Source organism: Niabella aurantiaca DSM 17617, from assembly GCF_000374125.1.
GTDB classification, from domain to species: Bacteria; Bacteroidota; Bacteroidia; order Chitinophagales; family Chitinophagaceae; genus Niabella; species Niabella aurantiaca.
The window spans coordinates 288,358-346,028 of sequence record NZ_KB893637.1; the positions used below are offsets into that span (position 1 = coordinate 288,358).

Annotated in this window: 43 protein-coding genes, 2 tRNA genes and 2 riboswitches (2 of these 47 only partly in view); of the genes, 30 read left to right on the forward strand and 15 right to left on the reverse strand. The window is 50.0% G+C overall.

Features of this window, described 5'->3' with window-relative positions; genetic code table 11:
- The 11 genes from B160_RS0114910 to B160_RS0114975 form a co-directional block, all read left to right on the forward strand.
- Window positions 1-1,337, forward strand: partial view of an alpha-galactosidase gene (locus B160_RS0114910; RefSeq protein WP_026309788.1) — the 3' portion only. 898 nt of this gene lie to the left of the window's left edge; the window shows 1,337 of its 2,235 coding nt (coding positions 899-2,235); the start codon falls outside the window, past its left edge; it ends in the stop codon at window positions 1,335-1,337.
- A 7-nt stretch (window positions 1,338-1,344) separates the two neighbouring features.
- Entirely contained in the window at window positions 1,345-3,576 is a 2,232-nt protein-coding gene (locus tag B160_RS0114915; protein ID WP_018628734.1) for an alpha-galactosidase, read from the forward strand.
- Between the two features lie 2 nt (window positions 3,577-3,578).
- Window positions 3,579-4,529 carry an NHL repeat-containing protein gene (locus B160_RS0114920; protein ID WP_018628735.1) on the forward strand — a complete coding sequence of 317 codons (951 nt, stop codon included), beginning with the start codon at window positions 3,579-3,581 and terminating at the stop codon, window positions 4,527-4,529.
- Between the two features lie 14 nt (window positions 4,530-4,543).
- Complete coding sequence (locus B160_RS0114925; protein WP_018628736.1) at window positions 4,544-5,488, forward strand: dihydrodipicolinate synthase family protein; 945 nt, start codon at window positions 4,544-4,546, stop codon at window positions 5,486-5,488.
- 160 nt (window positions 5,489-5,648) lie between these two features.
- Window positions 5,649-6,869 (forward strand): SGNH/GDSL hydrolase family protein, encoded by a 1,221-nt coding sequence (locus B160_RS0114930; RefSeq protein WP_051107179.1) that lies wholly within the window; start codon window positions 5,649-5,651, stop codon window positions 6,867-6,869.
- Window positions 6,870-7,049: 180 nt separating this feature from the next.
- Complete coding sequence (locus tag B160_RS0114935; protein ID WP_157558068.1) at window positions 7,050-10,265, forward strand: SusC/RagA family TonB-linked outer membrane protein; 3,216 nt, start codon at window positions 7,050-7,052, stop codon at window positions 10,263-10,265.
- Between the two features lie 8 nt (window positions 10,266-10,273).
- Window positions 10,274-11,740 carry a RagB/SusD family nutrient uptake outer membrane protein gene (locus B160_RS0114940; protein ID WP_018628739.1) on the forward strand — a complete coding sequence of 489 codons (1,467 nt, stop codon included), beginning with the start codon at window positions 10,274-10,276 and terminating at the stop codon, window positions 11,738-11,740.
- Window positions 11,741-12,037: 297 nt separating this feature from the next.
- Window positions 12,038-12,283: a hypothetical protein gene (locus tag B160_RS0114950; RefSeq protein ID WP_018628741.1), complete on the forward strand. Its 246-nt coding sequence runs from the start codon at window positions 12,038-12,040 to the stop codon at window positions 12,281-12,283.
- Between the two features lie 159 nt (window positions 12,284-12,442).
- Window positions 12,443-13,999 (forward strand): sodium:solute symporter family protein, encoded by a 1,557-nt coding sequence (locus tag B160_RS0114955; protein WP_018628742.1) that lies wholly within the window; start codon window positions 12,443-12,445, stop codon window positions 13,997-13,999.
- Window positions 14,000-14,771: 772 nt separating this feature from the next.
- On the forward strand, window positions 14,772-16,070 hold the full coding sequence (locus tag B160_RS0114965) for a DUF3748 domain-containing protein (RefSeq protein ID WP_211218081.1): 1,299 nt from the start codon (window positions 14,772-14,774) through the stop codon (window positions 16,068-16,070).
- A gap of 340 nt (window positions 16,071-16,410) precedes the next feature.
- Window positions 16,411-17,292, forward strand: a complete 882-nt coding sequence (locus tag B160_RS0114975; protein WP_018628746.1) for an AraC family transcriptional regulator — start codon at window positions 16,411-16,413, stop codon at window positions 17,290-17,292.
- Window positions 17,293-17,478: 186 nt separating this feature from the next.
- On the opposite strand, the gene B160_RS29260 is transcribed toward B160_RS0114975, so the two are convergent.
- Window positions 17,479-19,167: a glycoside hydrolase family 32 protein gene (locus B160_RS29260; protein WP_071597045.1), complete on the reverse strand. Its 1,689-nt coding sequence runs from the start codon at window positions 19,165-19,167 to the stop codon at window positions 17,479-17,481.
- A 135-nt stretch (window positions 19,168-19,302) separates the two neighbouring features.
- A complete protein-coding gene (locus tag B160_RS0114985; RefSeq protein ID WP_018628748.1) occupies window positions 19,303-20,646 on the reverse strand; it encodes a sugar porter family MFS transporter in 1,344 nt (447 codons plus the stop codon).
- Window positions 20,647-20,786: 140 nt separating this feature from the next.
- On the opposite strand from B160_RS0114985, the gene B160_RS0114990 reads away from it, so the two are divergent.
- On the forward strand, window positions 20,787-21,035 hold the full coding sequence (locus tag B160_RS0114990) for a hypothetical protein (RefSeq protein ID WP_026309792.1): 249 nt from the start codon (window positions 20,787-20,789) through the stop codon (window positions 21,033-21,035).
- A gap of 138 nt (window positions 21,036-21,173) precedes the next feature.
- On the opposite strand, the gene B160_RS0115000 is transcribed toward B160_RS0114990, so the two are convergent.
- From B160_RS0115000 to B160_RS0115025, 6 genes are all read right to left on the reverse strand, one after another.
- On the reverse strand, window positions 21,174-22,415 hold the full coding sequence (locus tag B160_RS0115000; RefSeq protein ID WP_245562223.1) for a metallophosphoesterase: 1,242 nt from the start codon (window positions 22,413-22,415) through the stop codon (window positions 21,174-21,176).
- A 198-nt stretch (window positions 22,416-22,613) separates the two neighbouring features.
- Window positions 22,614-22,829 (reverse strand): hypothetical protein, encoded by a 216-nt coding sequence (locus B160_RS0115005; protein ID WP_018628751.1) that lies wholly within the window; start codon window positions 22,827-22,829, stop codon window positions 22,614-22,616.
- 99 nt (window positions 22,830-22,928) lie between these two features.
- A tRNA-Arg gene (locus B160_RS0115010) sits at window positions 22,929-23,000 on the reverse strand.
- A gap of 86 nt (window positions 23,001-23,086) precedes the next feature.
- Window positions 23,087-23,677: a MarC family protein gene (locus B160_RS0115015; protein WP_018628752.1), complete on the reverse strand. Its 591-nt coding sequence runs from the start codon at window positions 23,675-23,677 to the stop codon at window positions 23,087-23,089.
- 58 nt (window positions 23,678-23,735) lie between these two features.
- Window positions 23,736-24,449: a Dph6-related ATP pyrophosphatase gene (locus B160_RS0115020; protein ID WP_018628753.1), complete on the reverse strand. Its 714-nt coding sequence runs from the start codon at window positions 24,447-24,449 to the stop codon at window positions 23,736-23,738.
- A 42-nt stretch (window positions 24,450-24,491) separates the two neighbouring features.
- Entirely contained in the window at window positions 24,492-26,366 is a 1,875-nt protein-coding gene (locus B160_RS0115025; RefSeq protein ID WP_157558069.1) for a TonB-dependent receptor plug domain-containing protein, read from the reverse strand.
- 140 nt (window positions 26,367-26,506) lie between these two features.
- Window positions 26,507-26,725: riboswitch (cobalamin riboswitch) on the reverse strand.
- A 145-nt stretch (window positions 26,726-26,870) separates the two neighbouring features.
- Here B160_RS0115025 and B160_RS0115035 point away from each other — a divergent pair.
- The 4 genes from B160_RS0115035 (at window position 26,871) to B160_RS0115050 (ending at window position 31,784) form a co-directional block, all read left to right on the forward strand.
- The gene (locus B160_RS0115035) at window positions 26,871-27,395 is read left to right on the forward strand and encodes a hypothetical protein (protein WP_157558070.1); all 525 of its coding nucleotides are present in this window, start codon (window positions 26,871-26,873) and stop codon (window positions 27,393-27,395) included.
- Window positions 27,396-27,494: 99 nt separating this feature from the next.
- Window positions 27,495-28,928, forward strand: coding sequence for a TolC family protein (locus B160_RS0115040; protein ID WP_245562225.1), 1,434 nt, complete (start codon window positions 27,495-27,497; stop codon window positions 28,926-28,928).
- Window positions 28,929-28,954: 26 nt separating this feature from the next.
- Window positions 28,955-30,328, forward strand: coding sequence for an efflux RND transporter periplasmic adaptor subunit (locus B160_RS0115045; protein WP_018628758.1), 1,374 nt, complete (start codon window positions 28,955-28,957; stop codon window positions 30,326-30,328).
- A gap of 10 nt (window positions 30,329-30,338) precedes the next feature.
- The gene (locus tag B160_RS0115050) at window positions 30,339-31,784 is read left to right on the forward strand and encodes a S41 family peptidase (RefSeq protein WP_018628759.1); all 1,446 of its coding nucleotides are present in this window, start codon (window positions 30,339-30,341) and stop codon (window positions 31,782-31,784) included.
- A 33-nt stretch (window positions 31,785-31,817) separates the two neighbouring features.
- Here B160_RS0115050 and B160_RS0115055 read toward each other — a convergent pair whose 3' ends face one another.
- Window positions 31,818-34,067 carry a TonB-dependent receptor gene (locus B160_RS0115055; RefSeq protein WP_018628760.1) on the reverse strand — a complete coding sequence of 750 codons (2,250 nt, stop codon included), beginning with the start codon at window positions 34,065-34,067 and terminating at the stop codon, window positions 31,818-31,820.
- 75 nt (window positions 34,068-34,142) lie between these two features.
- Window positions 34,143-34,252, reverse strand: a riboswitch (TPP riboswitch).
- A gap of 297 nt (window positions 34,253-34,549) precedes the next feature.
- On the opposite strand from B160_RS0115055, the gene B160_RS0115060 reads away from it, so the two are divergent.
- Both B160_RS0115060 and B160_RS0115065 read left to right on the forward strand, forming a co-directional pair.
- Entirely contained in the window at window positions 34,550-34,825 is a 276-nt protein-coding gene (locus B160_RS0115060) for an RNA recognition motif domain-containing protein (RefSeq protein WP_018628761.1), read from the forward strand.
- Window positions 34,826-35,110: 285 nt separating this feature from the next.
- Window positions 35,111-35,182, forward strand: a tRNA-Met gene (locus B160_RS0115065).
- An 83-nt stretch (window positions 35,183-35,265) separates the two neighbouring features.
- Here B160_RS0115065 and B160_RS0115070 read toward each other — a convergent pair.
- From B160_RS0115070 to B160_RS0115080, 3 genes are all read right to left on the reverse strand, one after another.
- The gene (locus B160_RS0115070) at window positions 35,266-36,054 is read right to left on the reverse strand and encodes a hypothetical protein (RefSeq protein WP_157558071.1); all 789 of its coding nucleotides are present in this window, start codon (window positions 36,052-36,054) and stop codon (window positions 35,266-35,268) included.
- 33 nt (window positions 36,055-36,087) lie between these two features.
- A complete protein-coding gene (locus B160_RS0115075; RefSeq protein ID WP_018628763.1) occupies window positions 36,088-37,242 on the reverse strand; it encodes a hypothetical protein in 1,155 nt (384 codons plus the stop codon).
- A 97-nt stretch (window positions 37,243-37,339) separates the two neighbouring features.
- Window positions 37,340-38,596: an OmpA family protein gene (locus B160_RS0115080; RefSeq protein WP_245562226.1), complete on the reverse strand. Its 1,257-nt coding sequence runs from the start codon at window positions 38,594-38,596 to the stop codon at window positions 37,340-37,342.
- A gap of 112 nt (window positions 38,597-38,708) precedes the next feature.
- Between B160_RS0115080 and B160_RS0115090 the strand changes: the two genes are divergently transcribed.
- The 3 genes from B160_RS0115090 (at window position 38,709) to B160_RS0115100 (ending at window position 42,804) form a co-directional block, all read left to right on the forward strand.
- Window positions 38,709-40,760, forward strand: coding sequence for an ATP-binding protein (locus B160_RS0115090; protein WP_083927719.1), 2,052 nt, complete (start codon window positions 38,709-38,711; stop codon window positions 40,758-40,760).
- A gap of 11 nt (window positions 40,761-40,771) precedes the next feature.
- Complete coding sequence (locus B160_RS0115095; RefSeq protein WP_018628767.1) at window positions 40,772-41,398, forward strand: response regulator; 627 nt, start codon at window positions 40,772-40,774, stop codon at window positions 41,396-41,398.
- Window positions 41,399-41,493: 95 nt separating this feature from the next.
- Window positions 41,494-42,804: a sulfatase family protein gene (locus B160_RS0115100; protein ID WP_018628768.1), complete on the forward strand. Its 1,311-nt coding sequence runs from the start codon at window positions 41,494-41,496 to the stop codon at window positions 42,802-42,804.
- A gap of 93 nt (window positions 42,805-42,897) precedes the next feature.
- Here B160_RS0115100 and B160_RS0115105 read toward each other — a convergent pair whose 3' ends face one another.
- Window positions 42,898-43,557 (reverse strand): hypothetical protein, encoded by a 660-nt coding sequence (locus B160_RS0115105; protein WP_018628769.1) that lies wholly within the window; start codon window positions 43,555-43,557, stop codon window positions 42,898-42,900.
- A 184-nt stretch (window positions 43,558-43,741) separates the two neighbouring features.
- On the opposite strand from B160_RS0115105, the gene era reads away from it, so the two are divergent.
- Together era and infC are read left to right on the forward strand one after the other, a co-directional pair.
- On the forward strand, window positions 43,742-44,614 hold the full coding sequence (era, locus tag B160_RS0115115; RefSeq protein WP_018628771.1) for a GTPase Era: 873 nt from the start codon (window positions 43,742-43,744) through the stop codon (window positions 44,612-44,614).
- Between the two features lie 166 nt (window positions 44,615-44,780).
- Complete coding sequence (gene infC / locus B160_RS29265) at window positions 44,781-45,404, forward strand: translation initiation factor IF-3 (protein ID WP_018628773.1); 624 nt, start codon at window positions 44,781-44,783, stop codon at window positions 45,402-45,404.
- Between the two features lie 199 nt (window positions 45,405-45,603).
- Here infC and gcvP read toward each other — a convergent pair whose 3' ends face one another.
- Window positions 45,604-48,513, reverse strand: a complete 2,910-nt coding sequence (gene gcvP, locus B160_RS0115130) for an aminomethyl-transferring glycine dehydrogenase (protein ID WP_018628774.1) — start codon at window positions 48,511-48,513, stop codon at window positions 45,604-45,606.
- Window positions 48,514-49,194: 681 nt separating this feature from the next.
- Entirely contained in the window at window positions 49,195-49,461 is a 267-nt protein-coding gene (locus tag B160_RS0115145; protein ID WP_018628776.1) for a PD-(D/E)XK nuclease family transposase, read from the reverse strand.
- Between the two features lie 314 nt (window positions 49,462-49,775).
- On the opposite strand from B160_RS0115145, the gene B160_RS0115150 reads away from it, so the two are divergent.
- From B160_RS0115150 to B160_RS0115180, 7 genes are all read left to right on the forward strand, one after another.
- On the forward strand, window positions 49,776-50,264 hold the full coding sequence (locus B160_RS0115150; protein ID WP_018628777.1) for a YkgJ family cysteine cluster protein: 489 nt from the start codon (window positions 49,776-49,778) through the stop codon (window positions 50,262-50,264).
- Window positions 50,265-50,276: 12 nt separating this feature from the next.
- Window positions 50,277-50,723 (forward strand): hypothetical protein, encoded by a 447-nt coding sequence (locus B160_RS0115155; RefSeq protein WP_018628778.1) that lies wholly within the window; start codon window positions 50,277-50,279, stop codon window positions 50,721-50,723.
- 223 nt (window positions 50,724-50,946) lie between these two features.
- Window positions 50,947-52,395, forward strand: coding sequence for an arylsulfatase (locus tag B160_RS0115160; RefSeq protein WP_051107187.1), 1,449 nt, complete (start codon window positions 50,947-50,949; stop codon window positions 52,393-52,395).
- A 185-nt stretch (window positions 52,396-52,580) separates the two neighbouring features.
- On the forward strand, window positions 52,581-52,895 hold the full coding sequence (gene rhaM, locus B160_RS0115165; RefSeq protein ID WP_018628780.1) for an L-rhamnose mutarotase: 315 nt from the start codon (window positions 52,581-52,583) through the stop codon (window positions 52,893-52,895).
- Between the two features lie 173 nt (window positions 52,896-53,068).
- Window positions 53,069-55,993: a glycosyl hydrolase gene (locus tag B160_RS0115170; RefSeq protein ID WP_018628781.1), complete on the forward strand. Its 2,925-nt coding sequence runs from the start codon at window positions 53,069-53,071 to the stop codon at window positions 55,991-55,993.
- Between the two features lie 4 nt (window positions 55,994-55,997).
- Window positions 55,998-56,984, forward strand: coding sequence for a family 43 glycosylhydrolase (locus B160_RS0115175; protein ID WP_018628782.1), 987 nt, complete (start codon window positions 55,998-56,000; stop codon window positions 56,982-56,984).
- A gap of 13 nt (window positions 56,985-56,997) precedes the next feature.
- On the forward strand, window positions 56,998-57,671 hold the start of the coding sequence (locus B160_RS0115180; protein WP_018628783.1) for a glycoside hydrolase family 28 protein. Its footprint extends 964 nt past the window's final position; 674 of the gene's 1,638 nt are visible here — the first part of the coding sequence; its start codon is at window positions 56,998-57,000; its stop codon lies off the right edge, out of view.

Genomic DNA, 57,671 nt, shown 5'->3' on the forward strand with positions numbered 1-57,671 from the left:
AAGGCGCAGCAAGAAGTAATGCGGCTTATGTACGCAATGCTGTTTTGCCGGCTGCATTTCGCAATGTGCTCCGGCCGGTGCTTTTTAACGGCTGGGTAACCACCACATTTCACATTAATGATTCAATAGAGCTGGCCATGGCAAAAGAAGCGGCAAAGCTGGGGGTAGAGCTTTTTGCCATTGATGACGGCTGGTTCAAAGGCAGGAACAGCGGCGGCGAAGGGCTTGGCGACTGGGAGGTGGATAAAAATAAATTCCCCAGGGGGTTAGGACCGCTCATAGACAGTGTGCACCGGCTGGGTATGAAATTTGGCTTGTGGGTAGAGCCGGAAAGCGCCGTACGGAATAGTGATGTGTATCGAAAACATCCTGACTGGGTGCTGGAGTTCCCGGGAAGAAGCGCAACGCCGGGCCGTTTTTTTCTGAACCTGGCGAAAGAAGAAGTGTATCGGTACCTGTATCATTCGTTAGACCGGTTATTGACTGAAAATAAAATTGATTTTATCAAATGGGATCAGAATACGGCGATCGGTGATGCCGGGTGGGCAGATGCTCCGCCGGAGATCCAAATGGAAGTACGCGTGCGGTTTATCAATAATGTGTACCGTTTGGTAGACGCGCTGCGGAAAAAGCATCCCCATGTTTTATTTGAAAGCTGCGCCAGCGGAGGTGGCCGTGTTGACCTGGGAATGCTTGCCCGGATGGACCAGGTCTGGACAAGTGACAATACGACCGCCATCGATCGGGTGTTCATTCAGTACGGCTATTTAGGCGCCATGCCTGCCAACACGATGGAATCCTGGGTAATTGGCGATTATATCAACCAGGGCAATGGCCTGCCCTCGCTTTCTTATAAATTTGACGTGGCAATGAGCGGCCTTTTAGGTATCGGGGAGAATATACTGAAGTGGACACCCGAAGAAAAAGCGCTGGCAAAGCACAAAGTGGAAATATATAAGCTCATCCGGCCGGCAGTGCAGAACGGTACCTTATACCGGCTCGTGTCTCCGTTTGAAAATAACCGGAGCGCACTGCAATATGCCAAAGGAGATACCAGCGTGCTGTTCTGTTATAACCTTGCGTTGTATGTGACCGCAAATTATGACAGATCCGTAGACCTTACAGGAGGGGCGCAACAGCTTGATCAGGGATCGACCCAGTTAAAGTTAAAGGGCCTGGACCCCGCGGGGCAATACCGCATCAGTGTTGCGGGAAATGCCGCGGCAAAGGTCCCGGTTTATAACGGAGACTACCTTATGAACGTCGGTATCAGCTGGCCCCTGAAACGGCCGTTCGAAAGCCAGATCTTTTTAATTCATAAAATCAGTAATAAATAAAACGGACATGGTAAAGCAAGTTTGGATGGTTGTTTTTAGTTTTTTTGCGCTCAGCTCGCAGGCTCAGCATCATGCGTCAATTATTCAGGTACCGGGTCCCGACGGGGGATGGGTGATCCAAACAAGATCTTCTGCTTACCGGTTGCTGGTTTCACCGGACAAAAGAGTCTACCCTGTTTTTTACGGATCTGCGGCCGAGGCTGCATTTCAAAAAAGATCCGCCGTTTGGACACAGGGGGTGGAGGAGCTTCCCGTGCGTGGCGGGTACCCTACCAAGTCGCCGCTGCTGGAAGTGATCTTTAATGATCATGTAAGGGATGCGGACCTGGAATACGTATCGGGGGAAGTAGTGACCATCGACGGGAGGCCTGCTTTAAAGATCGTTGAGAAAGACCGGAAATATCCTTTGCAGGTTACAGAATACATCCGCGTGCTGGAGGAATTTGATATCCTTGAAAAATGGGTGGAGGTAACCAATACGGGTAAAAAAGGAAACATAAGGATACAGAACCTTTTATCCGGCAGTTTATTTCTTCCTTCCGATGAATATGCGTTAACACAATTGTCGGGGATGGAGCTGGCCGAATTCAAGCCGTTTCGCTCCATACTTACCCCGGGTGTAAAAACGATTGAAAACAAATTGTTCAAATCAAATAAAAATATGCCCTGGTTTATGGTGCGTCCAAAAAACGCCACCAGCCCGGATCAGGGTCCCGCATGGTTCGGCTCCGTGCATTACAGCGGAAACTGGAAGCTCATTTTCGATACTCAGGTAGAACGTGGCTATGCTTCGGCGCTGCAGATTTTGGGCGGGATCAATTTCTGGGATACCGAGTGGACATTGAAGCCGGGCGCTTCCTTTACCACGCCGAAATTATCAACCGGGTTTACCTTAAAGGGGGAGGAAGGAGCGGCGCTCCTGAACGCCGCTTACGTGCGTAAAACGATATTGCCGGAAAAACATCGTAACGTGTTGCGCCCGGTGCTGTTCAATAGCTGGTATGCCACTACCTATCATCTGAACGAGGATCAGCAGGTAGCTATGGCAAAGATAGCCGCAGAAATGGGGGTGGAACTGTTTTGCATGGATGATGGCTGGTTTAAGAACCGCAATAAAAGCGATGCGGGGCTTGGCGATTGGGAGGTGGACAGGCAAAAGTTCCCCAATGGCCTGCAGCCGATGATCGACCGGGTGCACGCGCTCGGTATGAAATTCGGAATATGGGTGGAACCCGAAAGTGTGGTGCTGAAATCCGATGTTTACCGGAAGCATCCCGACTGGATCCTGGAGTTCCCCGGCCGGCGGAAAATTCCGGGACGTGTATTCCTGAACCTGGCCCGGGAAGATGTGTACCAGTATCTGCACCGGTCGTTAAGCAAGCTGCTGCGGGAAAATAAAATTGATTTTATTAAATGGGATGAGAATACCTATCTTTCCGATCCGGGCTGGGCTTCGGCCTCGCCTGAAATGCAGCTGGAAGTGCGCATCCGGTTTATCAATAATGTGTACCGGCTGGTGGACGCGCTGCGGAAAGAGTTTCCCAACGTATTGTTTGAAAGCTGCGCCAGCGGCGGCGGGCGGGTAGACCTTGGAATGCTTTCGCGGATGGACCAGGCCTGGACCAGTGATAACAGTACGGCTGTGGATCGCCTGTTCATTCAATATGGGTATCTTGGAGCGCTGCCGGCCAATACCATGGTGTCCTGGGTCATAGAGGGCATTGCCAACCAGGTGCAGCTGAATCCGCCGCTGCCCTATAAATTTGATGTGGCTATGAGCGGTGTATTGGGCATCGGGTACGATATCCGCAAATGGTCGGAAGCTGAACGTGCGCTGGCGAAGCAGAAGATAGCGCTTTATAAGAAGGTGCGTCCCATGGTACAGCAGGGAGATCTTTACCGCCTGGTATCGCCTTACGAGCACAACCGCTGTGCCTTGCAGTACAACAGTGAAGACAAAAGGACCGCGGCCGTTTTTTGCTATAACCTGGCTGCCTATGTTTCCGGGGGGTATTCAAAAACGGCTGATCTGAAAGGTGCACAGTATATGGATAATGGGTCCACGGTATTAAAACTGAAGGGCCTGGATCCGGCGGGGCGCTACCGCGTAAAAAAAGCAGAAGCAGCTGATGAGACCGGTGTGGTTTATCCCGGATCGTTTCTGATGGAGGCCGGGATCCAGTGGCCTGTGAAAAATTCTTTTGAGAGCCAGCTCCTGCTGGTAGAAATGATTCGATAAATATGAAAAAAGCAATGATCATAGGACATAACCGTCATCGGTATCGGGTGCACAGCGATTGGGGCTTTCCCGGGGAGGGCCGGTACCCTGTAAATGATTGCCATGAAATGGTGATGGACCAGCAGGGACGCATCCTGATGCTGACCAATGAAACACGCAATAACGTGTTGGTGTATAATAAAGACGGTACGATAGTGGACGCCTGGGGCCATGAATTTCCCGGTGGCCACGGTCTCAGCATCCATGATGAAAATGGTGTACAGATGCTTTATATCTGTGATACGGAGCGGCATGAGATCATAAAAACCGACCTCAATGGCCGGGTGATCATGACGATCGGGTTTCCCCGGGAAGCCGGAATATATCCGTCTGCAGACCAGTTTCTTCCTACAGAATCCGTAGTGGCGCCCAATGGGGATATCTATATTACCGATGGCTACGGACTGCAGTATGTGATCCGGTATGACAGCAGGGGCAATTATATCGGGCATTGGGGCGGCAAGGGAGAGGGGCAGGAACAGTTTGATTGTGCCCATGGAATTGCCGTTGATACGAGGGACGGAGGCACGAGCCTGCTGATCACCTCCAGGAACCACAATGCCTTCAAGCGTTTTACGCTGGACGGTGTGTACCGGGAAACCATAACTTTGCCGGGGTCATTTGTGTGCCGGCCGGTGATCAGGGGAGCGCTGCTGTACGCCGCTGTTTTCCGTTCGGAGCAAAATACCAATGTTGGCTCCGGATACGTAACTGTGCTGGATGAGCATAACAAGGTGGTTGCCACGCCGGGCGGCACAGCACCCGTTTATCAGGATGGCCGGCTGTTGCCGCAGAAAAAAGAGGGTGCCGTTTTTGTGCACCCGCACGACGTTTGTGTCGATGAAGATGAAAATATTTATGTATGCCAGTGGAACTCGGGAAAAACGTATCCGATCCTGCTGGAGCGGGTATAAAATAAAACAAACAGATGGAACCGTTAAAAGCAAAGGAAATATATGGGACCTGGGGCACACTGCTGCTGCCCATACAGGAAGATGAAAGCATCCTATACGAGGCATTATCGCAGCAAATAAAGACATTGATCGGCACTGGTGTCAATGGGATCTATTCCAATGGTACTGCCGGTGAATTTTATAATCAGACCGAGGAAGAATTTGACACGATCAGTGGTATGCTTGCAGACGAATGCAATGCCGCCGGCATGCCCTTTCAGATCGGGTGCAGCAATACCAATCCCAAATGCACCCTGGAACGGGTAAAAAGAGTCCGGTCGCTGAAGCCGGGCGCTATACAGGTTATTTTGCCGGATTGGTGCCCCCCTTCGCCGGATGAGCTGCTGCGCTTCCTGGAAGGCATTTGCAATGCGGCGGAAGGGATCGGGATCGTATTGTATAACCCGCCGCATGCCAAGCGCGTATTGGCACCGGAGGATTATGCTGCCATCATGCGTCGCGGGATTCCGCTGGTGGGCTGTAAAACAGCAGGGGGCGATGAAAGCTGGTATGCACAAATGAGCGCCATCCCGGGCCTGTCGCTGTTTGTGCCCGGGCATTGGCTGGCAACGGGTGTTCGATCCGGCGCGCATGGTGCTTATTCAAATGTAGCCTGTCTGCACCCCATTACCGCACAGCGCTGGTATCAGGATATGATGACCGATATGGAAAAGGCCTTGCAGTTTGAGGCGCGCATCGGCGCTTTCTTTAAACAATACATTGTTCCGCTGATGACGGAACGAAAATACTCGGGTCAGGCCATGGATAAGATGATGGCCTGGATCACCGGCTGGGGCAACGCAACGCTCCGGTTGCGCTGGCCTTACAAGGGGGTTACAGAGCAGGAGGCATTGCTGGTACGTGAGGCCTGCCGGGCTCAGTTGCCTGAGTTTTTTGAGGCCGGCATAAGCGCCCGGTGATCGTTGTTCGCCACATCGCCCTGAAGTGAATGGAGAATGATATCCTGTTCTTTTATAAATGATTGCCCTGCGCTTGTCGGTCCGTAGGGATGCAGGCCATGGTTTGCGTCTGCCCAGGCCATTTTAGCAGGTGTTTTAATAAAATTGATATCGATCTGTTATGACACAAAGTATGTTCGATTTTTTTTATAAAGAACGGAATGGAATGGATGCGCAAAAAGACAGGAATAAAAAAAAGCATTCTGTTGAAGTAAGAGGCATCCGTGTCCTGATGGCTATAATGATAATCGTGCAAATGAACTGTACCATACACAAGCAGGTTGCGGCTCCCGGAAAAGATACATCGATGTCCGTTTCTTTTAACGACGCCCGCATCCAGTACGAAGGCCGGATCGATTACAGCGACCCGGCAGCGGCAACCCTTTGCTGGTCCGGAACAACGGTCCGGTTCCGCTTCTCCGGAACGGGGGCACGCGTTCTGCTGAAGGACTACAGCGGGCAGAATTATTTTAATGTGATCATTGATGGCGATACGGCTGCCATAAAGAAAATGCGGATCGATACGGCAAAGAAGTGGTATGTACTGGCCGAAGGGCTTCATCCGGGAAAGCATACGGTGGAATTGTTTAAGCGCACGCAGATCAATAAAGAGTACAACAGGGGGTATACAAAATTCTATGAAATAGGACTGTCTTCCGGTGCGCGGTTATTGTCCCCGCCTTCTCTACAGAAAAGAAAGATGGAGTTTTACGGGAATTCCATTACCTGCGGGCACGCCATTGAAGACAGCAGCGGCGGCGATTCGGGTGCAGCGCAATTTGAAAATAATTATCGTTCCTACGCGGCCCTGACGGCGCGGCATTTCAGCGCAAGATACCGCTGTATTTCGGAAAGCGGTATCGGGTTGCTGGCCGGCTATAGAAAAGAGCTGATGCCGGAGATCTATGACCGCATCAATCCTTTTGACCGCCAACCATTGTGGGATTTTTCTTCCTATCAGCCGGATATCGTTGTGGTGAACCTGTTGCAGAACGATGAAGGTGTGATCGGCAATCCGCAAAGCGAAGCGTTCAAAAAGTACTTCGGAACAAAAGCCCCGGCTGCCGGCCAGATCATTGCTGCCTACCGTCATTTTATTCAACGTTTGCGCGGCCACTATCCAAAGGCGCATATCATTTGTGTATTGGGCAGCATGGGCATTACCCGTACCGGATCTCCCTGGCCCGGCTATGTGCAGCAGGCCGTGGCATCGCTGGCCGATAAAAAAGTGTACACCCATTTCTTTCCTTATAAAGGCACCCCGGGCCACCCGCTGATACAGGATCATGCGGCAATGGCGCAAAGTCTGACCCGCTTTATTCATGACCAAATCGGATGGTAAGCCGGCCTTTGCCGGACGGGCGATTGCACGGAAAAAGAAAATACAACAATGCGGCAGAATAATACCAGCTTTCTTCGTTTCGTCGTCGTACTATTGTTATGAAGAAAACGGTGCATGCTGACTGGAATCGTACACCGGGAACAGGCCCCATTTAACTTTTTATAATTAAAGGAATTATCTATGAGGGAATTCAGCCGTCTAAAATGTATCCTGAGACGTAGTTATTCAAATTGTTTATTGCTGTTGCTCCTGCTTTGCTCCGTGTCTGCGTCCCGGGCGCAAACAACGATACGGGGCACGGTAAAAGATGCCGCAGGAAAGCCCCTGGAGGGCGTAACGGTGCATCTGAAAGAGAGCAACGTAGCCTCCATTACCTCGGCGGAGGGTCAGTACAGTGTTGCTGTTACGGGCAGCGACCCGGTGCTGGTGTTCAGCAGCGCCGGGTATACCACCCTGGAAGAACCGGTGGGGCAACGTTCGGTTGTGGATGTTATACTGGAAGAGCAGGTGTCCAAACTTGAGGAGGTGGTCGTCATCGGGTATGGTTCCCAATCGCGGCAGAAGCTGACGACAGCGGTTTCAAAGCTGGATAATAAAGTATTGCAGAATACGACCTATACAAACCTGGGAAGCGCCCTGCAGGGAAATATACCGGGGTTGCAGGTAATGTCCACGGGAGGTGGGCAGCCCGGTGCTGCCCCCCGGATCATCCTGCGCGGGGGCACATCGATCTTAAATCCCAATGGCGCGGCGCCCCTTTATATTGTAGACGGTGTGATCCGGCCGAACGGGCTCAATGATGTGAACGCTTTTTCGATCGAATCGATGCAGGTACTGAAGGATGCGGCTTCCACCGCTATTTATGGTACCCGGGGCTCCAACGGGGTGGTGATCGTTACCACCAAATCGGGTAAACCCAACAGGACACAGATCTCTTACAGTCTCAACAGCTCTGTGGGGCAGCCTACCCGGCTGGTCGATTATGCCAATGCGCATGACTATATATACTATAACCGCCTGGGTGTAAAAGCGGCGGCAGAATACCGGCCAGAGCTGATCTCCCGTCTTGGAACATCGAATGCATCGGGCACCGGGAATGATCTTTCGAACAATACCGCATATACCGTTATGTACCTGACCCCGGAGAACGAACACAAGCTGCAGGAAGGGTGGAAGAGCATGCCGGATCCGATCGATCCTACGAAAACCCTTATTTATGCAGAAACCGATTACCAGGATCTGATCTACCGGAATGCGTATACATTTGATCATTACCTGGATGCGTCGGGCGGCAACGACAAAGCGTCTTTTTATGCAGGGCTGGGCTATACAAAATCGCAGGGTACGGCAACCATTACCGATTACAACCGGTTAAGCCTGAACCTCAATGCCAGCTATAAGATCCTGGACAACCTTCAGATCCTCGGAGGGCTTCAATATACCAACCGCAATACCCGGACCGTATCCAGCCTGGCCAACCTGTTCTACCGGTCGGCCTCCCTGCCCGGTACCGCAAAATACAAATTTGAAGATGGCACGATCGCCCCGGGGCAGAACCAGTCCATCGGGAACCCTGACTACTATTTTAAAGGACCGTATGCCCCCCAGGGAAATACAGAATTTGAAACATCTACTTACTCCCTAAGGGCAAAGTGGGATATTTCTAAAAAACTGGTATTTGAACCCCTGCTTTCACTTAACAGGGATCTTGTTCCTACCTACAGTTTTCAGCCGGCGTCCATGCTGAACGGTATCGGGCCTGTGGTAACAAGGCGTAGCACTTCTGCCAGCAGCACCCGCAATACACAGTACCAGGCGGATGCCGTTCTGACCTATACCAATCTGTTTGCAGGTAAGCACAGTCTGGAGGCAAAAGGCGGATTTTCGCATTACTCCAGGAGGAATACGACTTTGTCCGCCAATGGTCAAAATGCCGCCACGGACCTGATCCCCACCCTGAACAGTGCCGCAACGCCTACCGGGGTAAGCAGCACGATATCGGACCTTGCCATTCAAAGCCTGTTTTCCCGGATCAATTATGATTACGAAGGAAAATACCTGTTGTCGATCAATGCCCGTTACGATGGTTCTTCCAATCTGGGTGAAAATAATAAATTCGGCTTTTTCCCGGGGGTATCCGCGGGCTGGAATGTAGACCGGGAAAAATTCTTCCAGTCCATTGCCGATGTATTGCAGCTGAAGCTGCGTGCCAGCTATGGGGTCAATGGGAATATATCCGGCCTGACTGATTTTCAGCCGGATGGCAGCTACATCACCACAGGCGGGCTATATGGCGGACAGTCCATCATCCGTGCGGATGTTCTGCCCAACCAGGACCTGCGCTGGGAGCGCTCCAAAACAATTGACATCGGTGCTGATATCGGGTTTTTCAACGGAAGGGCCAGCATCATCTTTGATGTGTACAACCGCACCACCGACGATCTGCTGACTACGGTAAGTCTTCCGGCTTCTTCCGGCTTCTCCAGCGTATTCACGAATCTGGGAAGCCTGCAGAACAAAGGTTTTGAAATAGAGTTGAACGGGCATATATTTCCGGCTGCTTCGGCTTTTAAATGGAATGTATCCCTGAATGCGGCCTATACAAAGCACAAGATCCTGAAGCTGCCGGATAACGGGATTCCAAAGAACCGGATCGGGGGCATATATGTCTGGGATCCTGCCATCGGCGATTATGCCTACATGGGCGGGTTGCAGGAAGGTGGGCGCATCGGCGATATGTTTGCCTACAAGCAGATCGGGATCTATGCCACCGACGAGGAGGCTGCCAATGCGTTGCCCGATAAAGTACCCTCGGCCACCCAGAAATTCAAACGCGGCGGAGATGTGATCTGGGCCGACCTGGATGGGAACGGTTACATCGACGACCGCGACCGGACCTATATGGGGAATCCTTATCCCGACTGGACGGGGGGCTTTAATAATTATTTCACCTATAAAGGGTTCAGCCTGACCATTCGTACCGATTTTACAATGGGCAATACCATTTATAATTACCCGGCGGCGCTTGCCAACGCCCAGGCGCAGGGAGATGCGTTGCCCTTTCAGAGCTATATCGATAAAATGTGGAAGCAGCAGGGAGATATCACCAATACGCCCCGCTATACCTGGCAGGATCAACCGCTGAATATCTTCAGGGGGAATAACAACTATTATGAAAAAGGTGATTTCTTCGCCATCCGGCAGGTAGCGATCAGCTATGTATTTCCCGATTATATCCGAAGGATTTATCTGAAGAACCTGAGGGTATTCCTGTCGGGCAATAACCTGCACCATTTTACAAAATACACGGGGATCAATCCGGAAGATGGCGGACAGGACAACGGACATTATCCCCTTACAAGAACCTTTACTTTGGGCATTAGCGCAACTTTTTAATCAGCATAATGATGATAAAGAATAAATTTTTCCTATCGGCTGCAGTAGTTTTTGTTTTGATCACCGGATGTAAAAAAGGCATAGAAACAGATCCGGTAAGCATCATCACTTCGGCAACATTTTTTAAAACGCAGGATGACGTGGCGGGTGCCCTGCGGGGGATGTATTTCCAGCTGCGGATCCCGGCCTCCAGCGATCTGTATTTTATGAGTGAAGGGCGGAGCGATATATTGAGGGGGGCGGCTGCGGGAACCCTGGGTTTTGACCGGTATTACAACAATACCCTTAATGTAACCAACCCCGGGCCCAACTGGCTGAGCCTGTACACTGTGATCAATACCGCCAACCTGATCCTGAAATATGCTCCGGGCATATCGTTTACATCAGAGAATGTGAAGAACAATATACTCGCCCAGGCCTATACAATGCGTGCCTTTGTTTATTTTTCGCTGGTCAGAACATGGGGCGGCGTTCCCATCCGTACCGAACCGACCGAAAAATATGATCCGGCAACCATCCAGGTGCCCCGTTCCAGCGCGGAGGATGTATTCAAACTGATCAGGCAGGACCTGGACCAGGCGCTCTCGCTTTATCCGGATAATGCGATTGACGGTACCCGGTCTTACTGGAACAAACCGGCCGCAAACGCGTTGAAAGGCGAAGTGTTCCTTTGGACCGGCAAATTGATGAATGGCGGTGAAGCCGATTTTACAACGGCGCTGGCGGCGCTCAATGATGCAAAAGGGGCAGATGTGCAGCTGCTGCCGGACTATGCGGATATTTTCAGCTATACCAATAAGAACAACAAGGAGATCCTGATGTCGGTACGGTTTCAATTGCTGGACCAGGCGCCGAATAATTACTATACCAATATGTACATCATCAACTTCGGCGGATTGCCCCCGGCCGTACAGGCAGTGGTAGGCGTGCAGGGAGGGAACGGCAGTGTGATGCAGATCCGGGATGAGATAAGGAGTCAGTTTACCGATGATGACCAGCGCCGGGATGCAACATTTTATGAGGTATATGATAAGGATAATAAATATTATGCAGCCATAACCACGAAGGGGAACGGGGTTGTGGATGGCGGTGCCAGGAGCTTTTATACCGATGTTATTTTATACCGCCTGGCGGATGTGCTGTTGCTGATCGCGGAGGCAAAGAATGCGCTGGGGCAGGATCCATCACCGGAAATAAACAGTGTGCGGCAGCGGGCATATGGTACGAACTATCCTTTGCATATATTTGTCAATGGCTCAAAAGAAAGTAACGACGCTGCCATCCTTAAAGAGCGGTTGCTGGAGCTTTGTACCGAGGGCAAACGCTGGTGGGATCTGGTACGCTTCGACCAGGCATTCAACATGGTGCCCACGCTGAAGGGGAAGGAAGCGGACCACTATCTCCTGTTGTTCCCTATTGGACAAACCATCCGGAGCCTGGAACCACTGGTGACTGAAAACCCCGGATGGGAATAGCTAAGTTTTCTTCGCGGGGCCTTTTAAAGCTAGTGGCGAAATGTGCATTACAAAATACGGTGGTGCCGGAAGTTATGCAGGACGCCGTGCCTCATATGCCACTAATAGGTAGGTTCGCGGCAGTTCCGGTGCCATGGCATGTTTCCACCATAGCCGTCCATTTAAGTTAAAAGTGAAGCTGCTGCCGGACCGATTGTTGATCTCGATAGCATTGCACGGAGCGGGCTCCGGAGCGGCCTTTTTTTGACTAACCGGTATCTTGCTTTACATTTGCAGTACCCTCTAAAGATACTGCACATGAAAATCAGATTTCTGAACCGGAACACGGTTCTTATGAACGCGCGTACAAATGCCGATATTGTGAAGTGGATGATGAAACATGACTATGATTCCACTTATTTGCAAAACATGAACCTGTTTATGAAAAGCTATTCGGAACGGAAGGCCCTGTACGAGAATAAAAGCATCCGCTTCGACTCTGTAGACCTTTTTGTAGCAGACCTTGTTTCCAACAGCATTATAGAACTGGTAGACAACGGGTAAATCTCCGTCCGGCCCATTCTGCTGCCTGCCGTTGCGCGGGCCGCCATGTTGGGTAGGATCGTATAAAAAATGGGCAAATATTTAAATTGCCGGATGCGCTTACAGTGATATTTTTACATTCTGAACGAAGAAGCTTCCAATGATCGCTAAATTGTACAGATGAAGAAATTGCCTTTTATTGATTTAAGTGTGATCCTGCTTTACCTGGTTGCCATGGTGCTGGTGGGATATTTATTCTCGAAAAAGAATAAGAATGCGAACCAGTTCACGACCGCTTCCGGCCGTATCCCGGGGTGGGCGGTCGGACTTTCCATTTATGCCACGTTTTTGAGCAGCAATACATTTTTGGGGGTGCCGGGAAAAGCGTTTGGCAGCAACTGGAATGCTTTTGCCTTCAGCCTTTCGATGCCCCTGGCTGCATGGGTAGGCGCAAAATATTTCGTTCCGTTTTACAGGAGTGTGGGGGAAGTATCGGCTTATACCAATCTGGAAAAGCGGTTTGGCCCCTGGGCACGTACCTATGCCGTAATTTGTTTTTTGCTGACGCAGATCGCCCGCATGGGGTCCATATTTTTTGGTTTGTCGCTCACCCTGCAGGCCCTTACCGGGTTCAATATGCAAACGATCATGTTGATCACCGGAGCCTGTATCATCCTGTACACCGTAATGGGAGGTATTGAAGCGGTGATCTGGACAGAGGTGGTACAGGGTATCCTGAAAACCCTTGGGGCCATACTGATCCTGTATCTGATTATTTCCAATGTAGACGGCGGAGCAGCTGCCATCATGGATATCGGAAAGGCGGATCATAAATTCAGCCTGGGTAGTCTGGACCTTGATTTTACCAGCTCTGGCTTTTTGGTGGTGCTGTTATATGGATTCTTTATCAATCTGAACAATTTTGGAATGGACCAGAACTATGTGCAGCGCTACCATACAGCAGCCTCAAAGAAAGAGGCAGCGCGGTCGGTATGGCTTTGTGTATGGATCTATATTCCGGCATCGCTGCTCTTTTTTATCATTGGTACCTGCTTATATGCATATTACCAGCTGAACCCGGAACTGCTGGATCCGGTGAAATTGCAGGTGGCGGCAGAGCGGCTGGGGCAGGGTGCGTCGCCGGCGCAGATCACCGCTATGGCTGCCCAGCTGCTGCCCGGTGATTATGGAGATAAGGTAATGCCGCATTTTATGGTGACCATGATCCCCACGGGGCTTGTGGGGCTGATCATTTCGGCAATCTTATCGGCCGGCATGAGCACGATCAGCTCGGGCATGAACGCCTCAGCCACCGTCTTTGCAGAAGATATTTACAAACGTTACATCCGGAAGGACGTGAGCGATAAACAGGGATTGAGGCTGCTGCACATTGCCACCGTGATATTCGGGCTCCTGGGCATGGTTGCCGGGGTGCTGATGATCGGAATAACGAGCGTGCTGGACATCTGGTGGCAGCTTTCGGGCATTTTTGCAGGGGGCATGCTGGGTCTGTTCCTTTTAGGCATCATCAGTAAACGAACGGGCAATACGGCGGCGCTCCTCGCGACCATTACCGGCATCATCGTGATCCTTTGGATGACCTTCTCTGCCTGGATACCGGAGGAATATCATTATCTGCGAAGCGGGCTGCACGCAAATATGATCATAGTAGTGGGCACGCTGGTCATCTTCCTGGCAGGTCTGTTGTTTACGAAATTCCAAAAGAAAGGGATCTGAACCTGATATGACGGGAACAGTTATTGGGATATTGCTTTTCAGCGCAGCGGTACTCACCGGCAGCAGCAATGTCCGGGCACAGGAGTGGGGAACTGTTCCGGGAACAGTGGTTACTCACAGTAGCGGAAAAGTGGAGATGATTACCTGGCCCGTGAATAATCGGGGGCCACGACATCGTTGATCGTTACCCGGAAATACCGGCATGTTTTTGAGGATGGTTCAGGTTACTTTTTTTTAAGCGCGTTGCGTACCGCGTGTACAAAATCCTGGAAAACACCGGCAAAAGTTGGCAATCTCAATAGCGGTGAATTGGTTTACGCCAGTAAGTTACCGACAACTTTCGTTTTGCCTTCGGCTTTTCCCTGTATTTTACCTTCATATCTTTCTTTTTGAAGGATCTCCTGTGGTTCTCTTTCCACAAATGCAAAAGGATTTCCGCTTTTTAACAGCGCTGCTCCTGCATCATGATCTTGTAATTGTTAAAAGAATAATGAATCGCTGTTCCCGGGAATTCGGAATGGGATGCCTTTCCACAGGGAATCGTCAAAGCGCATAGGTTATGTGTTTGGTCAGGTGCACTTTAAAATCAAGACAATAAAATGAATATGGATAAGATCGTATAATGGGATGCAAAGAAATTAAAAAGGAAATAGGAACGGGGGAAGTATTTTTGAATACGGTGGGGCTGTTAGGATCAATTCTTTGCCAATGAATGATTACTACGATGCTAAAAAGTAAAATAATTTTCGCATGCTCAATAATAGGAATGTTTATGACAATGAATAGTTGTGTATCAGAAAAGAAAGGAAGCAGGATCGTGCAGTTAACACATTCCGCGGCGGGGCACACCTTGCATCACAACGGGGTATTTTCAAAAGATGGACAATGGATCGTATTTGACGGAAGGAATGACGATACAAAGATCGGAGAGACGTCCGTGATCGGGATCGTAGAGGTCGGTACCCGGGAGGAAAGGGTCATTTACCGGACAGAGAATGCAACGCAATATGGGCCGGGGGTGGGTGCAGCCTCGTTTAGCCCGGTAACGGACCGGGTGTTGTTCATTCATGGGCCGACCGGTGCAGACAAAGAAAAACCTTACCATATATCCAGGCGGACCGGCGTGGCCATTGACCTGGAACACCCGTTTCAGCCGGTATGGATGGACGCGCGGGATGTTACGGCTCCTTACACACCCGGCTCCCTGAGGGGTGGCACGCATGCGCACTGCTGGAGTAATGACGGAAAGCTGATCAGCTTTACTTACAATGATGCGTTGGTGGAGCCCGACCTTCGAACGGTAGGGGTGATGTTTGATGCGGGGCATCCTGTTTTGGTAGATGCTGCGGAAGAAAATAACAGCGGTCAGTTCTATGCCACTGTCATTGCTGATACTGTTCCCCTGCCGCGGCCGGGTTCTGATGAGATCAGTAAGGCGTTTGATGAATGCTGGGTGGGAAGAGCGGGCTATACAAACGCTGCAGGCCAGCAGATCCCTTATGCCGTTGCTTTTCAGGGAAATACCCGGAATGAGAGAGGCGAGCCCGTTACCGAGATTTTTATTGCGGCGATCGACCCTGCTGCGATGCGGGACGATACGGCAGCAGTCGGGCCTGCAGGAACGCGGCCGCAGGTTCCAAAAGGAGTGCGGGTACAAAGGATCAGCAGAACCGAAAAAGGCCTTTCTCATGTAAGGCATTGGCTCCGCTCTTCTCCGGATGGCCGGTTTATTTATGCGCTGGCCCCGGATGAAAAAGGCATCGGGCAAATTGTAAGCTGTGCGGTCGGCAGTGGCCGGATCAGCTATCTGACACACAACCCGACTCCGGTTGATTATTCCTTTAATTTGGACAGGAAGGGAAACAGGATCGCCTATGTGACCAATAATAATGTTTTCATATGGGATCTTGCAGCAAATAAAAACAGCCAGGTGACCTTCAACGAACCCGGCGCTCCTGAAATTGTGGGTGCACCGTTGTTTTCCCCCGGTGGCCGCCTGTTGGTCTTTAACCAGTATCAGCCACAGCATGGGCAATTGTTCCTGCAGATCATGGCGGTGGTCTTGCAATAACGGCACTGTGTTCCGTGCCAATTATAAATACCGGATAAAAGAGTCCTTGTTGCGCGTGGGAGACACCGTAAAGTGTGCGGGGAAAAAGGTTGTAAAGTTAGGACGAAGCGGGAAAGGATTTTCCCGGAAATTGCCGGTTTGTTGTACGATCTTATCCATCTGGAGGGGGAATCAGCCCCTGGAAAAACCTTGATTTTTTGTGACCGGAAAGTTCGTTTTTCAAGAAAAATAGACATAAATTCGTATGGATGCATGTGATGCTACGTGGCCGCCTGGCCGGATAATTTTGTATAAACGTCATCGTATGGGTTGCTTGTTTTAATTCTTAACGTTGCAGTATATGAAGCTTCACTTTCACAAGGTGCCGGTTCCGCTACAGGATTCATTTTCGATCCGGCATGATCGTGTACCGAATTTTGGTAAACCCCTTCATTATCATCCCGAACTGGAATTACACTTTACGATAAAGGGAGAGGGGATCCGTTTGATTGGTGATCATGTAGCCCATTTTAAGGAAGGGGAAGTGATCCTGCTGGGAGAAAACCTGCCCCATGCCTGGCGTGGAAAAGAAAATGAGGCAGGGGCGATCATGGATGATTCCTGGGTTGAGGCCATTGTCATACAGTTTTCAGCCGAATGCCTGGGCCGGGATTTTTTTCATTTGCCGGAGGCGTATCTGCTGCCGCGTATTTTTGAGCTGGCGAAAAAAGGACTGCTTTTTCACGGCGAATCCTCGGAGCTTATCAAGGACCTGATGTACCGGTCGGTAAAAGCCACGCGTTTTGAGCGGGTCCTCATCCTTTTGCAGATCTTGCAGGTGATCAGCGAGCGGGAAGAATTTACCACCATCGCTTCCGCGCATGCATTTTATAAACCCAATGAGCATGAATCGGTGCGGTTGAACAACGTGCTGGTATTTACTCTTGCCAACTTTAAAAGGGAAATCTCCCTGGAAGAGGCTGCGGCGGTCAGCAACCTGAGTGTGACATCCTTTTGCCGCTACTTTAAAACGGTCACCAATAAGACCTATCTTGATTTTTTGACCGAGGTGCGCATCAGCCATACCTGCCGGATGATCATCGAAGACCGGTATCCTATTGCCATGATCTGCTTCGAATGCGGGTTTAATAATGTATCGAATTTTTACCGCCACTTTAAAAAGTTTACAGGCATGACGCCTTTTGAGTATAAAAAGCGGTATAATAAGGAAGTGTCTGCATAGTAATCGCGAACGCAAAGCATCTGCAACGATCGTTGGAGGAATACGGCTGCCGAATATATGTGTGAATTCCGCTGGATCTTTGCATATTCTTTACAGTTGAATTGAACCGAGGATATGCGAAGAAACGAAGGGGTATAAAGAGGACAGATTGGTTAGCGAATGGCTGGTACCTTGCATTTTAAATCCCTACTCCCATATACTCTTTAGTGCATATACCTTTAGTTCCGAAACCTTAACCGGGCCGCCTTTCACTGTTAAGGACAGGGACCGGTTGCTGCTGTCGATATTGATATTGACGGGCATGAATACAAGCCCGTTGTTGGCAAAGATCTCCAGGCCGGTTCTGTCTGCATATACCAGTAATGAAAGCCTGCCATTTTGCAGCGGTACGGGCGCCGTTACACCGTCTACAACCAGCTGCTGACGGCCGGTATTGTATATTAGGGGTACGCCCCGCACGTCCAGCCGGATCTCTTTTGCTTTGCCCGGCGTGAGCTCCAATCGTATTTCCGCCAGCTCGATCCGGATATCCTTTAACGGGTTCGTACCATTTTCCCGGATGGTTTTATTTCCGGGGTTGTACATTTTTGTTCTCAGCTGTTCTACTTCTTTTACCGGCATACGGGTCAGCCGGATACCCTCGGGTGTGCCTACCAGTTTGTGCTCCATTGGCAAACTCATCGATTGATTGAAGGGTGTTTTCCCCTTGGCAGTGTTGGTGCGCCACCATCCCATTTCTATCCGGCGGCCGGTGGGCTCATTGCTGAAGGTCTGCGGTGCATAAAAGTCGCGTCCGTATTGGTTTTGCAATTTGCCTGCTTCCTCTGTGAAACGCGTCCCGTCGAAGCTTCCGATGGCATACTGTGTGTTAGCGCCGGTCAGCACCCATTTTTTTACTCCGTTCACGCCCTGCACGGGGAGTTCATAGAACTCGGGACACTCAAAAAGATATCGGTCGTTGCCGGTGCCGCCATAGGTGATGCTGGCCGGCGTCCAGTTCTTCAGGTCGGGGGAGGTAAGGAACTGTATGCTGTGCTGCTCGTTATTGCCACGCTCTACCCATAATACCATTACCCATTTTTTTGAAGGTGCATACCAGATTACTTTTGGATCGCGGTTATCTTTGTTGATGCGCGGTACCACGGCCTTACCGTAGTTATGAAACCGGCGGCCATCCGTGCTCCAGCTCATATACTGGCCCCAGCCCCGTGCTCCTGTATGAAACAGTACCATTGCGGGTTTCCCGTTTTCTCCCAATCCGCTGGTATTGGTGTTATCCACTACGGCACCGCCGCTGAAAACGGGCCCGCCCTGGTCCGGATGCAGGGCATCGTCCAGCTCCTTCCAGTGGATCAGGTCTTTGCTTACAGCATGGCCCCAGGTCATATTTCCCCAGTTGCGACCGTAAGGGTTGTGCTGAAAGAAGAGGTGATATTCCCCGTTGAAATAAACCATCCCGTTGGGGTCATTCGTCCAGCCACGTTTGGGAGAAAAATGGAATTGAGGACGCAGTTTTTCGTGGTATTCATTTGTATTGGTGTCGATGTCACTCTGCCGTACGGGCTCAAATACCTTTGAAGCCGCTGCTACTTTATCCACCCGGAGTTCAATGGACTTTCCTTTCCATCCATCAATGCGCAGATAAGCATACCAGTCCGGCTGTTCTTCTGCCAGTTCCATATCCCAGAACCTTGTGTTGATGCCGTCTACCCAAAGTTCCAGGTTCCGTTTGGGAGCTCCGTTCTTTACAGGCAAGACAAGGTATTTCTTTTCTGCCGTAAAATATGTGCTGATGCTTTTAGTGAGCGACTGCTCCTGTGCATATACCCGAAGGAAAGCAAAAAGAAAGATGCAGATTTTTAGCAAGCGGTTCATGCTGATATCGGTTTTGAGTTTTGCGATCTTTTTTAAGCGGATGTGCATGCATCCCCGCGATCATAAGGAAGCATTCAAAAAATATTTCCGGCGGGAGGGTAACCGGTCATCCTCCTGCCGGCTGCTCCCCGCTCCTTATTTCATCACACCCGTTCCCAGTTTCTCTTCCATCTCTTCCAGCGAAACGCCTTTGGTCTCGGGCATCTTAAACAGCACCCACAACAACTGCAATACCATCATAAGCATAAAGAAAAGAAAGATCTTTGCCGGTCCGATGGCAGGGTCATTGGCAAAAAAGGGAAATACGCTCGTGATGATGGCGGCCATGACCCAATGTACAGAGCTGCCCAGCGATTGCCCATAGGAACGCACCTGGTTGGGAAAGATCTCGGAAATAAAAACCCAGATCACCGCACCCTGACCAATGGCGTGTGCCGCAATGAAAATGAAGACAAGCACCGGTACCGCCATGCCTCCCAGGAATTGAAAATAGAATGCTGCGGCAATAGCGCCCAGGGACAGGATATAACCCAGGGAGCCAATGAGCATGAGCTTTTTTCTTCCCAGGCGGTCGATCAGGTAGAGTCCCAGCATGGTAAAAACGAGGTTCACCAGGCCCACACCGGCGCTTTGCAAAAAGGCGGTGCTTTTTCCCAGTCCTGCCAGCTCAAAGACCCTCGGGGCAAAATAAATGATAGCATTGATACCGGATAACTGATTGAACAAAGCTACCAGCACAGCCATAATGATGGGGCGGGTATAACGCCGGGAAAAGAAAACGGACAGTCCGGCCTTCTTCTTTTCGGCCTCAACATCTGCCTGTATGGACCGGAGCGCCTCTTCCACGCCGTCAGCATCGGATACCTCCAGGATCTTGCGGGCACCGGCATAATCATTTTGATGCACCATTAGCCAGCGGGGGCTTTCGGGCACAAAATACAGCAGCGCTACAAACAGGGCCGCAGGAAGGGCCAGGACCCCCAGCATCCACCTCCAGGCGTCGGTACCCATACCGCTTAACAGGTAGTTGGACAGATAGGCCAGGAGGATCCCAAACACGATATTGAACTGGAATGTGGCAACCAGTTTTCCCCTGTTCTTTGCCGGGGCGATCTCGGAGATGAACATGGGGGCAACCACAGAAGAAGCGCCTACACCGAGGCCGCCCAGGAAACGGAAAAGCATAAAGGTGACCACATCGTGTGCCAGCGCTGACCCTACCGACGAAATAAAGAACAGGATGCCAATCCAGAACAGTACTTTCTTTCGCCCGTATTTTTCTGCCGGAAGCCCTCCAAACAGAGCGCCGATGATCGTACCGTATAAGGCGGATGCCAGGGCCTGGCCGTGCAGTACATCACTCAGGTTCCATATATGCTGTATTTGCTGTTCGGCACCGGAAATGACCGCAACGTCCATTCCGAATAACAACCCGCCAAGGGCGATCACAATGCTCCAGAATAAAAGCTTCCTTTTCATACGTCAATCAGGTGGTTTAAATGTCTGGTAAAGATAACCGCTCTTTTGTTTTGATGTCGGATTCTTTTCTTTTGAGTATAGAGACAGGCTTTTGGACTACGGATTGTTTAGGGGAACGAAGGAATTGATACCCATCCGGTGTGATACGGTATAAGCTGCATACGCCTTTGTTTACCGATTATCCGGTAAAGGACCGTTTTGTTGTGTTGCCCCGCCAAAGCCAGGTGCATTGTGTTGTGAAAGGGCTGCTGCATTTCCCGGATTCAACGGGGATCATTAAAAACGTTGCCTACATCAACGAGCAACACCAGAAGATCATGATCGAAACGCGGATGCTGGTAAAAAACTGCAGACCACGAGTGGAAAGCGATGAATTATTTATGGAATAAAGAACAGACCGACGCCCTGAAACATTTTACCCGGGGTACGGAACGGCAATGCCCGGGCTGGCGCGTACCGTGATCCATAAGGAATAGGTAAAGCGGATCATGGACCGGATCAACGCATGCCACCCAAAAATAAATGCTTTATCGTTTGGTAACTTTGTAGCTGCCCACTTCTTTGCCCGAATCGTCCAGCATGCTTACATTGATATCCTTCTTAGTAGCAGTGATCCGGGTAATGGTACGCGTGCCTTCCCTGGGACCGCCACCAATAATGAGGGGATAGTGGTTCCCGTTCTTATCCGGCGCGTGCACTTTGTACCGGTGTGTGTGGCCGCTCAGCACCAGGTCTACCTTTCCCTTATTCAGCAGCGGCTCAAAGACCTCCGTGCAATGTACAGCACCATGTGCATTGCCCGAGTAGCGGGGCGGGATGTGCATCATTACAATACGGAAAGGCGCTTTTTTAAAAGCCTTGCTGCTGATCTCCTGTTCCAGCCATTTTGCCTGTTCCAGGCGGTAGGCATCAAAATCCACAATGCCGGCATAAACGGGGTGGGTGTCTTCCTTGTCTTCGCCCGTGTCGAGGATCACAAAGCGCACCGGTCCTAATGTAAATGCCGTGTGCCCCACATGATGGAAGTAGGAAGAAAAATCACGGGCAAACTTTCCCCTTGTTTCGTGGTTGCCGCGTACATAAACAAAAGGAATGTTTTTGGCGAAGCTATCGGTACAGGGAATGAGCATATGATCGATGATCTGTTGTTCATTGGTCTGGTAGTCAAAAACGTCTCCGTTAAAAAAGACAAAGTCTCTTTTAGCGCCCTGATCCAGGCCCAGCAGGTGGGGAATAGATTTGGGCCGGTCGTGGATATCGTTCAGCATGACGAAGGAAACACTGTCTTTGGCCGTATCCGTATTGGTGAACTGCTCAGTATTGCCCGATAGGGTTTCTCCGTAAGTGAGCTTATAAGGCTGGAAGTCTTTTATTTCCTTCGAAGCGATTTTGTAATGATAAGTGGCTCCCGGTTTCAGGTTGTTCAGGGTAACGCAATTGATCCTGCCTGCGGGTTTTAATCCCAGCTCGCTTTGGCCAAATGCTTTTTGATCCAGCGCATCTGCCGAGGGGCCGTATTCGACCCAGCTGGAAGCGTTTTTATTGGTGATCCATAAAATGGAGATACTGTTACCGAAGTTTGTCTGTAAATAGGGCCCCGCAACGATCTTGAAATTTTCATCCTGCCGGTCGATCCCGGCGGCAAGTGCCTTTTGAGGATGTAGCAGCGCCATTCCTCCAATGGCCAGACCACCTTTTAAAAAGGAACGCCTGTTCGCTTTGAGTGCATGCTCTTTCATGACAATAGTTGAGTTGATGATTGTTGGCAAAATTGGGGGATTTATTTCTCTTTTCGTAAAGAATCTCTGCAATTAACTGCAAGGGAACCGCAAAGGAATCTGTAAGTGGCGGCTACGATGAAATAACGGCTCCTTAGAGTAAGGAGATCTTTGCGGGCTTCGCGTTAAGGAAAGGCCAGGTTGCGCCCGCTAAACCTTTGCGCCGTTGCGTGAAACAAAACCACCTTGTCAGATCTCCAGCATGGTTTGCTTCAATTCTTCGTAATCTTCTTCGGAAATGGCGATCAGGTATGCAAAGGATCCGTTAGAAAATCTGCTTTTGATGAGCTGTGAAAGATATTGTTCCGGTGTTTCCGGAATGTTTTTTTCTGCGGCATGTAGAAACACATAGGAGAGACTATTGTTAATGTGATCAGGCTGAACTACAAGTTTGTAGTAGTACATAAGCAGAAATTTTTGGCAAAGATAATGGAAATGGCGAATCTGTTTTCGAAGTTGAGACGGCCGGAAAACAAAAAAGCACAGCGTAAAACTGTGCTTTTGTAGCCTCGACAGGAATCGAACCTGTATCTGGAGCTTCGGAAACTCTTATACTATCCATTGTACTACGAGGCCATCTTGTCTTTCAAAAATCTTCTTCCGGAGGAGGTTTTCTCAACCGGCCGGCAAATATAAAGAACTTTATTACAATTCGGGCAGATTTATTGCACATGCTGAAATAAACCCGCAGCATTTGATGCAAATATCTTAATGGCGATGGCCAGCAGGATCACACCAAAAAATTTCCGGATCGCGATCAACCCGCTCGGACCTAATAGTTTTGCAAGCCGGGCAAGGGATTTCAGCACAATATAAATGATCAGCAGGTTCAGGATGATAGCAATCAAAATGGTCACTTCCTTGTAATTCGCCTTTAAAGACATGATGGTGGTGAGCGTTCCGGAACCGGCAATAAGGGGAAACGCAAGGGGAACCAGCGTTGAAGCTTTCACATCGCCGTCTGATTTAAAAAATTCCACTCCAAGCACCATTTCCATGCCCAGGATGAAAATTACGATCGACCCGGCGACCGCAAAGGACTTTACGTCCAGTCCCAGCACATTCAGGATGGGTTCTCCCAGGAAGAGGAACAGGATCATCAATGAGCCGGCAATAACGGTTACTTTAAACTCACAGATGCCGCCGATCTTATTCTTCATGGAAATAAGGATGGGGATGGATCCAATGATATCGATAATGGCGAAAAGTGTAAACGTAACGGTAAGTATGGCCTTGTAATTCAGTGAATCCATGCTTATGGTTTTCCTGCAAAGGTAATTTGTTGCGGGTATAAAACCGCCCGGGGCGGAGTTACTTATTGCTTAAATGAAGATGCCGGAAGCTGACCTGCCGGCTTTCGTCTTCCGGCGACGGAAATGACCGGTTAAAAAAACCGGCGGTCTGGTATGGTACCGGCCGGGCAAAAACAGGTCCCGCATAACAAAAGCTGTGGTATTCGCCGTTTTCACCACAAGGATCAGCGGATGCCGGAAAAGAAGCAACAAGGGCCGGAGAAAGAGGGTGCCCGCAAACCTCCGGATGCAGCATGGAGCCGTTAACGCAGCAGATAACGGCTTTAAACCCCGATTCAAAAAAGTTGCGCAGGTAGGCACCGGTGTCAATGCCCCACAATGGAAAAAGCCCCGTCATGCCCGCCTGCTGCAGCTGTTGTTCCCGGTATCGGCGCAGATCGTTTAAAAACAGGTCGCCAAATGCCGCGGTCCGGATCCCTTCCTGTTTTACACGCATACATACCCGCAGCATTTCTGCTTCATAGCTGCGGCTGTCTGCACCCACGTATATTTTCAACAGGGGAATGCCCGTCTGCCGGGCCTGGGCGGTGATGAGGCCCTCCGGGATCTCGTGCATCGATGACCGGCCGGCCTCATTAAAAACAGTAAGCAGGTACCTTATTTCATACCGGCCGCTTTGCTGCAGCCGGTACAGGCTGTATGCGGCATCCTTTCCACCACTCCAGTTGAGCACTACCGGATTTTTTTGAAGAGGGGCCTTTTGCTTTTCCATATATTGTATGCTGTTGCTGCGGTATGACCACGGGCCTGCCTTTTATAACTGAAACCGGATGCCGGCGCGGAAGGCCCTGCCCCATACAGAATAGCCTTTTGTTTCGTAGTAGTCTGCATTCAGCAGGTTGGTGACCTGCATAAATGTTTTGAGTTTTTGCTCCAAAAAGCCGTATTCGGCGTAGGCGTCCCAGAGTGTATAGGCATTCAGATCCACGTTTGCCCCTTCAAAAGCGTCGGGGGCATAATAGAGATCTTTGCGTTTCCCGTAAAAATTAATATTGGAGCTTACGTACAGGGCCGGCAGGACCTGGTAGCCCACAGAAGCGCCGAAACTGTTCCTGGGACGTTTGAACAGGTTGTTATAGGTTGTATCTTTTCCACTTTGTGTGGCAGTGGTCACCGTGCCTTCCACAAAGGTGTAAAACAGTTTTATGGTTATGGGATCGATCGGCTTCAGCGTTGTTTCCAGCTCGATACCGCGATCTTTCTGTTTGTTGTAATTAACGTATTGGAAATTCTGATCGAAAGTGATGATATCTTTTGTGTTCCTTAAGAACCCAACGATCCGCGCATCTGCTTTTTTATGCGCAGCCGTGTATTGTACACCTGCTTCAAAGGTCTGGGAGGTCTCGGGTTTCAGATCCGGATTGGCACCAAAAGAGCCATACAGCTCTGACAGGGAAGGCGCGCGAAAGGCTGTACCAAAATTGATAAATAATTTCACCTGTTCGTTGATCAGGTAAGAGGGATTGAGCGAGTAGGTAAAATTGTTCCCGAACTTGGAGTGGTTGGTCAGCCTTCCGCCCGCTTCGAGGTAAAAGCCACCCAGGTCCCGGAGAAAAAAGGAGATGTAGGGACTGATCACTTTGCTAAGCGTGTCGGGTGTCGTATTGTTGGGTGCTTTCATTTCCGTTTCGTCGTACCGAAGTCCCGCCAGTGCCTGTACAAAACGCTGCAGGTCCAGCCGGGTATAGACCTCGGCTGTTTTCTTGTTCCCGTTGTATTCTTTTACAAAGCCATCGGGATATTTCCGATTCACTTCATCGTAGGAGAACAGCCCGGTAATGCTGCCTTTGTCAAAATGATACACGCCCTGACTTCCTGCTGAAAGCAGGCCGGAGCGGAACCGGTTTTCGCCGGGAGTGAAAACGTTACGGGCATAGCTGCTTTTGAAATAGGCGTACCTGAAAAAGGGTTTGATGTGAAAATCCCGGGTTATGGCCCCGTCAATATCCATGCTGACAGCATTCCGCAACATGCCGTTATTCGGAAAGTTCTGGGTGCCCAGGGTATCTTTTGCTTCCGGAATCCCTCTTGTTTCATCATGCACGAACGAGATGGCGTAGCTGCTTTCCCCAAAACTCCCGTTCAGACCGGCGTTGGCCTTCAGGCTGTGACGGGATCCATAGGAGATGCCTCCTGCAAGATTTGCGGACCGGCCGCTTCCTTTTTTAGTGATGATATTGATGACACCCGCCACGGCGTCCGACCCATACAGCGTACTCTGTGCACCTTTTAAGATCTCGATGCGCTCGATCTGGTCAAGGGACAGCATCCGAAGGTCAAACGCTCCGCCAACGCCCGTGGGGTCCATCACCGGTACCCCGTTGATGAGGATGGCGGTATAGGCATTGTGTGCGCCCCGCATAAAAACGCTTTTATCTTTACCCGGGCCGCTGCCGGCCCCGTTTACGATGATGCCGGCCTGTTCGTTCAGGAGCTGGGGCAGTTCTTTGCCACCCGCTTTTTCAAGTTCTTCTTTTGAAATAATGGTGACCACTTTCCCGGTTTCACTTAGTTTTTTGGGAAACCGGGTTGCTGTAATGGTCACGTTGTCCATGGACACGGAGTCTTCCTGTGCTGCCAGCAGGCTGCTGCTAATGATAGCAGCCATCATTAAAATCGTCTTTCTCATTTTTGTTGATTTTAAAATGACTGCTCCCGGTGGAAATAGAATAGTAGAAGATTGTTGAAGCAGGAACGTTGTATGGTTGCCTGCAAAACACCACTAATATTGTACTTTTCTCCCGAAAGCTGAATATTGTTTTTCCCGCAGATGCGGACATGGTTCTGGCAGGTCTTCTGGCTCGGCCTTGTTCAAACCTTCCCATTCCGCGTTCAGCGGAACAGTGGCATATACATGAACAACTTTCTCCTTTATCCTTTTTTCAAAGGGGCGGAGGTGGCCTTACAGCTACGGGGATAGCGCCGGACTTTCACCGGACTTCCCTTTTCATTCCCGCAGGGCGGGAAACCAGATCCGGTGCAAAAGTAAGGAGCTGGAATGATACGCATCATTTTTTTTAGTAATTTGCCCGCAAGCAGGTTATTCCCTTTCAGCAATACGCGGTTTGGTTTCAGGCACCCGGGCCCGGTGCGGCCAACCAGCAATAGCCAGAACTTAAAAAAAATATTCCATATGGATGATGATGATTTTTTTGGAGCGGAAGGCGAGGAGTGGAAACCCTTTCACCGGTTGCAGCGTCAACTGGCAAAAAAAGCGCGGGAATTATTACACCTGATCATGAGCCTGGAAGCCAGCTTTGAGATCGGTGAAAAAGAGCGGACGCATCCGGTGCACCTGATGATGGAGAATATTTCTGTTACCAGTGCCAAACTCAGCGGGGCCAAAGTGCTGTATGACGTATATCATGCGCTGATGGAAAATGCCGTGCTGGTGAAAGTGAATATGACGGAGCTGAAGGTGCAGCTGTTTGCAGCCGGTGAATTTTACAAGGGCGACAAGGAATACCTGGATATAATAAAAGAAGAGGTGGAGTCTTTCCGGCTCCTGTTTATCCAGTGGATAAAGACCTTTGATAAAAGCAAAGATTACCCGGATGACTGGCATCTGTTCAACGATCCGGCCGATTTTCCACCGGATGATGAAGACGGGGATTTTGATCCGCGTGATTTTTTGCCGGGTGCAGATGGAGGTGATTAATGGGCAATAACCGGATGACCATTCTTGCGCGTAGCTATATTTCTTTGTAAACCCGGTTGTTGCATCCTGTTTTTTGTCTTTTTCGTCTATTTTTGTGAAATGAAGAATACATTACTGGTATTAACAGCTTTGGGAATGGCAACTGCTGGCAGGGCCCAGGATAAATGGAGCCTGGAACAATGCGTGGCATACGCGGTGTCGCATAATATATCGGTAAAGCAGGCCGATGTACAGGCCCGCGTGGACCGGCTGACGCTGGAGCAAAGCAAAGCTGCATTGTATCCGACAGCCAACACACAGCACAGTATGGGGTACCAGTTCGGGCGATCCATTGACCCTACCTCCAACCAGTTTACGACCAATGAGATCCTTTTTGCGAATCATTCGGTAAATGTAAATGCGGACCTGTTCAACTGGTTCAGAAAGCGAAATACGGTGGCAGCCAACGATTTTGCTTATGAAGCAAGCGTGGCCAGGTTTGATAAGGCCCGTAACGATGTGGCGCTGAATGTAGCCAATGCATATCTGGCGGCATTGCTGTCGAAAGAGCAGATCAACGCAGCCCGTGTACAGCTGCAGCAAAGCCGCGAGCAGCGGGATAATGTGAACAAGCAGGTGGAAGCGGGTGCGCTCCCCGAGCTGAATCTTGCGGAAATGGAAACGCAACTGGCCAACGACAGCGCTACGCTGATCAACGCCCGGGCGGATCTCAGGTTGCGGCTGCTGCAATTGCAGGCCCTGCTGAATCTGGATGCGGCTGATGCCTTTGATGTGCAGTCACCCCCGGTGGACAGCATCCCGGTAGAGCCCCTGGCCGAGCTGGAGCCTGCAGTTGTGTTTACCTCGGCCCTGGAGAACCTGCCCCAGCAAAAGATCAACGAATTGAATGTAAAGGCTGCTGTTAAGAATGTATTGGCGGCAAAAGCGGCGATGTATCCTTCGATCGGGTTGTTTGGGGGGCTGGACTCCCGGTACTCCAATGCGCAAAAGCTGCTGCCTTCCAACTACCAGGATGGGGTGCTGCCCATCGGTTTTGTAGACATCAACGGAACGAACTACGTGGTAAACAGTAAGGAAAAGATACCGACCGGATTTACCAAGAACACCTATTTCCGGCAGCTGAGCAATAACTTCAGCCAGAACCTTGGCATTAGTCTGAGCGTGCCGATCTTTAACGGCCACCAGGCCCGTACCGGCTGGAAAAAGGCAAAGCTGAACGTGGAGTCGCAGCAACTATCGCAGGAGCAGGATGCCCAAACATTAAAGCAGGATATCTACCAGGCGCATACCAATGCCGTGGCAGCCATTGAAAAATACAATGCTGCCAGGATCGCAGTTACATCGGCCCAGAAGGCGTACGATTTTGCCCGGAAGCGGTTTGAAGTGGGATTGCTGAAACCGATCGACCTGATCACGAACCAGAATAATTTGTTTAAAGCAAAGATAAATATGCTTTCAGCTCAGTATGATTACGTGTTTAAACTGAAATTGCTGGAGTTTTACAAAGGGCACGGTATTAAATTACATCATTAATCAGACATCCTGTTTAAAATTTGATCATGAAAAAAAAATGGAAACGTATTTTGCTGGTAGTCGCCGGCTTGGTTGTATTGCTGGTTTTGTTTGCACTGTTTTCCAATAAAGATAAGGGGCTTATAAAGGTTTCAGCTGAAAAGGCAGCGATCCGGTCGATCACGGAAACCGTAACGGCCAGCGGGCAGATCTACCCGGAGTACGAGGTCAAGATCAGTCCCGATGTAAGCGGTGAGATCACGGATTTGACTGTTCAGGAAGGCGACAGTGTAAAAAAAGGTCAGGTGCTGGCCCGGGTATATGCAGATAATTATGCGTTGGACCGGGATGAGGCCTCCGCCCGCCTGGGTCAGTCGCAGGCCAACGTAGCAAACAGCGAAGCTGCATTGGGTGCTCAGAAAGCGACCCTGGAACGGGCGCAGCAGGCTTATGACCGCAACAAACGGCTGTATCAGGATCGGGTGATCTCCAAGGCAGAATTTGAGCAATATGAAACGGACCTTGCATCGGCCAGGGCCAATTATAATGCGAGCCTTCAGAATATACGCAGCCTGCAGGCGGGTGTGCGCTCTTCCCAAACGGGGTTGGTAGCGGCCAATAAAGTGCTGGGCCGGGCCACCATCGCTTCACCCATCAGCGGGATCATTTCTTCGCTGAAGGTCGAAAAAGGCGAGCGCGTGGTGGGTACCGCGCAGATGGCAGGTACTGAAATGATGACGGTAGCGGACATGAATACCATGGAAGTGCGGGTGAATGTGGGGGAGAACGATATTGTAAAAGTTAGCATCGGCGATAATGCCGATATAGAAGTGGATGCCTATAGCGGGCGCAAATTTTCTGGTATTGTTACAAAGATCGCAAGCAGTGTGAAGACATCCGTAACATCAGGCACGGCCACCAGCAATGATGTTACCAACTATGAAGTACGCATCCGTATCGATAAAAATTCTTATCAGGATCTGGTCGATCCGGAGCATCCGAGAAAATTTCCGTTCCGGCCGGGGATGAATGCCAGCGCCGAAATAAAGACCAAGCGAAAAGAAAATATTGTTACCGTTCCGATCTCATCGGTAAATGCAAGGGTGAAGGGAAGCGACAAGAGCCTGAGCGATACACGCAAGGAACAGGAAGCGCAGAAAGGGAATACCAATAATAACCCGGATGCCGAAAGCAGCACCGACGACATGGAAGAAGTGGTGTACCTGGTGATGAAGGACGGGGTGGCAAAGAAGCACATCGTAAAAACGGGGATACAGGACATCAATTATATCGAAATTACCAGCGGGTTAAAGGCCGGGGATGAGGTGGTGACCGGACCGTATAGTGCCGTTAGCCAAACGCTGAAAGATGGTACAAAAGTAAAAGTGGTTTCGAAAGAGGAGTTGTTCAAGGCAAAATGATCATTGGGTAATGTCCCGCTTTTTTGGAGTATGTATTTTCCTGTGTTTTATTTCCGGGGCCCGGGCGCAATATCTTTTTGACCGCCTGGAAAGGGGATATCCTCCCCGTTTGATGAAAGCGGACATCGATCAGCTCTGCAATGATCTGGAAAAATACCACCTGAATCTGTATTTATATGCCTCAAGAGACCGGCTGGATAAGGCAGTTGACAGCCTGAAGGCCTCTTTGACCGGCGCGCTTACCATCCGCGAATTTTATTACCGGTTACAGCAGGTCCTGTCTCTTATTGGTGACGGGCATCTGAAAACGGACTATTTAGAGCCGCAAAAAATAACCGGGGCTGACTGGATAAAATATGGGAAAAAATACCGGTCGCCATTTGAGCAATTCCGGCTGAAATTCATTGATGATAAAATTTATATAAGCAGCAGCAGCGCATCCTGTCAAAAACTGGTGGTGGGCGCAGAAGTGATCGCCATTAACAAGATATCCGCCGCAGCAATTATCGGCCGGAAAATGAGCAGTTCCTTTTCAGACGGGTATAACACTACGTTCAAGTACTACTTTTTAAACAATGGCAGCCTGGACGATCTGTGGAAGCGGGTTTTTAAAACTACAGATCGTCTGCATGTGGTGCTCCGGAACAAAGGCATTGTGGACACCGTGCTCGTTGTTGGTGCCCCCTTTGATGTACGGCAGGCACTGGAACGGAGTAAAGAGACGGTTGCAAATGCGGACCCCGTAGATACGGTCCCCGGCATGATCTATAAAAAAATAGATGCATCAACAGGGTATCTAAAGATCAGTCACTTTCATCCGGATCAGCAGGGGCGGAGCTTCTTTTCAGCGCTTTTGGAAAAAGAGCTGCCGGGCTGCAGATACCTGGTCCTCGACCTGAGGGGGAATTTGGGCGGTGAAATGTTTTATATGCTGGAGGTGCTGAAGGCATTGCTTGTAAAACCGGTGCATGTTCTGAAATTTCCGGGGGAGCTTTTAAAAGGGGTTTCTGTATTTACCCGGAAGAACCCGGTAAAAAGCAAACGGTTGCGGTATGTGAATCAATACCTGCAATTGGGGGTGGATCTCATTTCGCCGGCGGATGCTTCTTATAGGAACAAGCTTTATGTATTGATAAACGGGGGGACCTTCTCCGCAGCAAGTGTGCTGGCCTATGCTCTTGGAATAGATGGCCGGGCGTTGCTCATTGGCGAGGAAACAGGAGGCGGGCGTAATACCATGAACGCGGGTATTCATTTTGAGAATCGGTTGAAAAACACGGGTATTTCCTACTCATTTGGCCTCGTGCCTTTTAATGCTTTTTATCCTTCCCGGGAAAAAGGGCATGGTGTACGCCCCGATATTGCGATTCATTACACCATTGATGATTATATATCCGGCAGGGACCTGGAGCTGGAGGCTGCGATGGAGGAAATAAAAAAGGCCCCAAATGAATAGGGCCTGTTAATGTTTTTGCTGATACCTCAATTCTCAAAGCCCCAAACTCAGTCCGATATTCCAGTTGATGCCCGCCTGCGGAAAATAATAGTTCTCCGTAGTATAAGCGCCTTCCGCCATATAGCTGTAAGTATAACCATTGTTCTCGTACTTTTTGTTGAGCAGGTTATTGACCATCAGCACCACCCCGATATTTTTAAACGTTTTTGTGCTCAATTGGTAACGCAGGCGGAGGTCGGTCAGCGCGTATGGGTTGATGCTCTTTCTTTTATCCGAAGCATTGTCCAGGTATTGCCTGCTTACATATTTTTCCAGGAGATCGACGAAAAAATGCTGATCGCCGGTGACCTGGTATAAGGGCTCAAGCGTGAGGCTGGCTCCGGCGATCGTATTGGGCGAAAAAGAGATATCGGTATTCCGGTACTCCGTAGCTACCTGCCCGCCGTTATCGTAATCGTCTCCGTATTGTGTGATCGACCGGATCTTGTTTTTGCTGAACGTGGCATTGGCGCTCAGCTGCAGCCACTGCAGGGGTTTGAGCCCGGCAGAAAATTCCAGGCCCGCCCGGTAGCTGACCGGAACATTGGTTCGCGCATATGCGCCCACGTCATTGATCTTTCCGGTAAGGATCAGCTGGTCCTTATAATGCATATAATAGCCGTTGACGCCTGCCTGGAAAACGGGTGTGGCGTATTGGTAACCGGCTTCAACATCCTGCAGTTGTTCGGGCCGGGGCTGCTCTTTTTCAGATGCTTCAAAATCATCCCTGTTGGGCTCTTTGTTGGCAATGGCATAGGAGGCATATATTTTGCTGGATGCATGAGTACCATGGGAAATAAAATAGCTCAGACCGGCTTTTGGGTTAAAGAACTGATAAGTATTCTCAATAGCAGGCAGCAATGGCGATTTCCGGAACCCGTTGATGGTATAGGCCACGTTGCGGTACTGAAGGTCGGCGAATCCATAAAGATCAGGAAGCAGCAGCTGCTGCAGTTTTGCATATACGTTGAAATCGTTTTTGAAAGCTGTCAGGTCATACCACCGGTGATCCAGCGGAACACCGTATGCCGCCCATTTTACAAAGCCGTAATGGCTGCCGTCGTAACGGGTGTAAGCGCCGCCCAGTGTAAAATGGGTAGGTGCAGTCGTGTAGGTGGTGGAAAAAACGGCACCGTAGTAATAGTTATCCAGCCAGAGCTGCCGGGTCAGAGCTACTTTTTTCAGGGTATCACCCGGTGCTTTTACAAAATCGGGTAAAGCGTAATCCGAAAACGACTCATCGCCTTTGTATTCATTGTAAAAGCCTTTTCCCCGGGTCAGATAGGTACCGATGTTCACGTTCCAGTTGGCGTTGATCCGCTGGTTCAGGAACAGCTGGTAATAGTCCTGCCGGTAATTATCCGTTTGATCGTTGTAATAAACGCCTTCGCTGATTTCCCCAAGGGTATTGGAGCTCCGGCCTTGTTTTTCCAGCTCTTTCTGGTAGTCGACCGGGTTATCCTGGTCGGTAAAGGCGATTCCCAAACCATTCCACGCCTGCCCGGTCCGTTCTTTACCGGTGAGGTAATTGAATTTGATATTCGTGGCTTCATTCTTCGAGGTCCAGGAACCGATCACATGCGCCGCCAGCAGATCCGAGAAGGCCCGGTCGACAAAACCGCTGGAGCTGAGTCTCGACAGGCGGACGTCGAACTGAAAGCCCCCTTTCAGCAACCCGGTATTGGCCTGCAGGGTATGTTTCCAGGTATTGAAAGATCCGTAGGAATTACTGACGGATGCACCGGGCGTTTTGTTTTGCTCCAGGTTGGAAATATTCACGGAGCCGCCAAAGGCGCCGGATCCGTTGGTGGATGAGCCCACACCGCGTTGGATCTGTACCGTGGTGGTAGATGAAGCCAGGTCGGGCAGGTCTACAAAAATAGCCGCCTGGGATTCCGCATCATTTACCGGTATACCATTCATGGTCACATTGATGCGTGTCATATCGGTACCGCGGATCCGCAGTGAGGAATAACCCACACCCACGCCATCGTCCGAGCTCACGATCAGCGACGGGGTCTGGCTGAGGAGGTAGGGCATGTTCTGTCCCAGGTTCTGCTTTTCGAGGTCCTTTGAGGTAACGTTAGACGTGGCAAAAGGAGCTTTACTGCTTAGCCGCAGCGACCGCACCTCCACGGGCGACATTAAGTAAAAGCTGTCTGCCTTTGTAATGGCAGAATCCGTTTGGGCAAAGGAGATCTGTGCTGCCCATAGCAGGCAGCCGGAAATGAATAGCCTCTTCATTTGTTTTTTTCATTTTTTGGGCCCTGCATTGATCTGCGGGGCGGGTTAAAAAAAATAATGAGAGGGAAATGCTGAAAAGAAAGGAGCCATCCTTCCCTGCGCAGGCATTACCCTGATCAGGTTTACGGGTATCATCTCAGCCTTCATCCTGCTGTAGCAGGAATCAAGCACCCCGGGAAACCTGCCCGTTCCGGAAAACGGGCATTAGAAAATCGTATGCTGTCTGATTACGGCCATCAAACAGCCCTTTTTGTTTAAAAGAACGGCGCGAAATTATCAAAATTTAGTTATAAAACCATAACCGGAAAGAAAATGTGCTTTTTGTAGCGGCAGCTGCTTACCTTTGCATGGTTAGTTTGAATAGAATACATTTTGTAATGTTTTGCTACTTGATCCGTTAAGCAATCGCTGCATCTGGTTTATAAGCCTTTCCTTACACTGTTTTTTTTCAAAGATTTTATTATTTTAAATTTTTCATTTACATGAACATTTATGTTTCGAACTTAAGCTTTATCGTTCGCGATGAGGACCTTAAGGAATTTTTTGTTGAGTATGGCGAAGTGAGCTCCGCAAGAGTGATCACCGATAAGGTTACCGGCCGCAGCCGCGGTTTTGGTTTTGTGGAAATGCCCGACGATGAGGCTGCCCGCAAGGCCATTAAAGAGTTGGACGGTGGTACAGTGGACGGTCGCGCCATTAAGGTAACCGAAGCCCGCCCCCGGGAAGAAAAGAGCACCCGCTCTTATGCTAAATGGTAATGCGGTTCTTTAAAACATAGCTGCGGGATTTGCCTCAAAGGGCACCGGCAGACGATCTGGATGTCATCATCAGCAATTAGCGGATGATGGCATTTTTTTTGGGACGGGTCAGCCCTTGAGCAACGCAATGATTGTAGGCTCTTTTCTCACAACCGTATTTTGACTGCCCCGGATACAATACACTCAGATCCCTGGGCCCTTAAAAAGGATCGATCCCGGAAAAAAAAACAGGACACATTCTTTCCGGATTCTTTGCCAGGTAAAAGAAATCCCCTATCTTTGCAGTGCGAGGTAGAGCAGCGGTAGCTCGTCGGGCTCATAACCCGAAGGTCCCAGGTTCGATCCCTGGCTTCGCAACTGAATCAGATCCCACTAAAAAGTGGGATCTGTTATTTTTATGCTATCTACACCGCATGAGTTTTAAAACACACCCTGTTGATTTACGGGTGGTCTATTTTCGTCAGCTCTGTTATTGTAACACCGCCGGTCTTTAAATTGGTTTCAGAGCCTTTTACAAATCCGATGCCGGGCGCAAACCATTCTTTTCTGTCCAGATCGGTTTCATAATCGACGACCTGCTGCCCCGTGGCATCGGTAGCAACGCTGTGAAAATGACCTTTGGAGATATAATGCACCCTGATGCAATCAAATGTTCCCAAAGCAATGGTCACCTTGCCCAGGGAATCGATTTGTCCCGGTGTTACTGTTGTGGTATTATCGGTGATCAGGGAAGCCTCTTCGTCCAGTTGTTCCGAGTGCCATTTGGTATATATGTTTTCGGGAAACACCACAGCATTGCGCTGGTTGCTGTGCGGGATGGTCATGGCGTAAGGGTGCTCTTCATGCGTAAAAACATCGAATTGCGCAGCAAGCTGATCAAGGGTTTGATAGTAGACCGGAAGCGGTGCAACCGTTTGGATGGTCTTTTCTTTGTTGTGCACCATATAAAACGGCGCGCTGATCTCCGTACCCGTCACGATGCTTGTTCCTTTTGCAACGGTGTACCCCGAGGAATCGTAAACATCTGTTATTCTGGTAACAGAAGATCCGCCGGACTCATCGCCGGAAGTAATGGTATACGTCAGCTTCAGTCCCTTTGTTTGGGGCATATAGCCGTCCCCTGCCGGTATGTTGCGGGGTAAGCTGGTATCCTTTTTATTGCAGCCCAGGAAAACGGTCATTGCTGTAAGCAATAATATCCGGCAGGGCATTGGGTATTTGTGGATCATGTCTGTTTGTTTTTATGGAAACGGATGTTGCTGTTAACGCATGCTCTCTTTTAGCTGGTGATAATCGATGCCTTCGAAAATGGTCCGGGTCTTTTCTTTTAAAGGATCCGGGCAAAACTGCTGGTCGTACCAATAAGCGACTGCTATCGCCTGTGTTTTTGTGGGTGGTTGAGTGTTATCGTAATAATCCGGGTTGACGATGTATAAGGGCCAGCCTTCTTTTCTTCCATAAGGGACCAGGTACGGCGGCATGCGGTTACTGTACCGGGTGCTTTCCATATCTACATAAGCCGTTGCGGCTGCCTCACCGGGAGGCATTTCTGACAGCAGGGTTTTGTAGCTGCGGATCTGCTCCTGGTGTTGTCCTTTTTGTGTTTGCAGTTTGCGGAGGGTGCCTTCTATTATGCTGATGCCGTCTTCAATAGCCTTTTGTGCGTTCTTAAACACCGGCTCTTTCAGGTTTTTTTTTGATTGGGCGATCTGTTCCTGGCAGCCGGTTATTTGTGCTTCCGTTTCTTTGATGCTGAATTGTTCTTTAGCTATTAAATATTGTACGTAATCTTTCCGGGTAAAAGCGACGAATATAGGTTTGGGATTGCGGCGCAGTATACGGATGCAAAAATTGCGGTAGTAGCCCGCGTTGAACGGATAGCTTTTGAAGCTGTAAGCAGTATAATCGGCGGTAGAATCGGTTACCGGTATGCGTTGAAAAGGGTGCGGGATTTTTAGTTTTTTATCATAGGCGTCAAAAAAGCCGGCCTTATTTGTAAAGAAGTCTTCGGGGTTCAAATACATTTTTATATATGCCGGGGCTTCATCGGCTTTTTTAATAGTGCCGTTTTTGCCGGATATATAATTGAAAAGAAAAATATTGAAAGTGCCGGTATGCCGTTTTTCTCCCAATTGCGGCTGAAATTTTGAAACGGTGGTAAAGACCAGCGCTTCAAATCCCCGGGGAGTAGCCAGCGTTTTGCAGGCCAGGGTGCCACTCAGTATTTTGGCAAAAGTCGTATTGAGCATTTTCGACGTTACGCCCTTAAATATACCGTTTGCGGGCAAACCGGTTATTTTGCCGGGCCGCTCGGAAAGTGCGCCGGGCTGTGCCTGTACGGACAGGCTTGCAAACAGGAAACTGATCATAAGGAACGGCTTCAGGCTCCTGTATTGATATGCATTGTTTTTCTTCATGGCGGAAGAGCTGTAAACTGTTTTTTTATGGTGTGGAACAGCCCGGGTGCTCGCAGATGCTTCTAATGCAAGTAGAGAAGCATTCCGTTTGGAGCGTTCATTTCCGGAGGAATTCTACCCTACGGTTATTGGCTTTGCCTTCGGCATTGTCATTGTTATCCATGGGTTTTGTTTCGCCGAAGCCCTTTGCGGTAAGGCGGCCTCCATCAATGCCCATGTTTATAAGCTGCGCTTTTACGGCATCGGCCCGGGCCTGTGAAAGTTTCATATTCGCCTCGTCGTTGCCGTCGCTATCCGTATGCCCGTCGATTTCGAAATTCAGCTCGCTGTGATCTTTCAATAGCTTCACAATTTCATTTAATGTGCCCATGGACTCGGGCCGGATGGTGGATTTGTTTACGTCGAAGCGGATGCCATGGGTTACGAATTTCCCGGTGGTAACGATCTTGTTGTACTGGTCATCGCCACCGGCAGCCAGGCGGAGGTTTTTTATTTTGATACCGTACCGGCCGGCTTTGATATAGAACTTGTCGGCGCCTTCGGGAAGGTTGTTAACAGCAGCAACCCGGTATGCGTCGATATATGCTTTCCCAATATTTTTGCGGACGTAAATGGCAATATGGTGCCAGCTGTTCCCTCCGCCTAATGATTTTTGAAGTGCCCCGGTTAAATTTTGAATTCCGGAATTGCCGAAGGAGCATTGGGATGCGCCGTTGATCACAAAAGCATAGGCACCACCGTTGTAGTAATTCTGGTCATTTCTTTTGCTGAAGCCGACCCGGAAGTCGCTCACATACCTGAAATGGTCGGCGTCGTTTTCCCACATCAGATCAAATTCAAGGGTGAACTGTCCGGGCAGGTAATGATCCGTGCTCATCAGCGGCTCAACGGCTGTGCGGGCATCGGGCTCAAGATGCAGTATCTTTTCGCCCTCGTAAGTTTGTATTTCAGCCGTTCCTTTCTGAACGGTATAGCGCGCCGGCAACTCGGCATCGGCTTCGTTGCGCATATCGGGCTGGAAGAGGATGCGGTTACCGGGTACAAAATCATAGTTTTTATAATTGGCTTTAGCCGGTTGGGGGGGTATATGCGCCGGGGCATTGTTCCCGTCTTCCGGGTCCGCGGCATCGCTGGTGGTTTTTTCGCTCCCTTTCATGCCATTGATCGCATCGTTCGTTGCTTTGTCGATCGCGCTTTCGGTGGCGTTGCCCGCTTCGCGTACGGCTTTGTTTTCTGCCCGGCTTTTTACTTCGTTGCCAAGCCGTTTTAAAAACTGGCTTTGTGCAGGAATGGGGCATAGCAGTGGAATGAATAGTACGGAAATACGCATGAAGAGCGGTAGGGGGTGTTGCATATCCTTTTATTTAAGCTGGTGAATGATATCCAAAGCAAAGTTCCACCCCGCAGCAGTTCCGGACAATCCTGCAAAAAGGGATTTTTAAATATCCACGAAAAAGGGGATTTTTATGAAAGGCTTCCCCGGATTGTTTTTTTTACTGAATTTTGAATGTATTATGTACCGGCATATTTACAAATTGTTTGCTGCTTTCTGCTTATTGATGCCCTTTATTTCGCCTGGCCAGTCCCGCGAAATTGACAGCTTAAAGGCCCTGCTGGCCGGTAAGAATATGCAGGACAGCAGCCGGGTAGAGGCGTTGCTGATGTTGGGATGGGACCTGAGCTTTTTTAATACCGATTCTGCCCGGATCCCTTTGCGGCAATGCATTTTGCTGGCGCAAAAGCGGAATAGCGACGGCCAGGTGGGGAGCGGGTACGCCTATATAGGAAGTAGTTATTTTAATGAAGATAAATTCGATAGTGCGCTGTATTATTACCGGTTGGCCGAGATGCATTTCTTAAAAGATACTACAGCTGAAGGAAGGGAAAATGTAATGGTGAACCGGATGAGTATGGGAACCGTAGCGCTGCAGCAAAATCAATATGAAGAAGCGCTGGGGCATTATTTTAAAGTGATCAGCTATTTAAAGAACGCCACTGCCGGAGACTGGCCAAATTTACTTACCGCCTATGCCAATGTGGGGCTTGTGTATAATGATATGAAACAGTTCGGCAAGGCATTGGAGTACCATACCAGGGCGCTGGAGGTGTTTCAAAAGCATCCGATGGATCTGAAGAAGAAAGCGCAGGTACAAATGTTTGTGGCATTGGATCTTTTAAATCTCCGGAAGTTCGGCCGGTTCACTATTGCCATTGATAGTGCGGAGCTCATCATAAAAAAGCTGAATGCCCCATATCTCAATTCGAGCTTTTATGCGATCAAAGGCCGTTATTTTAATGATATTCATGATTACCGCAAAGCCATCGCTGTTTGCAAAAAGGCGCTGGGGTATGCCCAAACGGCCAACCAGAAATTTGAAACCGCCAATATCTTTTTTCAACTGGGAAGGAGCTATTTTCATTTAAGGGATTATGCTCAAAGCCTCCGGTATCTGCTACCCGGGTTGTCTATACACAAAGCATTAAAAGATAGAACGCGGGAGCGGATCTCTTTAAACTATATAGCCCGGGCTTACTACCGGGATAAGAACTATAAAGAAGCCGCCCGGTACTTTGAGGCGTACGGAAAGCTGAGCGATAGCCTGCACGGATCAGAGATCCAGATCAGGATCAACGAAATAGAAAACAGGTACCAGGGAAAACGGAAGGAGGACAGCATCCTGGTGCTTCAGAAAAATAACCAGCTGCAGCAACTGGCGTTGCACAAAAAGCAGTACCAGGGACTTTTCATTATTATCGGCGCTTCACTGCTGCTGGCGGCCGGTTTATTATTGTATCGCAACCTGCGCAGCAAGCATCGGCTGCTGAAACAATCGGAACAACTTCATGAACAGCAAATTGCCCAATTGGAAAAGGAACGCCAGCTGATCGCCGCACAATCATTGATGAAAGGCCAGGAAGAAGAGCGCAGCCGGTTGGCCAAGGACCTGCATGACGGGGTAGGGGGACTGTTATCGGGAGTAAAATTAAGCTTATCAAACATGAAAGGAAACGTGTTCTTATCAGAAGAGAATGCAAAAGCCGTAGCGACCATCATCGGTCAGTTGGACAGCTCGATCCATGAGCTGCGGCGGGTATCGCACAATATGATGCCGGAAGCGCTGATCAAATTCGGGTTAAAGGAGGCACTTGAGAACTATTGCGAAAGCATTGACCAGTCCGGTAAGCTGAATGTGCGCCTGCAGACTTACGGGCTGGAGCAACGAATGGAACAGGATACCGAGATCATCCTGTACCGCGTTGTTCAGGAATTGCTGAATAATGTGGTCAAGCATGCTGATGCCCGGCAGGCATTGGTACAGCTTGTAAGGGAACCGGACAAATTTACACTGACCGTAGAAGACGATGGTAAGGGTTTTGATAGCAGCGATCCGCAACACCGGAAAGGGGCAGGGTTACAGAATATACAGGCGAGGGCCGGTTACCTGAATGGCATTGTGGACATCCGTACCAGGCCCGGTGAAGGCACTTCGGTTACCATTGAAGGAACCCCCGGATAAAATCCAAGATCATGATACATGTATTTATCGTTGATGATCATCCGATCGTGATAGAGGGCCTGAGGGCCGTGATCGACAAGCTGGATGATCACGAAGTAACGGGTACCGCCGGCAACGCAGTAGAGGCAGTCGGTCTGCTGAAAGAGGTGCCTGCAGATGTGGTATTGCTGGACATCAATCTGCCGGACGTCAGCGGTATTGATCTTTGCAAAAAGATCCGGAAAGAGTTTCCGGAGAAGAAGATCTTGGGCATCAGCACGTTCAGTGAGCGCAGCTACATCTCCCGGATGATCGAGAACGGCGCGCTTGGTTACCTGATCAAAAGCGCCTCTGCCGTGGAAATTGCCGAAGCGATTGCCTCGGTAATGCAGGGCCGGCTGTATATGAGTTTGAACATAGAGCACCTGTTGCGGCCCTCATCGGTGATCCTGCCCGATGCCCTGCCCAATCTTACCCGGCGCGAAAAGGAAGTATTGCAATACATCGCCGAAGGGTTGACCAACAACCAGATCGCCGAAAAAATATTTGTCAGCCCTTCTACCGTTGACACTCACCGGAAAAACATGATCACCAAACTGGAGGTCAGTAACACCGCCGCGCTGATCCGGTTTGCGGTAAAGTATGGGTTGATTGAATAAGTGCTATTTAAAACGGTTATCTTTAAATCCGTTTCTGCCGGATCCCGGCCTGAAGACGTGATAATTATTAATGACCTGTTAACGATAGAGCGATCATGAAAAGAAGCTGTTTCCTGCTTTTGAGCCTGTTCTTTTTTATAAAAGCAGCTGCTCAGCAAAAGCCCAATTTTATCATTATTTATGCGGATGATCTCGGCTATGGCGATATCGGGATCAACGGGCATCCCGGCATTCAAACGCCCAATCTGGATCAGATGGCCATAGAGGGGATCCGGTTCTCCAATTATTACTCGGCATCACCTGCCTGCACCGCGAGCCGCTATGCCTTGTTAACAGGTAAATACCCCTCGCGTGCGGGGTTTCGCTGGGTGCTGAGCCCCAACGCTACAAGGGGCATCCATTCAAAAGAGCAGACAATGGCAGAACTTCTGAAAGATGACGGATACCAGACCGCTATCTTCGGAAAATGGCACCTCGGTTCTTCGAACAGGTCTTTTTTACCCCTTGCAAACGGGTTTGATGAATATGTAGGGTTGCCTTACAGCAATGATATGATCCCTCCCAAATATCCGCCCATTGCTCTTTTGAACGGGTACGATACTATAACGGTAAACCCGGACCAGTCGACGCTTACCCGAATTTATACAGAAAAAGCGACGGCCTTTATCAAACGCAACAGGGAACGGCCGTTTTTTGTGTACCTGCCCTACGCGATGCCGCATACCCCGCTTTTTGCGTCGGCCCGTTTTCGGGGAAGCTCGAAACGGGGAAAATTTGGGGATGTTGTACAGGAACTGGACTTTTATATCGGCAGGCTGATCAGCTGCTTAAAAGAGGAAGGGCTGAACAAGAATACGTATGTGATCTTTACTTCCGACAATGGCCCGTGGGTCAAACAGAACCAGGCCGGGGGATCGGCGGGTTTATTTCGCGATGGAAAGGGAAGCACCTGGGAGGGGGGAATGCGCGAACCTTTTATCTTATGGGGCCATCACAGTATTCCCCGGGGTAAAGTAGTAAGCGAAGTATTTACGGCGTTGGACATTTTCCCCACGATCGCTACGCTTGCAGGAAAAGCAAGGCCAAAGAACAGGATTGACGGGCACCCTTATGCCGATCTTTGGAAAGGGGTAGGAACCGGCCGCGCCGAATTCTATTATGTGGGCATTGAGCATCAGCTGATGGCTGTGCGGAAAGGTCCCTGGAAACTGCATATAAAAACCTACAGTCAGCTGGGGATCGACTATTTTGAGAAGGGCAAGCCACTGCTTTTTAATCTGGACGAGGACCCTTCTGAAAAATATGATCTTGCATCAAAATACCCTGACCGGGTGAAGGAGCTGAGCCTGCTTATTCGCAAAAAGGATGAGGAAATAAAACAAACCGGATCCTTTTGGGATCAGTAAGCAGGCGAAAAGCCGGATATGCACTGCAATATGGATTTCAGACAGTACGATGCTCAATGCATAATATGCCGGTTTATTGGCATTGTTCCGGAATTAATCAAAGATCGGGCCTTTCGCAGATGCCGGATACCCTTCCGGTTGCCCAGGCGGGTGGAAATAACGGGTCTCTGTTGCGGGGCTGGTTTGTTTTTCACCGGTTGGCGCTGGTACCGGTTCTGAATGGCTGGCCGTATTTTTCCCGGTATCAGGTAGGCGCTCCCCCGGGGATTTGGAACGGTTGCTATGCATGGTTACGGTATCTACCAGGTCGTTTAAAAGAATGTAATGAGCTTCCCCCGGGTTGGGTCGGACGGCTGCCGCAGGATCATCGCTCAGCAGTATGTACCCTGTATCGGCCGCGCTTTTTACGGTAGCGGGTACATCATTATAAAGGGAAGCACTGTCCCTTTCCGGGCTGGGAGCAACCGGCTGGGCGGCATCGCTGACCATAACGGAATACGAGAAGTCGGAATGGACGATGGTGGTCACAGGCCCATCGTAAAAGATCCTGCTGAACGAAAAATCCGGATAGACAATGGTCGCAGCCGTACTGTCCTGGTCTACCACAATGGCATGGCTCCCGTCAGGGTAAATGATGGTAGAGCCGTAAGGACTGTAGTAGAAAAATGAGTAAGTCCCATCCGGGTTCGAAATGGTCGTTTGGGCGGTTGATGCGCCGGGCACTAAAAGTAAAATGATCAATAGTCTTTTCATAAACACAGCAGATTGTGAAGATGCTTTAAAGTTAAAACAGGCAGGATCCGGATCTTGCTATAAGAATGATAATTAACAATCCGTTGGGGCTGTTTTCGGGAATACCTGGCTGCGCTCATGAGAGGGAAACTTTAATTCAGCACTTCAGTGTTCCGGTGGCTTCTTTTGAGTTATTTTTGCAGTCATGAGATCCGGATTTGTAAACATATTTGGAAAACCCAATGCGGGAAAGAGCACTCTGCTGAATGCCCTGATGGGGGAAAAGCTGGCCATTGTTTCTCCAAAAGTGCAAACTACCCGGCACCGCATTAAGGCGATCCTGACGGAGCCGGATTACCAGATCATCTTTTCGGATACGCCGGGGATCATCGAACCGAAGTATAAGCTGCATGAGAAGATGATGCAATCGGTAAAGAGTGCGCTGGAAGATGCGGATGTGGGGCTGCTGATCGTGGATGTGAATGACGACTGGGAGGAGAACGACCGGATCTTCTCCGGGCTGCGGTTGCGGGTGCCCTGCGTGCTGGTCATCAATAAAACAGACAATGCCACGGCTGAAAAGGTAGCGGCCTGCGCTGCCTATTTTAAGGAAAAACCGTATTGCAGGCAGGTAGTGGCGATTTCGGCGCTGAAAGGGGCGGGATTTGACGCGTTCCTCAAGCCTGTGGTGGAGCTGCTGCCCGAGGGTGCGCCGTTTTATGATTCGGATGACATCAGCGACCTCCCCACAAAATTTTTTGTGGGAGAGCTGATCCGCGAAAAAGTATATGAGCTGGCACAGGATGAGATCCCTTATCACACCGCTGTCCTGATCCGGGAATTTAAGGAAAAGCAGACCCTGATAAAGATCGTTGCGGATATTATCGTACACAGGGAAACCCAGAAAGCGATCCTGATCGGGGAAAAAGGAAGTATGGTGAAAAAAATAGGGATGATGGCCCGAAAAGATATTGAGGCATTTTTGAACCAAAAGGTATTTCTGGAGTTATTTATTAAGGTAAAACCGAAGTGGCGGGACAATGATCTGTACCTGAAAGAATACGGATATGGTACCTGACCGCCCCAAAAGGTTAAAAAATCCCCAAAAAATAAAATTGCAGGACTGACAATATTTCATCATATTTGTTGTTAAATATTTTTTTGCCTTGCCCGTAAGGCTCATTCGAAAAACAAAATTTACGTTGCTTCACGGGCGGAGTAACGGGGAGAATTTAAAAAGTTAAATGGCAGTACCACAAAAACCCGCCTACAGGCCGCCCGGCACAGGATTCCGGCCCGGAGGCAATAATAGGCCTAAAGGTTTCTTTAAAGGACGGTTTCAACCCCAGAAAGAAGCAGAACACCGCATCAATCAATACATTCGCGTTCCACAGGTAAGGCTCGTTGGCGACAACGTGGAGCAGGGCATTTATCCAACACAGGAAGCGCTGAAAATGGCTCAGGAAATGGAGCTGGATCTGGTGGAGATATCACCTAAAGTGGATCCTCCTGTTTGCCGGATCATTGACTACAACAAATTTTTGTACGATAAAAAGAAAAAGGACAAGGAGCTGAAGGCCAAAAGCAAGGCTACGGAGATCAAAGAGATCCGTTTTACACCCAATACGGATGAGCATGATTTTGATTTCAAGGCCAAGCATGCCGAAGGATTTCTGAAAGACGGTAATAAGGTAAAGGCCTATGTACAATTTAAGGGAAGGGCCATCCAGTTCCAGGACCGTGGCCAGTTGCTGTTACTGAAGTTTGCAGAACGGCTGGCGGATTTCGGCACCCTGGAGAATTTGCCCAAGCTGGAAGGGCGGCGGATGCTGGCGATGATCGCTCCCAAACCGGCAAAAAAGAAATAAGCGTTTTTTAATTGTTTTTATCGTGGAAGCCCTGTTCAAGCAACGGGGCTTTTGCGTTCCCGTCAATGTCTCCGCAGGGGCCTGCGGGAGATCCATATTGTACAGGTGAGCCGGTGGACGCTTCCGGGAGACCCGGAGCGAAAAAGAAAAGGCTGTCTTCAAACGATTTTGAAACAGCCTTTGTATCGATGTTGTCTTCTTAAGCTTCCATATAAGCCTCTACCGGCTCACAGGTGCAGATCAGGTTCCGGTCGCCCAGTGTATTGTTTACACGGGCCACGGAAGGCCAGAACTTATTGTGCGCTATGTAAGGCAGCGGGAAGGCCGCTTCTTCCCTTGAGTATCCATGCCCCCAGTTGCCGGTGATCACCGCCTGCTGGGTATGTGGTGCATTTTTAAGCGGGTTGTCCTTTACATCCCATTCCCCGGCTTCTATTTTTTGGATCTCTTTCCGGATCTGTTGCAGGGCATCACAAAAACGGTCCAGCTCTGCTTTATCCTCGCTTTCAGTAGGCTCGATCATGATGGTTCCCGGAACGGGGAAGCTCATGGTTGGGGCATGGAACCCATAGTCCATCAGCCTTTTGGCGATGTCTTCGGCCTCCACCTGTGCGGTTTTTTTAAAAGGACGCAGGTCTACGATAAATTCATGCGCGCACAGGTTGTTGTTATTGGTGTACAAAATATCGAAATCTTCTGCCAGGCGTGCCCGCATATAATTGGCGTTAAGGATGGCGTATTCGGTTGCCGCCTTTAATCCTTCCGCACCCAGCATCCGGATATAGGCATAAGAGATCAGCAGGATGGAAGCAGATCCATACGGAGCTGCCGATACGGCGCCCTCATGCTGCGGATGGCTCTGGCCATTGCCGTTGAGCGCGATGGTCTTTGCCTTATGTATGGAAACGTGGCCGGGCAAATGCCGGGTCAGGTGCTCTTTTACACAGATGGGTCCCATGCCGGGACCACCACCGCCGTGCGGGATGGCAAAGGTTTTGTGCAGGTTGAGGTGGCAGACATCTGCGCCGATCAGGCCGGGGGCTGTAAGCCCTACCTGGGCATTCATATTGGCGCCATCCATATATACCTGGCCACCGTTCTCATGGATGATCCGGGTGATCTCCTTAACCGTTTCTTCGTAAACGCCATAAGTGCTGGGATAGGTGATCATAATGCCGGCCAGGGTTTCGCAGTATTGCGCTGCTTTTGCTTTCAGATCTTCCACATCAATATAGCCGTTCTCCAATGCTTTTACTACAACCACCTGCATGCCGGCCATTACTGCCGAAGCGGGGTTGGTACCGTGGGCGGAAATAGGGATCAGCATTACATTCCGCTGCGGGTTGCCCTGGGCCTCATGATACGCTTTAATGGTCAACAGTCCGGCATATTCGCCCTGGGCACCACTGTTGGGCTGCAGGCTACACGCATCAAAGGCAGTGATCTGGCAAAGGTATTGTCCCAGCTCATCCACGATCTGTTTATAACCACCGGCCTGACTGGCAGGCGCAAACGGGTGGATATTGGCCCAGTGCGACCAGCTCAGGGGGATCATCTCCGTAGCTGCGTTCAGTTTCATCGTACAGCTGCCCAGTGAGATCATGGAAGTGTTCAGGGAAAGGTCTTTGTTTTCCAGATATTTGATGTACCGCATCATCTTGCTTTCGCTGTGATACGTATTGAATATGGGATGGGTAAGATAAGCGGAGGTCCTCAGCAGGGATTCGGGGATATGCCGCAATTGCTCTTCTGTGCTTAATGAAAACGATACCGGGTTGGAGTCGTTCTCAAAACAATTGATCAGGTCGTAAAGGTCTTCGATGATGACTGTCTCGTCAAGCGAGATTCCAATATGCTGATGATCGATCTGCCGCAGGTTTATTTTCTGCTGTTCTGCCTTCTCCACGATCGGAGCGATATTGTTTACCTGTACAACGATGGTATCAAAATACTGGTCGCTCACCAGTTTAAACCCGCGTGCTTCAATGGCTTCTCCCACGATCTGGGTGTAGATCGCGATCCGCTCCGCAATCGTTTTCAAACCCCGGGGGCCGTGATATACGGCGTACATGGCTGCCATATTGGCCAGCAGGGCCTGGGCAGTACAGATATTGGAGGTGGCCTTTTCGCGTTTGATATGCTGTTCCCGGGTTTGCAGCGCCATGCGCAATGCCCGGTTACCACGGGCGTCTTCGCTGATGCCGATAATGCGCCCCGGGATGTTGCGCTTAAATTCGTCGGTGGCTGTCATAAACGCCGCGTGGGGCCCGCCATAACCAAGAGGCACGCCAAAGCGTTGGGCAGAACCGATGGCTACATCCGCGCCCAGTTCCCCGGGAGGCGTCAGCAGCGTCAGCGCCAGCAGATCGGTAGCCAGGGCTACATAGCCTCCTGAAGCGTGCACGGTCTCAATAAAGTACCGGTAGTCTTCGATGCTGCCCTTATTGTTTGGATATTGCACCAGGGCGCCAAAAAAAGCATCTGTAATGGAGGTATGTTTATAATCGCCTTCCACGATCTCGATGCCAAAAGGAATGGCCCGGGTATATAATACATCCTTGGTTTGCGGAAAGATCTCGGTATCGATAAAGAATTTCGGTTTCTGGATATTTTCCGAGCGGTTCTTCAGGTGAAAGAACATGCCCATAGCCTCGGCTGCTGCAGTAGCTTCATCCAGCAGGGAGGCGTTAGCCAGCGGAAGTGCCGTAAGGTCGCTGACAACCGTCTGGAAATTCAGCAGGCTCTCCAGGCGGCCCTGTGAGATCTCTGCCTGGTAAGGGGTATACTGTGTATACCAGCCCGGGTTCTCAAAAATATTCCTCAGGATAACGGAGGGAGTAATGGTTCCGTAATAGCCCTGGCCGATGTAGTTATGAAAGATCTTATTTTTCAGCGATACATTTTTAATATGGCGCAGGTACTCATTTTCGCTCATGGGTTTTGGAATATTCAGGCTATGCGGCATCCGGATTCCCTGGGGAACGGTTTGCCCGATCAGCGTATCCATGCTTTCGAGGCCTGTTTGAGCCAGCATTTTTTTTGTTTCTTTTGCATCCGGGCCGATGTGGCGCCTTAAAAACTCTGTCGATTGAGCGTCTAAAATATTCATATAACTTCTGAGGTGTTAAGTATAATTGAGGTGTGCAAAGGTACATGCATTTTATGAGAAAAACCGGTTTGCGCAAGCAGGACAAAGGGAACGCCAACGCGGGGTGGGTAGACCGCGAGTTTTTATAAGGTGACTGTTTTTTTATAGACTGTTTAATGTTTTTTCCGATTTGTGATTTTTTATTTATCAAACCGTTTTTTTTGTTATAAATCCTCAAAATATGGTCCGGGAAAATAAAAAATGATTCAACCGATTGCGCACCCCGAAATACCTGCCGGAGTACCTGCCTTAAAATGCCATCCCGTGCCGGACCTGATGTTGATAAAAAAAACTGTTCCGGTATCAGGAACAGCTTTCCGAACGCCTTTGTTGTAAGCTTTTATTTTTTCTTCCTCAGAAACTGTTTAGAAACGATCCGGGAGCATTCGTATAACCATTAAAAGGTACCAGCTTTTTATCGTCTCTACTTGGGGCTTCGCTGTAGCCGTCATCTATAAAAAGCGGGGTTCAACGATCATTTTGGCAAAAGAGGCATGGCCTCGGAAGATCCGGCAAGAACGGGTTTCAACCCGTTTATACGTCCAAAAGAGCAACAGAGAGCCATGGGCTCGGGGCATAATGATCCGTGCCGATGGCACTTATGAAATTACGGCTTCGTTAAGGCCGTGCTAAAGCGCGGCTTTAACGACAACGACGCGCCGGATGGCGCTTATAAGGGGGACCAAATATTATTTTTAAACAGTTTCTCAGAGGTCCGTTTTTCTCCTGCGGATCGTATATCAGGTTGCGTATTACTTTACGCCTTCTGAACAACTCGTTAAGAAATGCGATCAGCAGGTACTTGTTAGGCTCTGATCCGAATATTCTTTTGAACCCAAAATCGGTTAGCGGGTCTATATACCGGCCAATGGGCGGCATCGTGTTTTTCTGCGTGTTTCTCATAATCATGTGTGTTTTTCAGCATCAAAGGTAAAATGACTATCTCAATTGAGGGGGTAATTGCGATCCTTTTGGGCCTGCCTGGTCCCCCGAAAGAAAGGAACTGTATCGAAGTCGTTCTATAACATATGGGCGTTCTGAACTTCTGCCTGGCGGGCGGGCGCCCGGCATCTGCTGACGGATCATCATCTTTAGGTGTGAAGCAATCCCATAGCTCCTGTCGGATTTGGATAGTACCATTTGATTTTTATGGAGGATTTGAATCTGCTTGCTACCTGCTAAAGGATTAATTTTGCAACTACTAAACAGGAAGGGGCCGGATCATGACAACAGACGCATTACAAAACTGGGAGAAAAAAACAAAAGAGCATCGGAAAAGTTATCAGCAGTTTTTAAAACGGGCCGATAAGAACAAGGTGCTGAAGCAATTGCCCGTACTGCATGAGGAAGCGTTTGAAGCAGTGGATTGCCTGACCTGCGCCCGTTGCTGCAAAAACTATTCGCCCCGGTTTAAGACCCCCGATGTAAAACGCATTGCCCGGGGGCTGGGGTTGAAAGAAAGTGTGTTTATCGATACTTATCTGAAGGTGGATGAAGACGGGGATTTTGTAGTCAAGCAGTCGCCCTGTCCTTTCCTCAACCCGGACAACACCTGCAGCATTTATGAAATGCGTCCTTCGGACTGTGCCCGGTTTCCTTATACGGATGAAGATGTTCTGATCAAACGGCCGGCGCTGACGCTCAAGAACAGCGAGTTTTGCCCCATCACATATTATGTATTGGAAAAGCTGATCGCAGGGGCTTTAAAATAGTGTTGTATTTTTATGAGAAAAACCATGCCTGTTACTGATCTCACAAAAACAGATGCCGAAAATATTCAGGCCATTCTTCAATACATCCTGGAGAACGGAGCGATCCATAAGGATCTTGTGCCGGAGGCGCTCGGGCATATCCAGCCCCCGCAATATGCCCGTTACCGGAACCTGATCCTGGAGCTTGATCCGGCCGTTGTGGAATATGACCCGCAAAGCAATAACCAGGGATTGCCGGCAACGGAGCATCTGGAGATCTATATGGAGCATGGAGGCTTCCTGCATTTTTTTAATGCAGAGCTTGCCCGGATGCAACAGACCGCGAGCAGCCGCCTGCAAACCGACGCACAGCAGCGTGCGGCGAACGCAGGAAAGGCGGCCGGTAGCAGGGCCACGATTGCCATGATCCTGGCCATTATTGCGCTGGTGATCGAGATCCTGATCATTCTGTTCAAATGATGGTTTTTATTGATGTACCATTTGTTTTGAATCGTTGAGCTTTTTACGCAATCGTTACCGGAACCGGGAGCCATTGCTATCTGCTTTATTATAAAAGAGATAGCCGGCGGCCGGTAATAAAGATCCGCTTTACATAACGGCGCAGAACCGCTTCTGTGGAAGGATGGTAAACGGGCTGGGAAAAAAACAACCGTATTTTTGGAAACACTATTATTTATTTGCCATGACCCCCAGGTTTTACAGAAACAGCGGTCTGATACCGGTACTGATCATTTTATTATTAGTAGCGGAAGGAAGCCTCATAAAAATTGCAGCACAGCAGCGTCCCAATATTGTATTGATCCTTGCAGATGACCTCGGCTATGGCGACGTTGGTGTTTACGGGCAGCAAAAAATCAGGACACCTCATATCGACCGGCTTGCGCGGGAGGGGAAAACATTTCGCCAGTTTTACACGGGCACGGCTGTTTGCGCACCTTCAAGATCCTCGCTGCTAACGGGCCAGCATACCGGGCATACGCCAATACGCGGAAATAAAAGAGTGGTACCGGAGGGACAGTGGCCATTGCCGGCAGGCACGCATACCATCGCGCAGTTGCTGAAAAACACCGGATATACAACAGGGTGCTTTGGCAAATGGGGTCTGGGGTTCCCGGGTTCTTCAGGCGATCCTGTGAAGCAGGGGTTTGACCGGTTCTATGGATATAATTGCCAGACGCTTGCTCATGATTATTTTCCGGATCATTTGTGGGACAACGGCCGGCGTATCGAATTTCCAAATACGCGGGGATCGCAAAAATGTTATGCGGCAGAAGCAATACATGATCGCGCCCTGGCCTTTATCCAGCAGAACCGGGACGGTCCTTTCTTTCTGTTCCTGGCATATACCCTGCCCCATGCGGCACTGCAGTTGCCAGAGGATGATACACTTTTGGCATACTATAAAAAGGCATTTCATGAAACGCCGGTGCCCGTGCCCGGAACGTGGGATGGAAAAGGATATCGGCCACAGGCATACCCAAAAGCGGCCTATGCGGCTATGGTGGGTAAACTGGACGGTTATGTGGGGGATATAATGAGCCGTTTGAAAGCCCTGGGTATCGACAAAAACACATTGGTGATTTTCAGCAGTGACAACGGGCCACATAAAGAAGGGGGCAATGATCCTGTTTTCTTTAACAGCAGCGGAGGACTTAAAGGAATCAAAAGGGACCTGTATGAAGGAGGAATCCGTGCTCCGTTCATTACCCGGTGGCCCGGGAAAATAAAAGCCGGTACCCGGTCGGATTTTTCCGGCGCCTTCTGGGATCTGCTGCCCACTTTTGCAGCACTGGCAGGGACTGAAGTGCCGGCGGACGTGGACGGGATCTCTATTGTTCCTGCTTTGCTTGGTGAAAAGCAAAAAGAGCATCCGTTCCTGTATTGGGAGCTTCATGAAGATGGCGGGAAACAGGCCGTGCGGATGGGGCGCTGGAAAGGGGTCCGGAAGAATGTTTTTGAAAGTGATGCTGCTGCGGTTGAGTTGTACGATTTACGGACCGACCCGGGCGAACAGCAGAATGTTGCTGCAACGCATCCGCAGATCGTATCGGCAATAGCCGGCATTATGAGCCGGTCGCATACAGAAAATCCCAATTTTCCTTTTGTCAGCCGTCCCGTAAAAAAGGAATGATCAAACGGGCGCACCCGGCCTGCAAGTGTATGCTCTATATCTCCATACCCCTTCTTAATATTTGTTTAATTTACAATTAAATAGAGGTGTTCAGGACGGGTCAGGACGGCTAATAGAAAAAACGGTCCTATTTTAGTTGCATGCCCCCATTGGCACACAGAAAAAATATTCCATAAAACAGTGTTATGCAACGGATCGCTTTTAAAATGAAATTGTTTAATGGGTATGAAGCCGAGTACAAAAAACGGCATGATGCCTTGTGGCCCGAATTGCGGGAGCTGCTGAAGCAGACAGGCGTGCAGGACTACAGTATTTTTTGGGACGAGCAGACCAACGATCTGTTTGGCGTATTGACGCTGGAAGAAAACAGCACCATGGACGATCTGCCGGCCCACCCCGTAATGCAAAAGTGGTGGACCTTTATGTGCGACATCATGGAAACCAACCCCGACCGTTCGCCGGTATCCATGCCTCTTAAGGAATTGTTCCATCTCCAATAGTGCATGCATGGCGCTGACAACGCTCCGTTGAAGGGAACGGAAGATCCGGGTTTGGGGGGTAAACGAACTATGCAAACGATTGCGTAAATAAACCTTAATTTTCAGGACGGTACAGGACAGGGAGGGAGCCGTTAAACTCTATTTTTGAAGCATTGTCATACGGAAGTTGACGGTTGAGCAGACTGCTGGCGGAAATGGCTTCCTGTCAGAAGGACCAGGGGCGCATCGGCTCCGATATTATGAACGATAAAATGTCGATTTTGAGAACCGGTTTTCTTATCAGGGCAGCGCTTGTAACGGGCGGGAGCCTTTTTATGTTTTTAGCTAAGGCGCAGATCAGCTGGCCACAGATCACACAAACGCAGAAGCCCTGGACGCGCTGGTGGTGGGAAGGCAGCGCTGTGAACAAAGAAGGGCTTACCTGGAACCTTGAACAATACCGGAAAGCCGGCATTGGCGGCACCGAGATCACGCCGATCTATGGGATCCATGGCGAGGAGCAACATTTTACCCGCTTCCTGTCGCCCCGGTGGATGGAATGGTTTTCCCATACCCTGAAGGAAAGTAAGCGCCTGGGATTGGGGGTAGACCTGGCCAATGGAACCGGCTGGCCCTTTGGTGGTCCCTGGGTAAAAGATGCGGACGCCAGCAAATCGGTATATTACAAGACCTATTCCCTCAGCGGGGGGCAGCGGTTGCAGGAGCCCGTCGTGTACATCCGGGAAGGGTTTGTGCGTACTGCCAATAACCGGCCGGCAAAACCGGACGCTATAAAAAACCCTGTTTCCGAAAATGAAAACCTGCAGGGGCTGGCCCTCGACCAGGTCCAGTTTGCAGGAAAACTGCCGTTAAAAGCCCTGATCGCTTACCCGGCAAAAGGTACACCGGTGAACCTCATCTCCAGGGTGGATACTACGGGCCGGTTGAACTGGACGGCTCCTGTCGGTACAAATAACTGGACACTCTATGCATTGTTTGAAGGGTTGCATGGTAAAATGGTGGAGCGGGCGGCGCCGGGAGGTGAAGGTTATGCGATTGACCATTTTTCCCGTCAGGCGGCAGTGAACTATTTTAAACGCTTTGATGAAGCGTTTAAAGGAACGGACATCCGTTACCTGCGCTCCTTTTTTAACGACTCTTATGAGGTAGATGATGCACGCGGTCAGGCCAACTGGACACCAGATTTTTTTAAGGAATTTCAAAAACGGAAAGGCTATGATCTGCGTACCGAATTGCCGGCTCTTTTTGGCAGGGACAATGCCGACAAAAACAGCCGGGTGATCTATGACTACCGGTCGGTGATCGACAGGTTGTTGCTGGAGCACTTTACCTGGGAATGGAAAACATGGGCCAAGGGGAAGGGAAAACTGCTGCGGAACCAGAGCCACGGATCGCCCGCCAATACGCTGGACCTGTACAGCGTGGTAGACATTCCGGAAACAGAAGGCAACGACATCCTGCGGTTTAAATTTGCAGCTTCCGCCGCTCATGTTACGGGCAAGCCCCTGGTTTCTTCAGAGTCGGCTACCTGGCTGAATGAACATTTTCTGTCATCCTGGGGAGATGTGAAAAAAGCCATCGATCTGTATTTCCTGGGAGGGGTGAATCATATCTTCTATCATGGTACGGAATACTCGCCCAAAGAGGCTGCCTGGCCGGGCTGGCTGTTTTATGCGGCGGTACATTTTCAGCCCACCAATCCGCAGTGGAAAGATTTTCATGCCCTGAACCGCTATATTGCCCGTGTACAGAGTTTTTTACAGCGTGGAAAGCCGGACAATGATCTTTTGCTGTATTACCCGATCATCGATCGCTATTCAGAGCCGGGCAGCGCCTTGCTGCAACATTTTGACGGGATGGAGAAGAACTTTGGCAACACCGATTTTGAGCATATTGCGCAGGAGATGGTGGAAAAAGGATATAGCTTCGATTTCTTCTCAGACCGGCAGTTGCAGCAGTTCCGGTATGCATCCGGCAATATCATCAGCGGGGGTAATTCCTATAGATCCATACTGCTGCCTGCCAATAAATTCATTACTGATGAGAGCCTTGACAAGATACTGGCTCTTGCGAACGCGGGGGCGAGAATACTCGTGTATAAAGCGCTTCCCAAAGATGTTCCGGGGCTTGGCGGGCTGGCAACGCGCCGGAAAAAGCTGTCGGTGCTGACCAGCCGGCTCCGCTTTACCGGCCAGGGGAATATCCGGAAAGCGGTTGTGGGCAAGGGCACCGTTTGGCTGAGCGATGACCTGGAAGCCCTGCTGCAGGCGGGTGCGGTACGGCGCGAGAAACCGGGCGATCCGGACATTTACATTCTGCGGCGCAAACAGGCGGATGGTCATGTTTATTTTATCAACAATCGCACGGATGCAGACGTGGAAGAGTGGATCACCCTGAATGGCGACGCCGCCTCGGTGGCATTGTTTGATGCGATGAGCGGCGAAAAGGGGCTGGCGGCCTGGCGCAAAAAAGATGGCGTCCTTGAGGTGCAGGTGCAATTGCAGCCACAGGCTTCGCTGCTGATCCGGACATTTGATACCATAAAGAAAGGGGAGCCCTTTCCATATAAAAATAAAGCAGGTGCGGCAACCGCCATTGAGGGGAACTGGACGCTCGATTTCCTGGAAGGAGGTCCGGCCATACCGGCATCAAGAACGGTAAGATCGCTGGGGTCCTGGACGGATGCGGGCGGACAGGAAGTAAAGGACTTCTCGGGTACCGCTAAATATACCCTCTATTTTGACAAGCCGGGTAATGCAGCCCGGTACCTGCTAAACCTGGGCAAAGTGCATGAAACCGCTGAAGTATTCCTGAACGGCAAAAGCATGGCAACGCTCATCGGCCCATCCTTTACCACGGTGATCCCTGCTGCTGCCTTCCAGTTAAAGAACAACAGGTTGGAGATCGTGGTGGCCAGCCTGATGGCCAACCGGATCGCTTATATGGACCGTCATCGGCTGCCCTGGAAAATATTTTACAATACGAATATGCCGGCAAGATTAAAGGAAAATGTAAAGGACGGTCTGTTCAATGCGGCACACTGGAAACCATTGCCCTCGGGCCTTTTGGGGCCTGTTACGCTTACCCCTTTAAAATAAAAGCATGCAGCGTCTCGTGCCCGTATATTTTTTGCTATTGTTTGCGTTGGGTGCCGGTGCGCAGCCACAGGCCGCGCCCAGGCCCTTGTACGATGACCCGGTATATCATGGTGCGGCAGATCCTGTAATCGTTTATAACCAGCAGCGAAAAAAATGGTGGATGTTCTATACCAATCGCCGGGCCTCCGTGCCGGACTCGACCGTACAGTGGGTGCACGGTACACGCATCGGTATTGCAGAAAGCAGCGATGGCCGTAAATGGAGCTATGTAGATACGGCAGACATCCGGTACCGCCCCGATGCCGGTTATACCTTCTGGGCGCCGGAGATCATCATGGATAAAGGAATGTATCACCTGTATCTTACTTATGTGCCGGGTACATTCCGTACCTGGAGCCATCCCCGGCAGATCGTACACCTGACCAGCAGGGACCTCCTTCACTGGGAGTACCAGTCGGTGCTATCGCTGGTGAGCGGTCGCGTGATCGATGCATCAGTGTATAAGGTCAGGGATGGGCTGTGGCGTATGTGGTACAACAATGAAAAAGATGGTAAATCCATTTATTATGCAGAGAGCAATGATCTGTATCACTGGCAGGACCGGGGAAAAGCCATTGCAACCCGGGGCGAGGGGCCTAAAGTATTTCGCTGGAAGGGACGGTATTTTATGATCGTGGATGCATGGAAAGGAATGGAGGTCTTTTCGGGCAGCGACCTGATGCATTGGGAAAAACAGCCGGAAAGGATCCTGGAACATCCTGGCAGTGGGACGGATGATCAGGCGATCGGTGGTCATTGCGATGTGGTCGTAAACCAGAACCGGGCCTATGTTTTTTATTTTACGCATCCCGGCCGGAGAAAAGACCTGCCCGCAGCCCGGTACTCTTTTGAAGATAAGCGGAGCGTGATACAGGTAGCAGAACTGAAGTATAAAGATGGTGTGATCATCTGCGACCGAAATGAGCAGGTGATCATTCATTTAAAACCCTGAACCCGTCGAAGGAATGAGCATATTTAAAAGGATAAAAAAAACAAGGACCTGTCTGCCGGTCAATAGCCCCGGCCTTTTCTTTTTGTGGCTTGCGGCGGCAATGGTTTCCTGTACTGCGCAAAAAAAAGGAGCTGTTGCATCCGGTGAAACGGTATCGGACGGGGAAGTAGGCGCAGCCCATCTCCCGTACGCGATCGCGCCCATCAGCGCACCTTTTCCGATGCAGCAACTGAAGCGGCCGGTCTTTCCTGCATATTCTGTTAACATCAGGGCTGCCGGGGCCCGGACGGGTACAAAAATAACCGGCCTGATCCAGCAGGCGATCGATGAGGTAAGCCGGAAGGGAGGAGGAACGGTCGTGGTTCCCAAAGGCAACTGGCTTACCGGTCGCATCGTTTTAAAGAGCCATGTAAACCTCCATCTTGAGGAAGGGGCCGTTCTTTATTTTAGCGGAGCAATAGAAGATTACCGGCCGGCGGTCTTTACAAGGATCGAAGGGGTGGAGGTAATGTCCCTGGGGGCCTGCATTTATGCAAACGGGCAGGAAAACATTGCGGTTACCGGAAAAGGAAAACTGGTTGGCCCGGATAGCAGTGGTACGGTACGCAAACAGATCATGACCACAATGGACATTGCAGCTTTTGCACCCTATACACTGCCGGTTTCCAAAAGAGTATATGAAGGATA

What these genes read in the sequence shown, in the direction of transcription:
- B160_RS0114935 (WP_157558068.1), top strand. Translation starts at nt 7,050, where the DNA reads ATGAGGGAATTCAGCCGTCTAAAATGTATCCTGAGACGTAGTTATTCA.
- B160_RS0114985 (WP_018628748.1), bottom strand. Translation starts at nt 20,646, where the DNA reads ATGAAAAGGAAGCTTTTATTCTGGAGCATTGTGATCGCCCTTGGCGGG.
- B160_RS0115080 (WP_245562226.1), bottom strand. Translation starts at nt 38,596, where the DNA reads ATGCAACACCCCCTACCGCTCTTCATGCGTATTTCCGTACTATTCATT.
- B160_RS0115020 (WP_018628753.1), bottom strand. Translation starts at nt 24,449, where the DNA reads ATGGAAAAGCAAAAGGCCCCTCTTCAAAAAAATCCGGTAGTGCTCAAC.
- B160_RS0114920 (WP_018628735.1), top strand. Translation starts at nt 3,579, where the DNA reads ATGAAAAAAGCAATGATCATAGGACATAACCGTCATCGGTATCGGGTG.
- B160_RS0115050 (WP_018628759.1), top strand. Translation starts at nt 30,339, where the DNA reads ATGTCCCGCTTTTTTGGAGTATGTATTTTCCTGTGTTTTATTTCCGGG.
- B160_RS0114955 (WP_018628742.1), top strand. Translation starts at nt 12,443, where the DNA reads ATGAAGAAATTGCCTTTTATTGATTTAAGTGTGATCCTGCTTTACCTG.
- B160_RS0115155 (WP_018628778.1), top strand. Translation starts at nt 50,277, where the DNA reads ATGAGAAAAACCATGCCTGTTACTGATCTCACAAAAACAGATGCCGAA.
- B160_RS0114940 (WP_018628739.1), top strand. Translation starts at nt 10,274, where the DNA reads ATGATGATAAAGAATAAATTTTTCCTATCGGCTGCAGTAGTTTTTGTT.
- B160_RS0115175 (WP_018628782.1), top strand. Translation starts at nt 55,998, where the DNA reads ATGCAGCGTCTCGTGCCCGTATATTTTTTGCTATTGTTTGCGTTGGGT.
- B160_RS0115095 (WP_018628767.1), top strand. Translation starts at nt 40,772, where the DNA reads ATGATACATGTATTTATCGTTGATGATCATCCGATCGTGATAGAGGGC.
- B160_RS0115055 (WP_018628760.1), bottom strand. Translation starts at nt 34,067, where the DNA reads ATGAAGAGGCTATTCATTTCCGGCTGCCTGCTATGGGCAGCACAGATC.
- B160_RS0115045 (WP_018628758.1), top strand. Translation starts at nt 28,955, where the DNA reads ATGAAAAAAAAATGGAAACGTATTTTGCTGGTAGTCGCCGGCTTGGTT.
- B160_RS0114975 (WP_018628746.1), top strand. Translation starts at nt 16,411, where the DNA reads ATGAAGCTTCACTTTCACAAGGTGCCGGTTCCGCTACAGGATTCATTT.
- B160_RS0115150 (WP_018628777.1), top strand. Translation starts at nt 49,776, where the DNA reads ATGACAACAGACGCATTACAAAACTGGGAGAAAAAAACAAAAGAGCAT.
- B160_RS0115145 (WP_018628776.1), bottom strand. Translation starts at nt 49,461, where the DNA reads ATGATTATGAGAAACACGCAGAAAAACACGATGCCGCCCATTGGCCGG.
- infC (WP_018628773.1), top strand. Translation starts at nt 44,781, where the DNA reads ATGGCAGTACCACAAAAACCCGCCTACAGGCCGCCCGGCACAGGATTC.
- B160_RS0115060 (WP_018628761.1), top strand. Translation starts at nt 34,550, where the DNA reads ATGAACATTTATGTTTCGAACTTAAGCTTTATCGTTCGCGATGAGGAC.
- B160_RS0114915 (WP_018628734.1), top strand. Translation starts at nt 1,345, where the DNA reads ATGGTAAAGCAAGTTTGGATGGTTGTTTTTAGTTTTTTTGCGCTCAGC.
- B160_RS0115070 (WP_157558071.1), bottom strand. Translation starts at nt 36,054, where the DNA reads ATGATCCACAAATACCCAATGCCCTGCCGGATATTATTGCTTACAGCA.
- gcvP (WP_018628774.1), bottom strand. Translation starts at nt 48,513, where the DNA reads ATGAATATTTTAGACGCTCAATCGACAGAGTTTTTAAGGCGCCACATC.
- B160_RS0114965 (WP_211218081.1), top strand. Translation starts at nt 14,772, where the DNA reads ATGACAATGAATAGTTGTGTATCAGAAAAGAAAGGAAGCAGGATCGTG.
- B160_RS0115160 (WP_051107187.1), top strand. Translation starts at nt 50,947, where the DNA reads ATGACCCCCAGGTTTTACAGAAACAGCGGTCTGATACCGGTACTGATC.
- B160_RS0115015 (WP_018628752.1), bottom strand. Translation starts at nt 23,677, where the DNA reads ATGGATTCACTGAATTACAAGGCCATACTTACCGTTACGTTTACACTT.
- B160_RS0115090 (WP_083927719.1), top strand. Translation starts at nt 38,709, where the DNA reads ATGAAAGGCTTCCCCGGATTGTTTTTTTTACTGAATTTTGAATGTATT.
- B160_RS29260 (WP_071597045.1), bottom strand. Translation starts at nt 19,167, where the DNA reads ATGAACCGCTTGCTAAAAATCTGCATCTTTCTTTTTGCTTTCCTTCGG.
- B160_RS0115100 (WP_018628768.1), top strand. Translation starts at nt 41,494, where the DNA reads ATGAAAAGAAGCTGTTTCCTGCTTTTGAGCCTGTTCTTTTTTATAAAA.
- B160_RS0115040 (WP_245562225.1), top strand. Translation starts at nt 27,495, where the DNA reads ATGAAGAATACATTACTGGTATTAACAGCTTTGGGAATGGCAACTGCT.
- B160_RS0115075 (WP_018628763.1), bottom strand. Translation starts at nt 37,242, where the DNA reads ATGAAGAAAAACAATGCATATCAATACAGGAGCCTGAAGCCGTTCCTT.
- B160_RS0115105 (WP_018628769.1), bottom strand. Translation starts at nt 43,557, where the DNA reads ATGAAAAGACTATTGATCATTTTACTTTTAGTGCCCGGCGCATCAACC.
- B160_RS0114950 (WP_018628741.1), top strand. Translation starts at nt 12,038, where the DNA reads ATGAAAATCAGATTTCTGAACCGGAACACGGTTCTTATGAACGCGCGT.
- B160_RS0115005 (WP_018628751.1), bottom strand. Translation starts at nt 22,829, where the DNA reads ATGTACTACTACAAACTTGTAGTTCAGCCTGATCACATTAACAATAGT.
- era (WP_018628771.1), top strand. Translation starts at nt 43,742, where the DNA reads ATGAGATCCGGATTTGTAAACATATTTGGAAAACCCAATGCGGGAAAG.
- B160_RS0115035 (WP_157558070.1), top strand. Translation starts at nt 26,871, where the DNA reads ATGGATGATGATGATTTTTTTGGAGCGGAAGGCGAGGAGTGGAAACCC.
- B160_RS0114930 (WP_051107179.1), top strand. Translation starts at nt 5,649, where the DNA reads ATGACACAAAGTATGTTCGATTTTTTTTATAAAGAACGGAATGGAATG.
- B160_RS0114925 (WP_018628736.1), top strand. Translation starts at nt 4,544, where the DNA reads ATGGAACCGTTAAAAGCAAAGGAAATATATGGGACCTGGGGCACACTG.
- rhaM (WP_018628780.1), top strand. Translation starts at nt 52,581, where the DNA reads ATGCAACGGATCGCTTTTAAAATGAAATTGTTTAATGGGTATGAAGCC.
- B160_RS0115025 (WP_157558069.1), bottom strand. Translation starts at nt 26,366, where the DNA reads ATGAGAAAGACGATTTTAATGATGGCTGCTATCATTAGCAGCAGCCTG.